Here is a 57,671-nt window from a genome sequence, read left to right as displayed (position 1 = left end):
ACTTTTTGCTGACGGCAGCCGATTTATGCCAATGGAATTTAAACTCGGTTTTAAAGGCAACGAAACACAATCGGTAACTGTATCGTTTGCCGATTATAAATTCCCTATTTTAAGTGTGTATTCGAGTAACGACCAGTAGCATATTGGATAAGTTAAATATGCAGCAATTGCTTTAACTTATCTGCGCCGGCTCTGCTGGTGCTTAGTTCAGATTTAATATCGTCATTTACAATCACCATAAGTTTGCCATTAAACCAGCGCTGTATTTCTTTAATGTGGTCAATATTAACCAAATAACTGCGGTGGATTCGTACAAAGTTATGTGCTGCTAAAGCATGCTCAAGCTGATCAAGTGTATCGCTTAAATGATGAAATGTATCGCCATTCCACGCCAAACTATTGCCCTGCTCCGATTTAATAAATTTAATATTACTAGGGGAGAGTAAAAATATGCGCTCACCACTTTTACTAATGAGCTTATTTATAGTGTTTTTGGTTAATGTAAACGTTTGCTCGTTGGGTTCGTGATTGACTAGGGTATGTGCACGTTGTTGCTCTAATTGCTGCTGCGCTTTGGCGAGAGCTTTTTTTAGCCTAGCAATAGGAAAAGGTTTGAGTAAGTAGTCAGTTGAGGCGTGCTCAAAAGCTTCAATAGCAAATTGGTCATACGCGGTTGTGTAAATAATAATGGGCTGGTAGTTAAGTAAATCAATAAGCTCAAGGCCGTTAATTTCAGGCATTTGAATATCAAGTAATACCACATCAGGGGTCAGCTCATTGATTAATGTAATAGCCTCTTTGCCATTTGTAGCCATAGCCACCAATTCAACATGCCCCATTAAACTTAATTGATGGCTTAATTTTTCGCGAGCGGGAAGCTCGTCATCGGCAAATAATACGCGCATTTTAGTAATAGTATGTTGCTGGTTTTTGCTGTTCATAGTGCTAGCTCCAACGTAACCACTGCACCATTATTATTGCTCAGTAGTACCTTACTTTTACCAAGTTGTTTGACGCGCTTGAGTATGTTTTTCATCCCTACACCATTGCCATGCCCGTGCTTTATTACATCGCTCGAAAAACCCTTACCATTATCGCTAATTTGTATTTTAACGCCGTTTGGAAGCTCACTCAGGGTTATATTAAGTATTAGAGAAGTTTGGTTGGCGTTGTGTTTAATGGCGTTTTCAATAATTGGCTGAATAAGTAGCGGTGGTAGCGATATGTCTTTAAGCCTATTGGGAATATGGTAATTAACCTGAAGTTTATCGCCAAAGCGTGCTTTTTCAATATTTAAGTATTTTTCTATTATTGTAAGCTCTTGCTGTAAAGGTATTTGCTGTTGCTCGGCGGTATCAAGGGAGTACCTTAAAATATCAGCAAGTTCATGCAGTACTTCATCGGCTAAATCAGGGTTTGTATGAATATAGGCCGAAATTGTATTTAAGCTATTAAACATAAAATGAGGGTTTAGTTGATATCGTAATGTAGCAAGTTGGGCTTGTTTAAGTGCGTGTTTTTCGGCTGTTGCGCGTTTTTTGTTTTCAATAAAAATACTGGTAAAGTAAATACACGATCCCCAAAGTAAGCCGTTAAATACAACAAATACTCCCATCGATTTATGCCCATCAAAAAGCTGTGTGAGTAATATATCGGTAAGCACATTACCAAGTGCCATAAATACAACTGCAATTAACCATTCAAATGCTATTTTGTTAATGTGTTTATTGCGAAGGTAAAAAATAACTGCTGCCGCACTCCAAACAGGAACCCAGTAAAAAGTTACGAACCACACAGTTGCAGCGAGTGCACTACCAGTAGTAAAGGGGGCGGAGTTCGCGATTATTAGCCCAAGGGCATAAGCAATATCTACAATAAGTAGAGTAAAAAAGCTGTATTTATAAAATGGATGTTTGAGCATAGTATGTGCTTCTTTTTGTAAGTGATTAAACCATAACAAAAAACAGTCAAAACCCAAATGATTTTGTGTTTTGACTGCTACTCATTTAAAAGTAAGTTAGCTCTTTGATTTGTAGTGTGTTTTTTAATGACTCAATGCTTGCGCCTGGCATTTTACGCCACATTAAGTTAACCCCAGTTAATTCTGTTGCCGACCACGTAACTGGGCTACCAAAACCAAATTGTTTAAGTGTAGTGAAGGGAATATCAAGCGTGGTCCATTCATCGCGCGGCTTTAAAAGTACACTAAAGTGATCCCAATCTTTTACATCACTATGATAAACAGACAAAGCAAAAGGCGTGGTAGACCCTTTATACGTTAAGCGCACACCTTTAAATGCTGAAGCATCAGCCGGTGATGTAAATTTTATTTCAGCGCCTGCCCACGCGCCAAAGCTTGTTGGCTTTGTAATGGTTGTATCTATAGTTAAGCTATTTTTATGCGTGGTAAGCGTTGCCACAGACTGACCACCCATTACCGAGTCGCTTAAGGCTTGCCATGGTGTATCACCGGTAAAATCATCAATAACATGCTGCGCTTGGCTGCTTTTAATTACTTCATTACAAGTGGGGCCTTGTGGCTTTATGGCTTTGTTTTGAGCAATAAGCGCTGGGCGGTCTACTTGTATACCTGCTTTATAAACCTCTGAGATTGTGTGAATATGGTTTATATCATCAAGTGGGTTTTGCTTAAGCAGTATAAAGCTTGCCTCAAAGCCTTTAGCAAGCTTACCAATACTATCTGCTTTATTGATCGCTTGTGCGCCGTTAACCGTTGCCGCATTAATTATTTCACCATTAGTTAGGCCCGCTTTTTTAAGTGCATCTAACTCGTTATGTAACCCTGTTCCATGGATTGTGTATGGGTTTCCGGCATCAGAGCCGGTGCCTATAGTGATATTAGCTTTATGTAACTTTTGAATATTTGCATAAGCGGTTTTACGTTCACTCCATGCGTGTTCTTTCCATTTTGAAGGCGCAGGCACATTTTCAAACAAGCACTCTTGAAGCTTTTCGGGAATGGTTTTTAGTAACTCGTTTTGTGAGCTAATAGTATGGTTATGCTTTTCATCGCTATGGTTGTGGTACACCGCAAGGGTAGGAATGTAGGTTACATTATGCTGTTTCATTAGCGTAATAAACTCATCATCTATCGCCTCGCTATTAATACCGTGGGCTAAAGCCGTTGCACCGGCCTTAATAGCGCGTTTGCCATCATCTAGTGTAGAAACATGCACAAAATACGGTAAATTAGCCGCTTTAGAGCGCTTACCAAGATCGCTTAATTGGCTATCAGTCAACGATTTACCCACACCGCCAAAGGTTTCAATAACCGCTTTAGTTACATGGGGTTGGGTGCTTATATGTTTTTTCCATAGCGCTGCTATGTCTTCATTTTTGGCAATTTCGTAAGCGTTGCCACCAAACTGCGTGCCATGCCCGCCAGGGTTGGTAAACAATGTACCTGCATAAAAAAGGTTAGGGGTTAGTTGGGCTTCTTCTAATTGAGCGGCTTCGTTTAGGGTTTGCTCAAACGAAAACAAATCAACAATGTTAGTTACGCCTAAATACAAATTAGAATTAAAGTGCGATTTAACCGGCAAATACTGAAACTCAGTAAAGTTACTGCCTGATGAACCCAAATGTACATGTAAATCAATTAAACCAGGTATTGCATATTGGTTGTTGGCATCAATAGTTTTATCGGCGTTTTGTAGTGGGTCGGTCGCTTTAGCAACGTTTACAATTTTACCATCGTCAATATAAAGCGAACTCGGCGCAGAAAAGCTTTGCGAATTACTTTGGTATACACGAATGTTGTCGACTCGCAGGTCAATGGCATGCGCACTAAAGTGGCTTGTTAAACTCAGTGCTATAACTGTTTTTGTAATAATGTTCATCACTATATTCCTTATCAAAATAGGTATTTGGCGTTTTGTTGATAAGGAATTTAGCGAGTTTTTTAACCTGCTTCATTAATGTTTATCTGAATCGACATTTTTTGCCGTTGAACCGACACTAAAGTAAATAAACGTAGTGGTGCGCTCAGACTGACTGAACTAAATATTATGAATTAGCGATAGATCCCTTCGGCGGGTATGCCTATTTTAAGACAGGGTTTTAAAATTTAATCTTGTTTGAATGACTTTTAAAGGCGGCTAGGAGCGATTAACAGCCGCTCAAGCATCTTGTAATTGGAATCCATTTTTCTCTATAGCTGACGTTCGAACCTGCTTTACTAATGCTAACTATTAGCCGAAAGCTGACATTAGTTTTTGTAAAAGAATAAACAGATTATTGGTAATTCAAACCAATATATACTGCATGTTTGAGGGCTAGTGTAAGCTCGTTGCTGCCTTTGAACTTCCATCACTTGATGCTCATTTGAGCCTAAAGCAGTCAGTAATGAATTCGGTTTCAAGATCACTTTGTGAGTATAGAAGACGCTAGCATTTAATTTTTACACAGATTTATAATGAATTAATCATGTCAAATTACTGAAAATTATTAATAATAATGTAAATTAACAACTTAAATCGAGCAACCGTTAGTCAACAAAATTGACCCATTACTAACATTCTTTTTTTGAGGTGGTTTAACTATGGATGCCCTAGTTATGCTATAGGTGATTTTAGCAATTAAGCACTAAACTCTTCCCTAAGCGAGTGACAAAATTGGATCAAACGGGCACCTTTAAAGCTTTTGGGCTGGAAGACCTGCCTGATGGGGAAATTTTGCCATAGATTGACAGCTTAGTTATATTTAGGATGTCTAATTTGGTTCGACTCTCAAAATGAAAAACTAACTTGCTAGCACCAAATAAAATGTTTAAATTTAGCTGTTTAGCTTAATTGCAACCGCTGGTTGACAAATTAACAACTTGACTTGCTGGTCTGCAACTACCTGACTTTCTATGCTTACCGCTCAACAACAAATGAAGGAATGAACTTTATGATTTTAGCAGAAAAGATTGTCAGATTAAGAAAACAAGTTGGTTGGTCGCAGGAAGAATTGGCTGAAAAGATGAATGTTTCTAGGCAGTCAGTGTCTAAGTGGGAAAGCACTAATAGCATACCTGATTTAAATAGGATAATTATATTGGCGGAGCTTTTTGACGTGTCTACTGACTTTCTACTAAGAGATGAGAATGAAGCTTTTGATTCTCATGATGAAAATAAAAAGCCTGATATCATTCAAATTAGTTTAGAACAAGCAGCAAAATATATTGAAAATAAGATGGAAGTGTCAGCCTTAATCACTAAAGGAGTTATACTTTGTTTATGCTCAGTAGTACCTTTGTTTTTCTTCTTGGCAATGGCTGAAACCAATCGATTGAACCTGACAGGCAATATCGCAGCAGCGATAGGAGTTGTGTGTATTGTAGTTATGGTCTCTATGGGAATAAATTTTTTTCTCAGAGGCAACCAATATGAAAGCGATATAGCGGTAATAGATAATGAAGCATTTGAATTAGCCTATGGTGTACATGGTGTTTTCAATGAAAAATTAACAAAGTTCAGACCTACCTATAATCGAAGATTATCGTTGGGTATATTTATGTTCATTATCAGTTTTGCACCTCTTATGTTTGCTAGTATGCTTTTCAGAGGCCCAAGTATAACTCTAATGATGCTAATTGTACTTATGCTCATCATAGCCGCTGGGATATACATTGTGTCTCCTGTTGCGGCTAAATACGAGGCTTATAACAATATTCTAAAAGATGGGCCTCTAGATACCGTAAAGAGTAGACGTGTAAAACGTGCTGAAAAACTCGCTGCATTCTACTGGCCTTTGCTAATCGCTATCTTTCTTGGTTGGAGCTTATGGACTATGGATTGGGGCGTAACTTGGATAATTTGGCCTGTAGGGGCTGTACTTTTCGCTGCACTGGTTGGATTAATGGAGTTGCTGGATAAAGAAGAGTGATGAACATGATATGCATCTTTATCAGCGATACAAAAACCTAATCTTAACCAGTAACTTTCTAATATGGCAGAGATTAGGGGGATACAAATAAGTCATCTAAATATAAATACTTGAACAACCGCTATGCTGGCATTTACGATCATCAATCTAGACCTAAATTCAAATACTATAAATGGCACTTTAGCGAAGTTCGGCTGTGAGCGTGAGGCAGACTGTGAGAAATTATGATGTATGAAGTCAATACTCGTCTCCTTGGTTATTACATTTTATGAACGTTCGTTACGAGCGTTCATGTTTTTTACTTTATATAAATGAATTATACCCTATGGTAAGCTTTTAAAAGCATTGTCAATGCTCTTAAGCTACATAGATTTAATAGGTACTCTTAATTGCTTTTGAGGTTTGATGGTTTGCATTAATAGGCATAGTGATACCAAAGCCACACCTATCCAACCAATTATCTTAAACCTTTCACCAATAACGAAAACGGCTAAAACAGTTGCAACTAATGGTTCTATTAAGGTAATTAATGTCGCTTTACTTGCATTTATATAATTCAAGCCAAAACCAAATAATAAGTATCCTAAAAACATTGGAATTACTGCCATATACAAAGATACCAATGCATTGGTTGCGCTTGAAAATAAGTTATCACCTGTAAACCATAATGAAGGGAGTAACAATAAAGCAGCACAACCAAACAGTCCTGACATTGACGATTTCGAATGAACTCCACTTTCAATTAAACTCCTTGCTGCCCATGAATAACCTGCATAGGTTAATCCAGCAATACACCCCAAAAGAATACCCAGGCTCTGTTGATTAATACTGTATGAAGGATCATTACTCTGATCTCTACCTAACGTTAATAAAGTAATACCTATAGCTCCAATAACAAAACTCAGTACCCATTCCAGTGATATATTTTTTTTACTAATTAGGCTTTCAAGGATTGCAGCAAAAAAAGGTGCCGTAGCAATTGAAACTACAGTGCCAATTGCAACACCTGATAAACGCATTGAAGTATAAAATGCTAATGGATAGATAGCGACAGAAGCGGCACCTAAAAGTAATACCTTAGGCTGTGAAATCATGAGCTTATAATCTATAAATAACGTTTTTCGTGCTGTAATAACAAGTAGCACTCCCCCTATTCCCATAGAGAATGCACCAATTGCAAACGAACTCACATCAGGGGAATAGCTTGCTGCGGTGCCTGTTGTTCCCCACAAAAAACTAGCAATAATGATAGCAATTACACCTTTAAAACTTCCGTGATGACTTTGCATAGTGATACCTGTTTTTTATTATTTCAATACAGAAATTGTATGCTAATGATGAAAGGAGTTTTTAACAATTAAGACGCTATCGTTGACAATAAAGACTAAGTTTACTTTTTGAATTTATTAGGTGGTAGGCCAAAGAATTGTGAAAACTTTCGGCTAAAGGCTGACGGCTCTTTGTAGCCTACTTTTTCACCAATGATTGATAGTGGATAATCTGTGTGTGTTAGTAAAGCTTGCGCTTTTTCCATACGAAGTTTGGTTACGTATTTCATCACAGTCATATTTGCTTGTTGCTTAAATAGTTTCTTAAACTGCGTTTCGCTTAGAAAAGCAGATTCAGCCAGGCGTTTAATGTGAAGTTGCTCTGCAATATTTTGCTCTATGAAGGATATTGCTGTACCAATACGGTTATCTACTTTTGACAATAAAGGTTGCTCTGCAAGCAGTAAACTGAACATTTCAAACATCGCCTGTTCTAATTGAGCATTAACTTTATTTTCTAATTGGTTTTCGATAAAGGTTAAGTAACTTTTAAGGGCTGAGTTAATTGCAAAAACAATACAGTGAGAAGATGAAATATTTAGGGGTAGGTTTTTCATGTCCACAACTACAAATCTAGCTTCAGTATCTGCAGTGAACAAGTGCTCTTCATTGGCTTTAACTACAACACATTCACTTGGCGCAACTTTACCATTGAAATCACCAACGCATATATTTATGACACCACGTAAAGGTAAAACCAATTGATTAAAGTGATGTGAGTGACGGGTTGGTTTTGTGCTATAAGAACGAATGGATAATAGATTTTTCATAATAACAGAAATGTATGGCCTTATTTCATCCTGATTTTGGTTATACATAGTAGAGCAATGGATGACAAAGTGAAGTGTTAGTTTTATTGGCTCTTTAACTTAAACCTCAATGACTGCAATGGTGTGTGAGTTTACATGGCTTAGCAGTCCCACTAAAGGCTTTGAAAGGTAATATCTGCTGTTGGCATTCTCCGCCACTCCACAACATAAAATGTTGATAATAATTGGCAAGGTATTTTACTGTGTCGGATGGCGCTTCGCTTATCCGACCTACACTTACACAAAGCCTCTTATTTGGCGTCTCTTACCGGTAAAATAAAGCGTTTACTCAATATTTATACCTTGCTTTAAAAGGTACTCCACTGTTTTATTAGTATGTGGCTTAAATGCTTTCCAACGGCCGATTGCTTTATTGTTAAGTGGTTGGCGTACTTGTACTTTACTGGCGGCAGAGACCGGTGCGGTGTTTAAGTGAAAGTCTATACACTGTGCTTGCCATTCTAAATTACAAAAGCTAACTAGCTCTTTTATTTGCTGCTCGGGCTGGGCGACTAGTTTTTCGTATTTTACTAATTTTATATTGCTATGCAGGGCGCTAAAGTGCTGCATGAGTTTATAAAAGCGGCTATTTAAAAAAGATAAATCCCCCATACTGGGGGCATTTATCACATTAGTATATGACCTTAATATAATTACTAGCGATGTTATTTTGAATTGGAAATTACTGGCCACTCGTCAACTAAAATGCCATTACCACAATCGTTGTCTGCATGTATTAAATTAGGTTTTAGATTAATCAGTTGTGGGAACGAAATGGTGTAATTGACCTTATAACCGCAAGAGCCAAAAGCAGAGTATAAGCGCAGAGACTTTAATTCATTCCCTATTTCACTAACTTCAATACTGCCGGTAATTAAATTAGTTTGCTTTAGCTCCCACTTATTATCAATAAAAGTAGGTTCTGACCAAGTTATGGGGTAAGCCATGTTAGTTAACGTCTTGACATAATAGGTCAAGTAACTGTCTTGATATGCTCCAGTGTTGCAAGCTAATGCAAGCAATTTATCACCCGAACTTAGCTTAAAAACTGAGACAAATCGATTGTTATGATGTTCGTCTTTGATAGAACAGTTGTCGTTTTTATTTAGTGAGCCAAGAAGCTTTTTTTGAGTTAATAGCTCAAAATCTAGAGGCAACTTTTGACCAGAGGGTATCTGCATTTTTAAGGGTTTATTATTCTTAATATCTGCATTGAGTGAAGCGGCATTAACATGCGAGCATAATAAAAAGATCATAACAAATAAGGTCATATTTAATTTCACCAAGAGTTAATCCATAAAAGTATATGTGTATTAAGCTAACGCTACATTTGTTGAGAATAATAACTTTTCAAATTCAAATGTACCTCGTGACGCTTTCAATAGTCGCTCAAAAATTATAGCGTCATTAGCAATCTCTAAAGCGTGATCTTGACCATTAATTATTCTCCTAGCTCCAATATAATTAGAAGTTGCACCTGATATAAATTGGCCTAGCTTCGCTTTAGCAAATAAACCTTCTCGCATGCCATAAGACATTATTGCATATGCAATTTTATGATTAAGTGCTAGGTCTGGATTTATATAGAGCTTATCTCCAAGCCCTAAAGCATCGCCAACCTTTTTATAATTATAATCCCATGTTAATTGTACATAACCCCTTCCGTAATATATGTTTTTTTCTACAGTTGAAGTAGTTGGAACATCGTGTACGCTACCATACAGCTTACCTTTTCCTTTTCCCCACTCTTTAATTGGTTTCCAGGTACGTCCGCACTCACGTTTTACTGTCGCTAACATGTAAGCAATCCATCGGATATCGGTAATGTGAGGATCCATTACACACTCAATCAAGAGTTTTTTTAGATCATTAAATGCTTGCTCATTAGGGAACTGCTTTTTATATATTTTAATGAAGTGTTCATAATCAATAACTTGAACTTGATTTAAAAGGGCAGCTTCTTTGTGCTTTTTTAGAAAGTTCTGACTTAATGAGGCTACAAGTGCTTTGTGAGTTAAATCATCAGGTATAACTTTTTTACTTGGGTGTTTATTACCCAATGCAGCGGATTGAAATAGCTTTAGTTGCTCTTAAGTTTTACTACCATAATATCCATCGGGCTTTAGTACTTTTTTACCGAAATACTTTTTTGTGGTACCTAATAAAAGCCTTTGTAGTACTAAAACATCTAGTGGGGCATTCCTAGCACCGTGACCAACACTATTAGTTAACCTTGTTATATTTACTAAGTTTAGTTCTTTAAATATTAACATTTTAATCCTTTAGTAACTATACCACTCACTATGTGGCCCCTTCAAGGGAACATTAGCTGAATTTTATTCCATTTATATTATTCCTTTTCTATCAATATTTGTCAGTAAGCATTGGCAACTGTGTTAGTTTGATCGTCACAGTGCTTATATTTATTTTAAAAAGTAATTACCTGACTATAAATTAATTAAGCGAATTTATATAAAATAGAAGTGATATTTCATCCTATAATATCTTGTTGTTTTAAGTAGGTCTCAGCCTCATCAGTATGGGGCTTAAATGCCTTCCAACGGCCAATTGCTTTGTTGTTAAGTGGTTGGCGTACTTGCACTTTACTTGCAGTAGAGACCGGTGAGGTGTTTAAGTGAAAGTCTATACACTGTGCTTGCCACTCTAAATTACAAAAGCTAACTAGCTCTTTTATTTGCTGCTCGGGCTGGGCGACTAGTTCTTCGTATTTTACTAATTTTATATTGCTATGCAGGGCGCTAAAGTGCTGCATGAGTTTGTAAAAGCGGCTGTAAAATTTGGCAGTGTCGAGTAAATCGAGCGAGTACGCGTAGTAGGGGTTATTTATAGTAAATAACTGGCGATAGTTACCAATGCAGGTGTCCATTGGGTCGCGTAGCATGCAAATAATTTTAGCGTTTGGCAGGGCTTTGGTAATTAAGTCGATATAAAAAAAGTTAAACGGGAGTTTATCTATAAAGTGCTTATGGCTGCCTGTTATTACGCGTGTTGCGTTTAAATAGGTTGACCCAAGCTGATTAAAATCAAGCTCGTAGGCTTTACTGAGTGTTTGAGTGTTGAGCACATGGGGTGTTTGTGTTTGGCTGAGCCTTTTAACACTTAAGCCAAAGTCTTGCAGTTCACCGGCTGACTGCACGTCGCTGTGGCTCGATAAAATACGCTCTACCAATGTGGTGCCAGAGCGGGGCATGCCTAATACAAAAATAGGCTCTGCCGTTGGGTTACCTTGTGTCAGCGCTTGTGTGTGCTGTTCACTTAAGAGTTTAATATGTTCAAATAACTCAGTTGAGCTTTTATGATCAAACGGCTGTACAGCACGTTTTACTACTTTACCTTGCTCTAACGCGGTAAAAGCCTCTGAAAACTCACCAATATCTTGATACTCTTTAGCTAAAGCATGGCCAATATGCAGTTTTGCATCGGGGTTTGTTACTTGCTCAAACACGTTTTTTAAGCGTTCAATATGATTGTTTTGTGTACTTACTTTAGTTAAATCACTTAATGCAAAATGACTTTGATGGTGCAGCTGGTTAAGCGCTATGGCATTTTCAAAAGCGTGTTGGGCTTTATCAAATAGCCCTAAAAACTTAGCACTTACACCGTAGTTATAATAAAACTGAGGTTGAGCTTTGTTAGCTGCTGTAGACAGTGTAATAGCGCGCTCAAAGTAGTTAAGTGCTTGCTCGTGAATACCTGCTTGAGTAAGTGCAACGCCGAGTGTGTCGGCATCAAGTGCTTTAGTTATTTGCTTTAATGGCACCGATAGTGCGGTGTTTTTTGCTTTTTGTAATTCGCCAGTAAGTGCGTAACATTTAGCAAGTTGCGCGGTATATTCAATACTTTTGCCAAGGGTGAGGGCTTTTTCGATGAGCTTTATTGCTTTGTGTATTTGCCCAACAGTTAAATTAACCATTGCCAGCAAAAAATACCCATCAGCAAAGTCTGGTTTGAGTGTAACTAACTCCACTAGGGCTTTGTGTGCTTGCTCTATTTTACCTTGGTTTAGGGAGTGTATTGCGCTTTGATGAAGTTGCTTTAAATTTGGCTGCATGGTTTTTGGTAATTATTTTGTGAAAGAAAATAAAAAGGCTCAAATAAATTTGAGCCTTAAAACATTGTTTAAAAATTACTATAAATTATATTTCAAATTTGTAGTTAAATTTAACACCTACCGTAAGCGGGCGATTAATGTAATGGCCGTAGTTACGTTGTATGTCGGCACCATTTGCTGATGTTATATCGGCATCTGAACGACGAACGGATGTAACCGCGTATTTGTTGAATAGGTTATCAACATATAGGGTAGTTGACCATGCATCAGCTGTTAATTTAGCTGATATATTACTTAAGCTGTAACCTGGTAGTGTTTCGCCGTTATCACGAAGCCCTACTCTTGAAAGCACGTCGCTTTGCGCAGTTAAACCGTAGTTAATATCAAGCGTTTTGTCGTTAAACACGTCTGTTTGATAGTTTACACCCATCGAAAATTGATTTTCAGGTGAGCCTGGTAAACGGTCGCCGTCTTCTGCGCCATCGGTACCATCGGCATTAAACAAAAATGGTGCGTCTGATGTTAGCTCTGCTTTTGTGTAGGCATAAGTTGCGTAAACTGAAAACGAGTCAGATAAAATGGCACGGGTCGAAATTTCTACCCCTTTTGCATTAGCGCTGCCTGCGTTTGAAAGGTACGTTAATTGACCTATATCTGTAGCGCCAGTGATTTGCGCATCATCCCAATCTACGTTAAATAACGCGGCGTTAAAGTGTAGCTGGCTTCTAAACCATGTACTTTTAAAGCCTAGCTCGTAGTTTGTTGTGGTGTCGGCTTCATATAATAATTCGTCAGGTTTACCACAACCTGTTTGTTGATCCTCAACAATTGGATCAGGACAAGACACTAAACCGTTTGAACCACCAATTCTAAAGCCTTCACTTACTGTTACATAACCCATTACTGAATCAGTAAATTGATATTTAGCATTAAATTTAAATAAGTTACCGTTATCGCCAGCGTCATCTTTTTCGTATGCAACGGTGATTTTGTCAGGATCTACTCCACCATACAATGTATTGGCTAGCGGGAAGTCAAAAGCTGCTTGCGACTCTACATCGTATTCGTAAAAACGGGCACCAATGGTAATATCTAATTTGTCGGTTACTTGATAACCAACTTCACCAAATAGTGCAGACTCAGTGACTTTACTTTTTGTAAGCTCTAAGTATTCTAATGAGTCAGGTCTTAGCTGCTCGCCACCAAAGTTATCAATAGCGAATTGGTCAAACCCAGGGGTAAACTCTCGGCTTGACGCTTCGGTTTCTGTTTTGTTGTAAAAGCCACCCACAATCCAGTTAAAGTCGCTGTCGCCTTGCGACACTAAGCGAATTTCTTGAGTGAAGGTATCTTCTTCGTCTATTTCACGGGTAAACGTTGAAAACGAAGGGAATTCTTCATAGCCGTAATCAAGACGAATAAGTAAGTCTGTTTGATCGCGTTGACCGTCGGCATCAAAGCTCGAAATACCGGTTGCCGATACTAGCTCTGCAAAACCTAAATCGGCTTTTAGTTCAAGGCTTAGTAATTGATCTTTTTTCTCGCGCGGCTCTTCAAAGCGATAAGCCGATTCGTATTTACCTATTACGTCGCTTAAACCGTTGTTTGCATTAAGGCTATTGTAATGAACAATCGAGCGGCCTTCACTGTCTTGGTTTTGATAAAAGTAGTTAAGCGTACCTTCAAACGATTCATTTGGTTTAAAGCGAACAGAAATACGACCTGTAGTGGTGGTTTCGCCGTTGGCGTCTTTTACATTTTTAAGGTTGTTATTAACTGCTGAGCTATCGCTCCAATCTGGATCTGGCAGTGATACGCCAGATTCACGCACTACATAACCGTAATCGATAAAACCGGGGTCTTCATATACGTTTAAGCTGGCGCGTACTGCTAATTTATCTTCAATAATAGGAAGGTTAAATATAAAACCGCCTTCGCCACCTAAAGAGTCACTTTCTTTTGTTTGAAACAGGTCGCCGTAAACTTCAAGAGATGTAAAATCAAGCTCAGGCTGTTTAAGCATGTAGCGAATTGCACCGCCTAATGTGCCTGCACCATAAAGGGTGCCTTGTGGCCCAATTAATACTTCAACACGCTCAATATCTACTAGGCGCATATCTACCGAAACAGGAATTTCGTTAATGTAAGTAGATACTGTGCCGCCATCTGATGATGGACCAGACGAGTTTGTATTTAAACCACGAACAATAATAGGCGAGCCTGAGCGGCCACCTTGATCGGTAATTGTTAAACCAGGTACCCAGCGCGCTACATCCGCAAGCTCACTGATATTTTGATCTTTCATTATATCAGCATCAAGGGCTGTAATATTTAGCGGTGCATTTTGCACCGAGCCGCTGCGCCTTGTTGCTGTAACTTCAATTACTTCGAGTGATTTGTTTTTAGCTGCAACTTCTTCTTGAGCAAGTGCGGCATTAGGCAATAAAAATACGCTAGAAACAGCGCTCGAAATAGCCAAGGTTAACAAGCTTGGTTTAAACATAAAAAGTGATCCCCAGTTCAAATGTTTTACATTAGTAAATTAAGTTAAGCAGTTTATCAGGGAGTGAAGTAGCTGGGAATATTTAAATTGAATTTTAATTCACTTTTATAGAATAAATATAGCTTATTTTCGGGGTTTTTATTTAGTTAATAGGCAATACAGGCAATGGCTTAGTGTAATTAGGTACAGTTAGATTAAAAATTAAACCCTTGTTTAAAGATAAATAGTCATTCGTATTTTAAAGGTGGTGTTATGACGTGCTCGTTAAACAAATTATTACATTAAAATTAATATTTCATAATGTCATTACTTATACTTTTATTAGCACTATTAAAGTGTATTTTGATCCCCATTAAGGATGTTAAGTCGCCATTATTAGTGACAGTTTAAGTTATTGAGTGAGCGTGTTTGATTGCCGCTTCGTATTCTCTTTTTTATTTTGTCCGCACTTTTTTGTGCGTGTTTTTAAGGATTAACAATGAGCCAACTATTTTCGCCTTTATCACTTGGGCAAGTAACGTTAGATAACCGTATTATTATTGCACCCATGTGCCAGTATTCAGCAAACAATGGCGCTGCTAGCGATTGGCATACTATTCATTTAGGCCAATTGAGTTTAAGCGGTGCTGGGTTACTTATTTTAGAAGCAACAGCAGTAAACCCTGAAGGGCGTATTAGCTACGGCGATTTGGGGCTTTGGAATAACGAAACCCAACAAGCACTAGGCAAAAGCCTAAAAGCAGTAAGGCAATACAGCCCTATGCCTATTGGTATTCAGTTAGCGCATGCTGGACGCAAAGCATCAACTGAAAAACCATGGGACGGTGGCGATGCCATTGCACCTGATGATGTAAATGGCTGGCAAACGCTCGCACCTTCGGCAATTGCGTACGACGCTAACAGCCCAGTGCCAAAAGCAATGAGCCAATCTGACATAGATTCACTAATTAAAGATTTTGTAAGTGCAGCTAAACGCGCTGATGAACTCGGCCTTGATTTAATCGAGCTTCATGGTGCGCACGGTTACCTGTTACATCAATTTTTGTCGCCACTTTCAAACAAGCGAGATGACAACTACGGTGGCAGCCTAGAAAACAGAATGCGCTTATTACTTGATGTGTTTAAAGCGGTAAGAGCGGTATTCCCCAGTAATAAAGCAGTGGGTGTGCGTATTTCGGCAACCGATTGGGTTGAAGGTGGCTGGGATTTAGATCAATCGATAGTGCTTAGTAAAGCGCTTGATGAACTAGGTTGTGATTTTATTCATGTAAGTACGGCGGGCCTAAGCCCAGAGCAACAAATACCAGTTAAACCTAATTTCCAGGTACCGTTTGCAACAGCCATAAAAGAAGCGGTTAAAATGCCTGTTATAGCGGTGGGTTTAATTACACAGGCGCAACAAGCCGAAGATATTATTAGTGAGCAGCAAGCCGATGGCGTAGCACTAGCGCGTGGCATTTTATATAACCCGCACTGGCCGTGGCATGCAGCTGCAGAGCTTGGCGCTACAGTAACTGCACCTAAACAGTATTTACGCTCAAGCCCACATGGGCAGCCATCACCAATAAAATAAAGTTTAGTTTTTTTGTAGAAACCCAACCCGCGTTTGCGGGTTGGGTTTTATTATTTTTATAAAGTAGAGACACACATGACCCAAACAGGCGTTTCAGCGCAACCTCTTAGCAATACACTCGTTACTATTATTGCTTTGTGTTGCGGTCTTATTGTTGCCAATATTTATTACGCTCAACCTATTATTGAGTTACTTGCCCCAGAAGTTGGATTAAGTGCGCACAGTGCTAGCCTTATCGTATCGCTTACACAAATAGGCTACGCTTTGGGGTTGTTTTTTTTAGTACCACTAGCTGATTTAGTTGAAAATAAAAAGCTTATGTTGGTCACTCTTGGTGTGTCGTTTTTGAGTTTAGTGGGTACGGCACTTGCTGATTCACCTAATGTAATGCTTATTTTGTGTTTGATGATAGGTATAAGTTCGGTTTCTGTTCAGGTGCTTATTCCACTTGCTGCGTATTTATCGTCTGACGAAAAACGCGGACAAGTTCTTGGTAATATTATGGCGGGTTTGTTGTTAGGTATTTTGCTAGCAAGACCTATATCGAGCTTAATAGCCGATCACTTTGGTTGGCGCGCTGTATTTTACTTTGCAGCAGGGTGTATGGTGTTTATTGCTGGTGTAATTTATTTTGCTATTCCAAGTAGGCAACCAACCCATAAAACAACGTATTTTAAGTTATTAAAATCGCTGAAACAATTAATGATAAGCCAGCCAGTGCTGCGCCAACGTTCACTTTTTCAAGCGTTAATGTTTGCATCGTTCAGCTTATTTTGGACGAGCGTACCGGTTGTGCTTGCCCGTGAGTATGGTTTATCCCAATCAGAAATAGCATTGTTTGCACTAGTGGGCGCCGCAGGTGCTGTAGCAGCTCCCATTGTTGGGCGTTTGGCTGATAAGGGTTATACGCATCAGTTATCGTTACTGGCCAAACTCATTGCAGCACTGTGCTTTTTACCAAGCTTATTTGAGTTACCTTACGGCATTATAGTATTGGCATTAACCGGTGTGTTTATTGATTTTTCTGTGCAGGCCAATATGGTATTGGGTCAACGTGCAGTGTACGCACTAGAGCCACAAAGCCGTGCGCGTTTAAACGCTATTTATATGACTAGCATATTTGTAGGTGGCGCAGTAGGCTCGCTTATTGCCAGCCCATTATATGAAGTGGGTGGTTGGACTGGTATTGCACTGGTGGCTACGGGTATGCCGCTTATTTCGTTGATTGGTTATTTGGTTACAACTAAAAAGCAAAGTAAGGTTGTGAGTTAAAAAATTACCGGATACAACACAATAAAGTCACCATGTTGTATGGTGACTTTATTTAGCTTATTTGGTAGTTAATTAAGTAGCCTGTTTTTTTGCGTTTGAAAACGAGCTACCAACAGATGCAATAATCACAAGTAAAATAGCGAGCCACTGCCATAAAGTAAGTAATTCACCCAGTATAATAAACCCTGCGAGCGAAGCTATTGCAGGCTCTAAACTCATCATTACGCTAAACCCTTGTGAAGGCATGTTACGCAGTGCAACCATTTCAAGTGTGTAAGGCAGTGCGCTTGATAAAATAGCAATACCAATACCCAGTGGGATAATTTCCCATGTAAACGCGGGGCTTTGCATAATGCCGCCGTAAGGCACTAGCACTATAGCGGCAACAGTCATGCCCAATGCGACAGTGGCTCCACCAGAACTTTGTGTGCCGGTTTTTTTACCAAATAATATATAACCTGCCCAACACGCGCCAGCACCAAGCGCAAGCGCTACACCTAATGGATCAAGGCTATCTTGCCCGCTCATATCAGGAAGCAGAAGCAAAATACCAGCAATAGCACAGGCAACCCAAAATAAATCACGTTTGCGGCGTGATGAAAATAAGGCAACAGCAAGCGGGCCTGTAAATTCAAGTGCTACACCAATGCCTAGTGGAATGCGTTCAATAGCGTAATAAAACAAAATGTTCATGCCGCCTAAACTTAAACCATACACAATTATAGGAATACGATTACCCGTAGTGGGTAAGTGTTTCCAAGGTTTAAACACTAAGCAAAGTATAAAGGCAGAAAAACCAAGCCTAAGGGCCGTCGTACCCTCAGGGCCAACAATTGGAAAAAGCTGTTTTGCAAACGACGCGCCCGTTTGAATGGTCATCATGGCAAGCAATACACACACGATAGCCAGTAAATAACTTTTTGAAGATGCTTTCATTTTTATCCTTGAGTTGAGTAACTCTATCAATTAGTTATGTAATGCAGGGAGTATAAAAGCTAAACCCACCCGATATTAATGGCGGCATAGTATCTTTTTTTAAATTTATAGGTAAGTCTTTGCGACCAAAAATAACGCAATAAAAAGTATATTAAATAGGGAAGGTAAATAAAGTAAGAGGTAAAGTTAGCAAACAGGCGTTTGCTAACTTTAATCAGTTGGTTAAAAGGCCTTAATGGGCACTTTTATTAACTAAGCCATCAAGCGAGTAGAGGCCTCGTTTTTCATCATTTTTGCGTTTAATTTCTTCAAGTGCACGCGATTCTACAGCGTCAAATAAAGCATTAATTAAGCGGTTAAAATGTTTGTGCATTGCACTGCGCGCTGCATTTGCATCATGCGACTTTAGGGCTGTATAAATAGCGGTGTGTTCATCCATAACGCACTCGTTATTGTTTTTACACACACTGCCATAGTCAGCAACAATTTGTGGATTTGTTAAACGTAAATCCCACAAGTTAGACACTGCAAATTCAAGTGCTTTATTACGCGTTGCTCTAGCTATAATTTCGTGGAACTCACGATCGGCTTGCTCAACATATAGGCCTTTTTCCATAGCAATTAATGTTTTATTTAGTTGCTCTAGTTCTTCTTCTGTAATGCTTTGAGCAGCTAGAGCGGCAATTTCGCCTTCAATTAATGCGCGAGCTTGAGTAAGTTCAAATGCACTAATCTCTTTTGATTTTATAGATGCATTTTTTTGTTCTACTACGTAAACACCAGAGCCAGTTTTAACTTCAACTCGGCCACGTACTTCTAATGCGATAATAGCTTCTCTAATGGTAGGGCGGCTTACATCAAACATTTCTGCAAGTTCACGTTCAGGTGGTAAACGACTCCCAGCAGAAAATTCGCCTTGATTTATTAAAGACTCAATTTTATCAACTATGCGCCAAAATAAGCGACGATTACCCATACTTTACCTTCATTACCTTAAGGAATAATGGCCTCTGGGGCCTATAAGTCAAAACCAACTGTTAATATCAGAGGTTACCTTAAAATTCACTATTATGTCAAAATTCTAACGCGATGTTAGGGTTAAAAACCACTATACACCAACGGTTGCATTCTTGTATTACCAATTTAGTTTAAAATAATGTAATTGGCCAGCTTGATTGGTAATGTTTTTATGTGTTAGGTTAGATTTAAGGTTATTGAGTAATAAATATTGGTAATAAACCGAGTTGGGTTGTCAGTGTTAAGTTTGTTGTAGAAGTATTTGATTGCCCATGGATGGGGATCGCTATTTTAAAGTGTTTTGTAAAATGTGTCGTTGTACGAGAGCTATTTAAGCTTTCTTCTGGGCGTTAGCTGTCGTTGGTTAACGCCCATATTTTATTTAATTAGTCGTTAGGGTACACAACCCCAAGCTGTTTGCGCGCTTCATCAAGAACGCTCATTACGTTACTGGCTAAAATGTGCGTATTAACAGGTGACTCAAGGATATTTTGCTTCACTAATGACATGAAATGCTCAACTTCGTATTTCATAAAGTGCTCATCAAACGGCTGGGATATAATCTCTACATCACCATTATTAGCAATAAATTCCACTTTTTTAAGTTGCGATACGGCTTCTATACGTATGCGCCCAAGCTCGCCTTGTATTTCGGTTATGTTGTCGCCTTGCGATATTTTGGAGTAACTAATAACGGCTTGTTTATCTGCATAGTTTAGTAATACATCGCCCGCACCATCTACACCAGTATCGAGCAATACGCCACTGGCACTCACGCTTTTTGGTGCCCCCCAAAGTGCAATTAATAAATACAGCGGGTAAATCCCTAAATCAACTAAAGCACCATTTGCAAACTCGGGTAAAAATGTGTTTGGGCGTTCTCCATTTTTATACTTATCGTAACGCGATGAGTATTGACTGTACTGGCCAATATATTTACGTGGTGTGCCAATTTTTACCATTGCCTGTTGTAGCTGTTCATAGTTAGGCAAGTGAGAGGTCATCATGGCTTCCATGTAAAGGCGCTGATGCTTTTTTGCTGTAGCTATAATGCTTGCAAGCTCTTTAGAATTGGCAGCTGATGGTTTTTCGCCAAGGACATGTTTACCCGCTTCTAGACACATAACGGCATATTGTTTGTGTAAGCTATTAGGGGCGGCTATGTAGACAGCATCGACATTTTGATCTTGGCAAACTTGCTCGATTGAGGTGAAAATTTTTGCTTGTGCATTTTGTGGGTGTTTGGCTAAAAATGCTTCGCCGCTAGATACTGCGCGCGAGCACACCCCATATAAATTAAAATCGTTTAACGTATTTGCAGCGGCTAACAATGTGTCGCTAATAAAATTGGTGCCAACAATAACAAAGTTCATGCTCACTCCTTAGCTTAAATAAAAATAATAAGAGTATTTAGTTTAACATTTTTTTAGTTCTATATGCTCGAGGAGAACATCCAAACCAGCGTTTAACATTAACACTTAGTGTTGCTTGTTCCTGATATCCTAAAAGCTCAGATATGGTTGAGATTGTAAATTGGTTTTGCGCTAAATAGTGTGCAGCTAAAGCGCGGCGAGTGGCATCTTTTAGTTTTACAAAACTCGTATTATGTTTGATAAGTTCTCGATGCAGAGTACGCGGGTGCATACCCAGCGCAGCTGAAATAGTTTGGTTACTACATTGATAAATAGGAAGCATAGGCCTAATTAGCGCACTAACTTGGTTGGGCAACGGTTGTGTGTGTTCTTTGTTTTTTGCCAAGAAGTTTAGCGCTGCTTGTACTTTATTTAGTTTAGGGTGATCAAGCTCAAGAGTTAAATTACTTTTTGAGATTACAATGCCAGCGCTGTTGCGATGCTCTATAACGTTACAACCAAAGTAAGTGTTATAGGCACGAGTATTAGTACTTAACTTTTTTGGCAAAAATATATTAATTGGTTTGCAGCGGTTATTACTCAGCTTTTTAATAACAGCTAATGCTAAACCAATGGTTAGCTCAATGACTTGGTTTATGTGCGGTAATGGTTTTAAATTAATTTCGAATGATAAAAACAAGCTTTTATCATTCTCTAAAGGGTGCGAATTTAAGCTAAGTGCAGGGCTGTGTAAGTGAAGGTATTTAATAACCCAATTAAGTGCATCACCTAAATTAGTACTACTTTTGGCAGCTATTGCAATATGTCCTAAAATATCAAAGTTTTGTCTACTTGCGAGCTTAAGGCCAAAACTAGAGCAATTGAACTTACAAGCACAGTATTCTAAAAGCTCAGCGTAATCTCGATAAGGTAAATATTGGTTGTCGAGATTTTTAAAGTCAACGTTACTAATATTACAGCTTTGCATTATTTCATGCGGATCGCCGCCAAATTCGCTAATTAGCGTGTCTATACCTTGTAATGACGTGGCTCTGATTAGGCTGCTCATGGTTAACCCCAAATAAGTGATGTCTAAAAATATCAAGTTTTATTGGGTTTTTCTATGCACTATTACTGTTAAGGCCGTTTAAAACTTTTATTAAGGTAAACCATGAACAATACAACATTTGATTACATTGTGATTGGCGCAGGCAGTGGCGGCTGCGTTATGGCATCGCGATTGTCTGAGGATAAAAATGTCAGTGTGTGTTTAATTGAAGCTGGCGGCAGCGATAAAAGTGCATTTGTGCAAATGCCAGCTGGCATAGCAGCGAGTGTGCCTTATGGCATAAATAGCTGGCATTACAATACGGTGCCACAAAAAGAGCTTAATAACCGCTGTGGTTTTGTGCCGCGCGGCAAAGTATTGGGTGGGTCAAGCTCTACCAATGCAATGGTTTATATTCGCGGTAACAAATACGATTACGACCAATGGGCTGCTAATGGCAATACGGGATGGGATTTTGAGAGTTTACTCCCGTACTTTATTAAAGCTGAGAACAATAAAGCGTTTATAAATAATGAGCTGCACGGAATAAAAGGCCCGCTACATATACAAGAGCTAAGTAACCCAAGCAATGTAAACCAATATTTTTTAAATGCCTGTGCTGAGCAGGGCGTTAATTTAAGCGACGATATAAATGGCAAAGAGCAAAGCGGCGCGCGTTTATCGCAGGTAACTCAGCACAATGGCGAGCGTTGTAGTGCAGCAAAAGCATATTTAACACCGTATTTAAACCGCCCGAATTTAACGGTATTAACCCATAGCCACGTTAATAAAATAAATGTAACCAATAAGATAGCGCAAGGTGTGCAAATAGAGCGCAATAAAGAGGCTATTAATTTACGTGCTAAAAAAGAGGTAATACTCAGTGCTGGCGCTATTAATTCGCCGCAAATATTAATGCTTTCGGGTATTGGCCCAAAAGAGCAGTTAAGTGCACATAACATTAAGGTTCAGCACGTACTTGAAGGTGTTGGCGCTAATTTACAAGATCACTTAACGGTAGTGCCACTTTATAAATCAAAAACAAGTAAAGGCACATTTGGTATAAGCCCGCATGGCATTGCCAGCATTTTAAAAGGATGCGTTAACTGGTTTAGTAAACGAGAAGGGCGATTAACCAGTAATTTTGCAGAGTCGCACGCGTTTATTAAATTATTTGAAGGCTCGCCAGCGCCCGATGTGCAGCTAGAATTTGTAATTGGGCTGGTGGACGATCATAGTCGTAAATTACACACTGGGCATGGTTACAGTATACACAGCAGTATTATGCGCCCTAAAAGCCGAGGCACGATTACATTAGCAGATAACAACCCGCGTAGTGCACCGCTTATTGACCCTAATTATTTAAGCCATCCAGATGATTTAACTGTAATGCTTGCTGGTCTTAAAAAAACACTCGCTATTATGCAAAGCAACGCTTTTGATAACATACGCGGTAAAATGCTCTACTCGCTTGATATAAATAATGATGATCAGCTAATCGAGTTTATACGCCAAACTGCAGATACCGAATATCACCCGGTCGGGACATGTAAAATGGGGCAAGACTCAATGGCAGTGGTAGATACTAATTTACGAGTACACGGGGTAAGTAACTTACGCGTAGTTGATGCGTCGATTATGCCTACTATTATTACCGGCAACACAAATGCGCCGGTAATTGCGATTGCTGAAAAAGCGGCTGATTTAATTAAACACGCAAGGAAGTAATTAAATAAACAGTAGTAGGGCTATTAATTAGCTATAAAACTCATTTAGCCATTGTTGCCAATCGCTTTCAAGATGCAGCATTTGCTGATGCTTTTTAGCGTTTAGATGCTTGGCTTCGTCCTCGCTTGCCACATAAGGCCCAACGCGGCATAGGGGGCAATGGTTAGATGTTAAGTATGCAGGCTTTGTAAGGCGTGAGCTTAATTCGCTAGTATGTTTATCGAGACTTTTTGGGCTGAAAACGTAAGTTATGCCGCTTGTGTCTTTAACGTGTTTGTCGCGGTCAACATTACGAATTTTATAACCTTCAAAATGGCTAATATCAAATGGGATTTGGCCTAAGTAATCTGCGGTTAAACCGTTATTTAAACTCCCCTCTATATTCCATTCTCGATAAGGTTTTACATCCTTTGAGGTGATGTAACAAAGCATTGGCCCATTTTTATCAAGCGCGTATTCGTTAGCGTATTTAATAAATTGGTGCAGTAAAGCGCGGTTTAATACGTTCATACTGGTTTGGCGCGTGTTGTTTTCAAACGCTTCTCGGCCAACAAATGCAGGTATAAGCGGAAACTGAAAAATAACCACATCAAAGCTGTGCTGGTTTTCACTTAGAGCTTGCCAACATGCATGGTTTGTTACATCAAAACTATTAAGTACCTCAACGTTATGCGCTTTTAAGTTGCTAAGTGCATTGTGCTGGTATTTTTGCTCAATAGTAGTTTGGTCATCGTAAGTGGATGCAACCAAAGCTTTTGGCGATAGATGAGTGTAAATAGCGTTCGAAAACGATAAATCGCCATCGCCTACGGTGAGTATTCGCCATTGAGGATTTAAATACATATTTTATTTAGCGTTTATGTTTGTAGCAGTATTATTTATATCGCTATTTGTTTGTGAGTCTTTTGCTAGTAAACGATGAAACGCAAGTCTGGTTTTTAACCCTTCAATAGCGATTTGTTTAATAATAAGATTAAAGGTAATTAAAATGGCAAAGGCAATATGAATAGGGCCGTGAGTAAATCCTGCATCTGTATCGTACAGTGTTAAACCGAATAGCAAAAATAAAACGACTAAAAATATTTCGAGTAATTGACTTGAATAAAAGCTTAAACGACCTTCGCTTTTATGATCTTTTTTAATGCGAATAGCACAAAAAAATGGGATCACTTTGATTTTAAATGCAGCGTTTTTTTCTACGTAGTTTTCGCCAAGTTCGTCGAGTTGTTGGCGTAGTTGGTCAATCATGGTGTGTCCTCAAATAGCAGTGCGCGAATATTACCTTATTACCACGCAATATTTAAGTTTACAGCTGTTATTTAGGGTAAATACTCATACCAATAGTAAGGATATGACACACAAACACAACAGAGGTAAGTACAAAGCGCATTTTTTGATAATCTTTATGATAGGTTTGCCATTGCGGCGTGGCTTTTTCAAATATAAGTACTAACCAAAAACTAGCACCTAAACAAGCGAGTGCCCACTCAACAGGTAAAAATGATAAAAATGGTATAGGTATTACAGGAACAACAGCTTTTATCGCATTGCTATAAGTTTGCTCTCCGGCGCGCCATAAGTTACCCGCCATAAATGCTAAAATGGCGATACTGTAAAAAGTAAAAAACTCCAAGTTAAGGCTATTACTGCCAAACATGAGCGGCCAACCTACACACCCTAAAAACGGGATTAAGCCTAGGTAACCTAGCTGTATATGGTTAACAAATTTTTCCATTACGGTGTGCCTTATATTTAATGACTTATCTGAAGCGCGGCTATTGTAGCAGTATTGCGATTAGCGGTCTTAATAATTCGCCAGCGTTTACAATTCAAATAATGCTTACGATAACAATGATTACATAGTTCAACCCAAAAAACCGATTGTTTTAATCTAAACAATCAATTTTATTTAATTTCCCATTGGCCTTATTGTATTAATCAAGCCAACGCAGAAGGTCGTTTAAAACGAAAGCGTTGATTACTTTTAAAATACATAAACACAGATGAGGAAATACCATGAGCACTTCATTAATCAATACAAAATTACAACCATTCAATGCAACCGCTTACCACAACGGTGACTTTGTAGAATTGTCTGAAAAAGATGTTCTAGGTAAATGGTCTATCTTCTTCTTTTACCCAGCAGACTTTACATTTGTATGTCCTACCGAATTAGGTGACCTTGCAGATTACTATGCACAACTTCAAGAAATGGGCGTAGAAGTTTACTCAGTATCTACTGACACTCATTTTACTCACAAAGCATGGCATGACACGTCAGACACTATCGGTAAAATTACTTACCCAATGATTGGCGACCCAACAGGGCGTATTACACGTAGCTTTGGTGTAATGATTGAAGAAGAAGGTTTAGCACTTCGCGGTACATTTGTAATGAACCCAGAAGGCGAAATTAAAGTAATCGAAACTCACGATTTAGGAATTGGCCGAAGCGCTAAAGAACTAGTTCGTAAAGTACAAGCTGCACAATACATTGCAACTCACGATGGTGAAGTTTGCCCTGCATCTTGGCAGCCAGGTGAAGACACACTTGCACCTTCACTAGATTTAGTTGGTAAAATCTAAATATAGGTTTACCCACTTTTATAAGGGCAGGTAACTGCCCTTAAATCAACGAACATTCGTTTGTTGGTGCCTCCTATATCAATATACTTGTTTAAGCACATGCATTATTTGGCATGGGAGGCTTGCTGTTTAAATTTTCCTAAAAGGGTTAAGCCATGTTAGATAACAACATAAAAAATCAATTAAAAAGCCATTTCGAATCGCTTACTCAACCTGTTGAGCTGCTTATTGCCTTGGATGACAGCAAAAAATCAGCAGAAGTAGAAAGCTTAGCAAACGATTTAGCCTCACTAAGCGATAAATTTACTGTAATAAGCAATCCTGATACAAGCGCACGTCGCCCGTCAATGGTTGTACATTCGCCTATTAAAAAAACTCATGTTACGTTTGCAGGCGTACCTATGGGTCATGAATTCACAAGTTTAGTGTTAGCACTTTTGCATACTGGCGGACACGCAAGTAAAGCTAAAAGCGAAGACATTGAGCAAATACAATCGCTTACTCAAGAGCTAAACTTTGAAGTATACATAAGTTTAAGTTGCCAAACGTGCCCGCAAGTAGTGCAAGCACTTAATACTATGGCAGCGACAAACAGTAATATTAAAGCCACCATGATTGACGGTGCATTATTTCAAGATGAAGTAGAAGAACGAAATATTTTAGCTGTTCCGGCTGTATATTTAAATGGCGAACCATTTAGCCAAGGTGCACTAAGCCTTACTGACATACTTAATAAAGTAGATAGCAAAGGGGCTGCTAAACAAGCAGCAGCGCTAAGCGAAAAAGACGAGTTTGATGTACTGGTAGTTGGTGGCGGCCCAGCGGGCGCGTCGGCTGCAATTTACTCAGCACGAAAAGGGTTAAATACAGGCATTGTTGCTGATAGATTTGGTGGACAAGTTGCCGATACACTAGCAATAGAGAACTTTATTTCGATTAAAGCGACTGAAGGGCCTAAATTGGTTGCCCAGCTTGAAGAGCACGTTAAAGAATACGATGTAGATGTAATGCATAATCAGCGTGCAGCGGCACTTGGTTATAACAATGGTTACGAAATTACACTAGAAAATGGCGCAGTACTTAAAGCTAAGTCGCTCGTACTTGCAACTGGTGCACGCTGGCGCGAAATGAATGTACCAGGTGAGCAAGAGTATCGTGGCCACGGTGTGGCATATTGCCCACATTGCGACGGCCCTTTATTTAAATGCAAACCTGTTGCTGTAATTGGTGGTGGTAATTCAGGTATAGAAGCGGCAATCGATTTAGCTAATATTGTGCAAAGCGTTACGGTACTTGAATTTGCAGACACGCTACGAGCCGATGAAGTGCTTATTCGTAAAGCTAAAAGCATGGCTAATATTACTATTATAAAAAGTGCACAAACAACCGAAGTACTTGGTGATGGTAAAAAAGTAACTGGCTTAATGTACACAGATAGAGTGTCGGGGGAGAGCAAAGAGCTTGAACTTGCCGGTATATTTGTACAAATAGGCTTAATACCAAATACTGAGTGGTTAAAAGACAGCGACCTTGAATTAAGCAAATTTGGTGAAATACTAATTGATGCTAAAGGCGCAACTTCATTACCAGGCATTTATGGCGCGGGGGATGCAACCAATACTCCGTTTAAACAAATTATTATTGCAATGGGCAGCGGTGCAACAGCAAGCTTAGGCGCATTTGATTATTTAATTCGTCACTCTGAAGAAGCTGATCAAAGCGCTGCTTAATGTAATTAGTAAAAACTCTCTTGATATAACAGCAAGGCTACACCCATAGCTGTTTGTTAACCCAAGCCGCCCTTCTCCAAAGGCGGCTTTTTTAATGCTTAAGAATTAGCACACGATTTAATCGCACCCACCACCAGAATCGCCGCCGCAATTTGTATAAGAATGTGATGAGTTACTGCTAGAGGAAGCTGTTGAGTCACTGCCAGTATAAGCAGATGATCCACGTGATGACTTAGCACTGATAAATGTAACTAACAGCAATACGCCCGATACGATAACTATTGTTATTGATGAGCTCCATTGCCCAGTGGAAACGCCTTTAAATACTGCAACAATAAGGACAGTTAGTAATATAGTTCTAATTATGTTTTTCATTGTTAATGCCTTATCTAACTATATTTAGCACGCGGTTAAGTGTGCAAAGCTAATATTTTTAAAGCTTTAGTAATTGCGCCGCTGACGCAATAGCGACTTCTAAAGAATGCATTTTAAACGGTTTTGAAATAAACATATCCATACCAGCTTGTTTGCACGCTAATTTATCTTGCGATGAAGTATTGGCTGTAAGGGCAACAATATAGGTTGAATCGTGCGGACAGATACTTTTTGATCGCAGTTGTTTTGTAGCCTCAAAACCATCGAGTATAGGCATAATACAATCCATAAAAATAAGGTCGTAATGCTTTTGCTCGCATTTAAATATGGCATCTTGCCCATCTACTGCAAAGTCTGGCTTTATATTGAGTTTATTAAGCGACGCATCAAGAACTAGCCTGTTTATGTCGTTGTCATCCACCACTAAAACAGAAAGCTTAGAAGCGTTAATATTTATTTTTGATAGCGGATTTAGCTCTACTTTTTGCTCTTTACCTAGCTCTATAGGGATACTTAGCGAAAAAGTAGTTCCCTGATTAACTTTACTACTGACCTTGATTGTTCCACCCATGTACTCAACAAGTTCTTTAACTATTGCGAGGCCAAGTCCTGTGCCTCCTTTACTGTTTTTAGCATCTACTTCTTGAGTAAAAGGGGAGAATAAAGATTCAAGAAATTGGCTAGTCATGCCTCTTCCCGTATCGGCGACTTTAATGTTTAGCGTTAATTTATTATTGTTATTAATCACAGACGTGTGCAGTTTTACACAACCACGCTCAGTAAATTTTAACGCATTACTTAATAAGTTGGAGGTAATTTGACTTAGGCGTGTGTTATCGCAATATGCCCAGCAGCTATCAGAAATTTCATTTTTTACTTCTAGTTCTACATTGCTGTTTTTAAATAACGGGGTGTACAAAGAAATGAGATCAGTAAATGTTGTATTTAATAAAACATCCGTGGGTTCTAGTTTTAACTCACCGTGGTTAATTTTAGAAAAATCGAGTACTTCGTTTATTATGCTCAAGAGTATATCTGCGCTACGCAGCGCGACTTTTATTTTTTCGGTTCTCTTTTGTTCGTTATGTTCATCTATTAACGTAGTAAGCATGCCCGTAATGCCATTTAGCGGTGTTCTAAGTTCGTGGCTTATTTTTGCAAAAAGCATGCTTCTATCTTCGAGTAATCGCTCGGCTTGTTCTTGTTTATTTTTAAGCTCTTCTCTTAAAGCCACTGCTTCGGTAATATTTTGAAAGGTACCAAACAAACGTACACAGGTATCACCGTCAAATTCGGCTTCACCAAATGTAGATACCCAAATGGTCTGATTTTTGGCTGTAATAATTTCAAGCTCTAGATGCCACTTTTCGCCGTGTTGTATAGCAAGCTCAACTGCTTTACTTATTTCGTCTCTGCTTGTACCTTCTTTATAAAAGTTAACTGCAGATTCAATTTCAGGCTGATAGTTTTCATCAACTTGATGGATTTGTTTAGTTTGCTGACTCCAATAAATTTTATTATTAGTAAGGTCAACTTCCCACGTGCCTATATTTGCTATGCTTTCTAGTTTTAATAAGCTATTGCTGTTTTTTATTAATTTTTCTTTAGTGATGCTGCGAGCTAGTTCTGCCCCTAACCACTGCGCAAATAGCTCAATATAGTCGTAGGCGGCATCTGTAAATACTGGAGATTGATTGGCAGAAGAAAAATTTACAGTTCCAAATATATCGGTACCTATTTTAATAGGTGCCCCAATATATGACTCAAGTTTAAAGTTTGCATAGCAAGGATGGTCAGCAATTGCGCTTTGTGAGACGTTATGAAATGCAAGTGCAGAACCCGCAGTAAGAGTGTGTACACAATAGGTGCCATCTAAATCAAATTGAGTACCTATTTCTAATGCATTATCTGGCGTAATGGCATGTAGCACGGTATAGCAGTTTTTCTCGACCTTACTAATAATAGCTAAATCAAGGTTAAACACTTTAAGTCCAAATGCTAGTAGCTGATGGGTTTTTTCATCAAAGTCTAAGCTTTGGTTAGATACTATGTCGTGAAATTGCCTAAGAAAATTCAATAGTAAATATCCTGTTGGTTTTAGAACTGAGTCTATAGCTTGATAAAGCACTAGTTTAACAAAAAAATTAAATATATTTAGTTAATTATTACTTTATATAAACTTTCTCTAATTAAGCACAACTGATTTAAACACAAACTGCGAGTAAGTTGCTCGCAGCTTATTGTGTATATTAGTAGGTTGAGTTTGGTGTGTACTCAGGGTTGATATCGCCGTCTACTTCCTCTGGGTCAACATCGTTAATAAGCAGTGTTTCACGTACAGCTTCAATGTGATCAAGTACGCTTTGGTAGCGCTCGCCATATTCATACTTTGTCACTTCAATCGCTTTAGGCATGTAAGTAAAAGCTATTTTTAGGGCGTGGAGTGCTTCTTCGTTTATTTTTTCGCTCATAATGTTCTCTTATGTGTAGGCTATAGCTAACCTGAGTTCTGAATAATAAATCTATCTCAAGCAGCTTTTTTAGTGCTAACTGCGTTGAATTTCCTTGCAATAGACCAGCTATTGACGCGTAAATTTGCCTTGTTTCCACCAAAAATTTCTAGCTAGAGAGAGACAGACTTAAATATCGTTATTATTTACAGTGTTTTTAAATCTCTTAACCAGAATTTAGGTTAGTTAGTAAAATAACACCAAATACGATTCGGTAAAGACCAAAACTAACAAAAGTGAAATTTTCTAGAAAGCGTATGAATAGTTTAATAGTAAAATAAGCAACTATAAAAGACGTTAAAAAACCTACAGCAAGGGCAGTTAGGTCATCTAAGCTAAACAGTTGGTAATGTTTAAGTAAGTCGTACCCTGAGGCTGCTGCAAGTACAGGTAAACCAAGTAAAAATGAAAATTCAGCGCTGGTTTTTCGGTTTAAACCACACAACATGGCACCAACAATAGAGCTCCCAGCACGACTAGTCCCCGGAATTAACGCAAATACTTGTGCTACGCCAATCCAAAGTGCTTGTTTATAAGTAACTTGGGTTACATCGGTAGTTGTGCAGTGAGCCTCTTTATAACTGCGCTCTAATAGTAAAAAGATCACACCGCCTACAATAAACATAACACCTACTACTGGTACGCTAAACAGTGTTTTTATTACATCACTAAATATAAAACCAATAATACCCAAAGGAATAAATGCAATGGCAACTTTCACCCATAAATTGAAATATTTAGGGCTAAACTTGTCTTTATAGTTGGCTAGTACCGCCAAAATGGCGGCAAGTTGGATAATGACTTCGAAGGCGAGGTTAGTGTCTGTTGATTCAATGCCTAACCACTTTGACGCTACAATTAAGTGCCCAGTTGATGATATGGGTAAAAATTCTGTTATACCTTCAATAATACCTAAAATAATCGCGTTAATTATATCCACGGTTTACTGCTTCCTGAAAAATTAAAAAGCCCGAACTCGGCTTAACTGAAATGACGCATTACTGCGTACCTAAATTGCGAGGCGTAGCATAAAAGCTCTTAAAGCAAACCAACAGTATTTTTAGACTTAATGTGTTTAATAAATTGCATTAAGTATTAAATGCACAATATAATAACAATTGTTATCATTTGCATATGATGTTTTGTATATGTTTGGGCAAATTTAATGAGCGAATAATGAATAATAAAAAAACGTTTACAGCTACACGGCGAAGGCACCTAATTGCATGTGTGCTAGCGCTAATTACTGCGGTAATAATGATTCCGGGTATGACAACTTATTTACCGTTTCAAATGAATGAACAAATATTACTGCCTATTTTACTCTTTCCTGTTATTTGGACTGCGTTGTTTATTTATGCGTATTTGGCGCAAAAGGTATGGCAACCGTTTGTTGTAATGTTTGCACTGTGTGTATTACATGGTTTATTGAGTTTTTGGGCGTTAACGCAGGGGCAGGGATGAAGTCGATTACTTTAAAAAAGCTATTTTTATTACATAGCTGGGTAGGAATTATTACTGCTGTACTGCTATTTATTGTTGCATTTAGTGGGGCGTTAGCAGTGCTGTCGCGACCTGAGTTAAAAATATGGGCAAATCCAGAGCTACAATCTAGCCAACACGTTGCCAGCGCGCAAATTAATCGACTAGTAAACGAATATCATAAACAGGTGCCTAGTGAATTTGGCGAAAACATTCATGTGTTTTTACCAAGTGGACATAACTTTCATTTATTAACGTTGGTATTTGAATCCCACCATGGCGATGAAAACTATGACCAAGAGGTGGCCAGAGTATTTCAATTTCATCCCAATACATTGGCGCTGGAAAATACTTACTATGGGCCTAGTAAAGAATTTTACGCTAATAAAAAAACGGATGCGCCAACTTATATAGGTGAGTTTCATGCAGATTTGCATTTAGGGCGACCAATTGGGTTAATACTCACTGGTTTTTTAGGTTTAACACTTTTAGTAAGTGCAGTGACAGGCTTGTTTATTCATCGTAAATTGATAAAAGAGCTCTTTACGTTTAGGCGAGATAAAGGATTAGATATTACAGTAAGCGATGCTCATAAGGTCATAGGTATTTGGGGCAGCGTATTTAATATTGTAATTGGTTTTACAGGATCATTTTTAGGGCTTGCGACCGTTATTTTATTACCAGCAGCTGCGTTTGTGAGCTTTGGTGGCGATCAAGATAAGTTAATAGAAACGTTTACCGCTATTCCTGAGCCGGTAGTTAGCCACATTAAGCAACCTACAAAAATAGACACTATTTTAGACAATGCTCATAGTCGTTACCCTGAAGCAATAATTAGGGATGTCACAATAATGGCGCATAACGATGCGAATGCGCAGGTGTATTTGCGTTTGTTAGGTGGCGAGGCTGTTGCTTCTCAATTACTGCATTATAAAGGCAATGGTGAGTTTGTGCAGTCGATGAGTAGTTTTGGTGATATTTCAGGTGTTTCGATAAAAGTAATTGAGTTGATGTTTCCGCTGCACTTTGGGAACTTTGCAGGGGTGTTTGTAAAATTACTTTGGGTATTGCTTGGCTTAAGTACTGCGCTTTTACCTATTTCGGGCATGATGATGTGGCTAGCAAAGCGTACACGTGGCAGTAGCCCGTCGCTGAGTGTGCAGGCATATGCACGCTGGAATCGTTTTATTATTGGTAGTTGTGGAGGCTTGGTATTAGCAAGCTTTGTGTTATTTCCTTTGCAAGTTGTACTTAATTATACCGTTATTGGTGTGGCGCAAAATAGCTTTTTTGGACCCGTGTTTTTTTATACGTGGTTGGCATGGTTACTCTTAAGTGTATTGCCTATAGGTTATAAAAACTATTTTAAGCTGACTCTTTTGCTATGCGGCGCTTCGCTTGCTTTGGTGCTGCCGCTCAATATTATATTTGGCGTGAGCAATGTTATTAACCTTAATAGCTCGCTTGTCGCGATAGTAGATATAAGTTTTATGGTGGTGGGTATCGCGTGTATTTTTGGTGCCTTAAAAATAAAAAACACACAAAAATTACAAGCAGAGGTACAACCCGCATGAACGAACTACTAATTATAATTGCCATGGTAAGTCTATTATTAATGATGCTCAATATACGCAAAAACACACTCACAATACCCACTAAAGCTTTTTTATGTACACTGCTATTTAGTTTAGCGCTGATATGCTTTATGAGTGTTTATAGTATTTTAGGCGGTGCAATATGCACCGTTGTAGGAGCTATGTTAGCAGGGTTACTAACTGCAGTTATTGCGGGTAAAGCGCCGCAATTATTAGGGTAAATAATGCATTTATTTAGCTAAAAAGGCCTTAGCAGTATCAACTCCCATATTGTAACCACTATTAAGTATTTCAAACTTTTTAGTGGTTCGGCCAACTTTAAAATTAGTCGGTGGAGCAATAATATTGATTTTGCAGTCACTAGGTGGATTCATAATAAAATCGATAGACTTATTATAAAAATCAGCCCTATCTAAGGTCGCTTGAACTAATGCAGGATAGTTTTTATACATTTTTTTAGTAAGCCAAGGTGCCTTACTTGGTTTTTTACGATAGCCTAAACATTGAGACAAAATAACGGTGATTTCGCGTGCACCCATTTCGTAAGCTTTTATAACCGGAATTGAATCAGCAACACCGCCATCGGTCATCGCTATGTCATTAATAATAGGGTAGTCACGATAGGCAATGGGTATAGCGCATGATGCTTTTAATTGATGCACCATATCGGCGCTGGTGGCTTTTAAATAGTGTGCTTTGCCTGATTCGATTGCCGTAGATACAATATAAAACTCTTGTGGAGTTTGTTCGAATACCTCTGTATGAAGGCGTATTTCGCGAATTGTTTCTTGCCATAACCAATCTAAATCAAATAAATGACCACCTTTAATAAAGCGCGCTAAATTAATAAATTCAGGACGGCATGAATAGTCGGTAATCACTTTATAATTTCGCATTGGTTGTTTGCATAAAAATGCGGCTATATTAGTTGCTCCGGCTGAAACACCAAAATAGCGTTCAAATGGCTGGTATTGCTGTTTTAAAAACTCATCAAGCACACCAGCGGCAAATATACCGCGCATTGCACCGCCTTCAACGACGAGTGTGTTTTTATTATTGTTGTTCATGGCCAATCCTTTTTATGAAATTTGATGTTATCAACTCAGTCTAAAAAATGCGATAGAGATTACTGAAGATGATAAAAAATTAAAGCCGGGTACACATCGCGAAACTCACTGCTTTCTGGTAAGGTTTAGTATTACAAGGCTTTGTTAATAATAAAGAATAACTACTTATGTTTGATCCTAGCGTAACCATTTTTGAAAGCACACAGAGTCAGCTTGCAGAAAGTCCTCTTTGGCATCCTATGCTGAACACTTTTTTTTGGGTCGATATAAATAAAAAATTACTTTTAAGCAAAAATATACACAGCGAAAGCCAACTAAAAACCGTGAATATGCCCGATACGCTCAGTGCAATAGCGTGGATTGATGAGCAGCACTTATTGCTAGGGACAAGTACTGGTATATACAAATACCATATTAATTCAAGCACTCGCCATCTTATTCTTAATATTGAAAATACACAGCTAAATCGACGTTCAAACGACGGCCGTGCTGATCCATGGGGTGGCTTTTGGTTAAGTACAATGGATGTAAATGCTAAAAAAGGGGATGGTAAAATATACCGTTATTATAAAAACCAGCTTAAAGCCGTTGTAAGTGGTTTGAGTATCCCAAATGGATTGTGTTTTGATAAGTCCCGTTTACGCGGTTATTACTGCGACTCTTTAACGAGTTGTATTTATGTATTAGATTTGGATGAGAAAACTGGTGAGCCTTGCGCTGAGCCACGTGTTTTTTATCAATTTAATAATACTGATGTTGACCCCGATGGCTGCGTAACCGATAAATTAGGCAATTTGTGGCTAGCTGTTTGGGGAATGGGATGTGTTATGTGTTTATCCCCAAGCGGTGAGCTAATTAAAACAATAGAGCTTTGTGCATTAAAACCGACGTGCACCGCCTTCGGTGGTGAAAATGCTGAGTTACTACTTGTGACATCGGCATTTGATGAAGCGATTAATAATACTGTTGGTGAACAAGGCGCTGTATTTCAGATCTCCGGTATAAAAAACGGGCAGTTTGAGCCGCCCGTTTTACTGTAACTTGTAATTTTCAGTGATGATTAGCTTTTAGGCGTAACCCACATAACACCCACTTCTTTTTTAGTTACTAAAACCTCAGTACCGGCGATAATTGGTTGCTCACTTTCAACGCCTTACTTAACTTACTACGCGTAAATCACTGAGTAGTATTGTTTATAATTTCAGGTGTATGGACTATCACTACAGCAAACTTTAAAGCACTAAAACTCACTGCAGTGCGGCTCCTTAGTCGGTTTTTAAAAACTAGCTATTTTATTTCTACCTGTTTCTTTTGCGTTATAAAGGGCTATGTCGGCGTTAGTTATAACCTCTTTGGGTTTTGTTTTGTGATTGGGTATGAAACTATAAAACCCAATGCTTAAAGTGAGGTATTTACTGACAGTTGAAAAGTTATGTTCAATTGCGAGTTCTGCGATTTTTTCCTGAATAAGAACAGCAAACCTTTGACAGTGTTCTGTGTCGACTGCAGGTAAAACTATCGCAAATTCTTCACCCCCGAAACGAGCTGCTAGATCACCTTCGCGTTTACAAATATAGTGTAGCGCTTTGGCCACTCGCTTTAGCACTTCATCGCCAAGCTGATGCCCATAGTTATCGTTATAACGCTTAAAAAAATCAATATCACACATAATTAAACTGATAGATTCTTTATTACGTGCACAACGCTTAATTTCGCATTTTAAAGTCTGATCAAAACAACGTCTATTAGCAATGTTTGTAAGGCCATCCGTATTGACTTGTTTATTGAGTTTTTGGTTGGCGTTAATGAGTTGCTGCTGAGTTTGTTGAAGCTCTTGCTTATAATTTAAATTTTTGAAAGCATTAGCAAGCATTTCACCTACTAACCTTAGGCGAATAAGGTCTAAATCTGTCCAGTCTTGCTTTTGAATTACACAATCACAGCCAATAAAGCCAACCAGTTCTTTGTCATAGCGTAAACCAATGCAAAGTACCGATTTTATTTCTTGTCGCTGGAAAATCGTTTTTTCGCTCATTGCTTGAATGGGGAGCAAAGATACATCATTCACTCTGAATAAATGGGTACGGGCCATCGAACTAAAAAAATAAGGGAGGTCGCTTTTTAAAAGGTTTTGTAAGTCGTCTTTAAAAGCTTTAATACCATCATTGACCCATTCGTGAGTGTTATTAATAGTTTTACCATCTTCGGCAAACTTAAAAAGATAACTCCTATCGGCATTGCAAACCGTACCGACTGCTTTTAATGCATAGTTAATATGCTTATCAACATCGTCATTTTGAATATCAATTAAGTCAGTTGAGATGTTCGATATAATATTATCAAAATCATATTGTTCATCCACGTTGTTATTTAATATATCGATAATAATAATGGAGTTTGAATTAGGTAAATTTGCAAATTTTACGTTGAGTAGCAATTTGGATGATTGTTTCGATAAAATAAACTGGCATTGGTTATTTGCCGTAAAATAATCAAAGAATAGCTCCTCGATCAACAGATTTTTTTTACTGTGATGATTGGTTAAAGTGATGTGTGAAAAATCAGTTTTATAAAAATGTGATTGGTCTTTTAAGTCAAACAAGTCCTGTGCCTGGCTGTTAACTTTAAATATATCTTCATTGGCATCATAAAGTAATACGCAAAACGGCAATAACTCCAAGTTTTGCCATGCTTCTTCTGATAGGTTATTACTCACTCAACTCTCCATGTGTCCAAGCCATAATTAAATTCTTTTTCTTTACTAACTATTAGCACATTTTTTTTTGATTTACTAAGTTTTTAGTGCGTTTGCGGGCAGTACGTATTATAATTGATACTGTATATCATTACCCATTTCTACTCTAAGCCATCTTTGGCTTATTTGCACTTTAAGTATAGGTTATTCAAGCATTTCATGACAGAAATCACTACACACCAAGCTTCTCGTCGTCGGTTACTCATTGCGCTAGCAATTACGTGTTCGTTTATGGTAATTCAGGTTATAGGTGCTTATTATTCTAATTCGCTTGCTGTTCTTGCTGATGCGGGGCATTTGTTTGTTCACAATAGCTCGTTATTCATCGCACTGATAGCATCAAGTCTCGCTATTCATTTTGCCAAAACCTATAACGATGGCCATCAACGAGCAGAGCTTTTTGGTGGCCTAGTGAACGGGTTTTTATACCTAGCAATCAGTTTAATTATTTTGTATGAAGGTGGTGAGCGCTATATACACCAACATGAAGGAAATGAGCTGGCTATCAATAGTTATTTAATGTCGGTTATTGCTGCTATTGGTTTTTTATTTCATGGGGCTGCTGCATGGGTTTTATATAAAGGCCGCAAAGCGAGTATTAATGTGTACGCGGTATTTTTACATTCATTCTTTGATCTGATTTCTACCGTATCGACATTTGTTGCCGGTATTCTTATATATTTTACAGGCTGGGTTGTAATCGATATTTTATCGAGTATGTTAATTGCTTCTTTCGTATTATTCACCGGTATTAAGGTCATAATTAGTTGTATAAAAGGTTTACGCCTAAATAAAGCGAAACTTCCTAAAGTTACTGATATTGAAAGTAAAATTACAGATATGGAACATGTTCATAATGTCCATAATGTCACTGTAACGCGCAAATATAATGGTATTGTAGTAGGCGCACACGTTGTCCTTAAACAACATTGTACGATTGAAAAACATGATGAAGCGTGTCGTATGAAAGTAGAGCAATTATTAGCCGAAAAATTTAATGTACGTAATAGTGTATTACAAATTGAAAGCCATGAATGCCATCATATCCATTAATAGCATCTAATTAATATAAAAGCGTGTAATAATGATTAGCACGCTTTTAATGTTTCAAATCAAATCAAATCAAATCAAATCAATGATATTGCTAAAACAATCGCTTTTACGTAAGTCTTTAGCATTCATTGGTTTTGCAAAGTAATAACCCTGTAATACATGGCAGCCAACCTCGGCTAAAAAGAGCATCTGTTCGCGCGTTTCTACTCCTTCTGCAATGCAGTATAGATCTAAGTTTTCTGCCAATGAAAAAATAGTTTTAATAATTGATTCATCTCCCTTATCTACACCAATACTATTTACAAAGCTTTGATCTATCTTAATAACATTAATAGGGAATTGGCTTAAGTAGGTGAGTGATGAGTATCCTGTACCAAAATCGTCAAGCAGTAATTTAAACCCAGCAACTTTTAGGTTTTGCAGCTGTTTGGCTGCTTTAAGCTTATCTTCTAATAAAATACTCTCTGTTATTTCGAGCCTTAATTGTCTTGGATGAACTTGAGAGTCCGCTAATATAGCCATTAACCGCTGTGTTATGTTTGTTTTTAAAATGTGTTTAGGCGATAAGTTTAAAGATATATAAAACAACGGGTTTTCGCTGAGTATAGGTGCAAGTTCAATTAGTGAACGGTGCAAGGCTTGCTCAGTAAGAAGTTCTATTAAACCGGTTTCCTCAGCTACAGGAATAAAAAGAGCTGGAGATATTAACTGGCCTTCATTTTTCCAGCGCATGAGTAACTCCACGCCATTTATTGTTTTTTCTTCTATGTCGATAATAGGCTGGTAGTGATTAAAAAATCGGTTGTCTTTTACTGCATCTTTTAAATCATTTTCAAGCAGTAACTTTTGTTTTATTAGCTCATTCATTTCATCGCTAAAAAACTTAAAGTCGTTTCTCCCGCCTTGCTTAGCGTGCATCATTGCAACATCGGCATTACGGATGAGTATATCTGTGGTTATAGCATCGAATGGGTACAGAGCTACGCCAATACTTGCTGAGATATTAATAGAGAAGTCTTCAATAATTACTTTATTAGCTAATTCATTACTAATTTTTCTTACGTTATCGCGAAGAGATTGGAGTGATTTTATATTTTGAATCAGCACTAAAAATTCATCACCACTTTGGCGGCCAAGTATAGCGTTTTCGCTAAGCATACCGCTTACTCTTTGGGTAATATTACATAACAACTTGTCACCCACTGCATGGCCAAAAGAGTCATTAACAGGTTTGAACTTATCTAAATCAATAAATAATAATGCGCATTGGGTATTGTTTTTATCGGCATATTTAATCGCCTTTTCAATGTTTTGATACATTAAACTACGATTAGGTAGGTGCGTTAGAGGGTCAAAATTAGCCAAATAGCGCAGTTCGTTTTCAGCACGTTTTTGTTCAGTTAAATCTGTAATAACAATCACATAGTAACTTGCAGTGTCTTTTGTTACAGCTGTGGCACTTATATGTATTGGGTGTTCATTATTTCTTGCTGTTTTTATATAAACATCACTTTGCCAGTTTTCAGTTGGTTTTAATTTTTTTAAAATACTAGCAAACTCTCTGCACTTATCTTTACCAATTGCTTTAATAAACAATTTAGGGCTAATTTTGGTGGCCGTTTGCTCGTTTGAAAATGTTTCAATAAAACTATTGTTCGCAGAAAATGGCATTAAACGCTTATCGAGTATAAGTAACCAATCGTTTATTTGGCTAAACGCTTCACCTAAAATTTTTGCTTGTTGCTCATTAGCTCGTTGCTCGGTGATATTGGTATATATGCCAGAAACATATAGAGGCTCATTTGTTTGAGGATCGTATATAACTTGCCCTGTATCTTGATACCAGAGCCAATGGCCATTTTTATGCTGTAAACGGTAAGTTGCTTGCCAGTTTTGTTGTTTTTTGTACTTGAAGTAGTTTTCCCATTGGTTTTCAAAACGACGTCGATCGTCAGGGTGTATCAACGCTAAAAATTGATCTATATGCACGCGTTCTGGTAAGTCTGTATAGCCCAATTCACTTCCTCTGAGCGTATTTACGGAAGCGTCTTTAAAGTTATAATCCCATACGCCGCTTTTATTATTTTTAAGCGCGAGTTCTGTTTGCTTTTGCGAATGAATAGTCGCTCTATGGGCTTGTTCAATTGCTACTCGGCGGCTGCGATACTGCCAAAAAATAAAAAATAACACCCCAAGAATTAAAATAATGTAGGCGGCTATAGCAATGGGCGATCTCCAAGGAGCATACGCCACGTTGATATTAAGTGTTGTAGGCTCGCTTGTAATAATACCATCACGATTATGTGCTGATATTTTTAGTGAGTAATTACCAGGTTGAAGCTTTGTGAAAAACACTTGATTAGATTGTAAATCTTCATATGTTAGAGACGTAGGCCCTAAAAGGATTACTTTATAATATGCTTTATCAATATTAGGGTAAGAGAAGTTAGAAAAGCTAACCGTCAATCCCATGTCTTCATAATTTAATTCAAGTGGTTTGCTAAGGTATTTATGAGGATTGTAATTGAGTTCCCTAGTAAGGAGGCTAATATCAGTAATGGCTAGATTACTTTTTTGTAGTTGTTCTTTTTCATTAAAGTCTAACGGATTAAAAAGTAAGGCTCCAGCATTACTGCCGAACATAAGCCTGCCATCGCTTAGTGTTGCTGCCGCTATTGGTGTAAATTGGTCTATATTCAAACCGTCTTTTACTGAAAAACTCACTACATTGAGTGTATCTAGGTCTATTTGATACAGACCATTGTCGGTACTTGCCCATAAAAAGCCGTTTTTATCAGGAAGTAGTGAATAGATAGAATCAGTATTAAACGAATTTTTTAATCCTATATAGTGCTTTATTTCATAAGTAACGGGGTCAACGCCGAGCAAACCTTCGTGAGTGGTTGCTAACCATAAAATGTTTCGTTTTGAGTCTAAGTAAAAGTTTTCTACAGTGTAAAAAATATCTTCTTTAGGATTAAAAGACTGAAATATAGTTGTTAAAGTTTTCGTTTTTTCGTTGTACCTAAGGAAGCTTTTTGATGTGCCAAGTACAAACTCTTCAGGATGTGTGTCGAGGTGTTTATAAAAAGCGTAAGAAAATAAAGGATCGACTTGCTCTTTGAGCCCCTTAATAATTCTTGTTTTTCCTGTTGTTTCATTAAAAACATAAAAATTATCATCCGACATAAATGCATATGTGTCTGCAGATAACTGGGCAAAGCCAAATAAGTTGGATTGGTTAATTACATCTTTTTCTGTGTCTTTATTTTCAATAATTTTACCGGTTTGTTTATCAAACAGTTTAAAACCATCGAAAGTAACAAGCCAAAGGAATTGATTATCACCAATTGAAGACGCAAAAATATCATAAACGGCAGATGCCCCGTATATTGCTTTTGAGTCGGTTGAGCTTAGATATACATCACTTTTATTTGTTGCTTTGTCGTACCGTGCAATTCCATCTTCTGTTCCTAACCAAATAATATTATTTTTGTCTTGGTAGGTGGCATGAACAGTATTGTTACCGGGTAAAGTAATGTGTTTAAACCGTCGGGTTTTAATTGGCCATGTAAACACGCCCTGGGTTCTAGATGCGAGCCAAAGTACGCCGGACTTATCAACCATTAGATCGTTTATTGAGTTTTCATTAATATTAAACTTACTTTTTTCATAATTTAATACGAATTCTAGTTCTTTGGTTTCGCGGTGATAACTGAACAATCCACTTTCGGTTGCTACAAACTCCCCGTAAACAGTATTGGCATAATCCCATATATTATAATCAGGGATTAAAGTTGTAATATTTGCTGCAGATATATTTTTGGTATTATCGAATGCTAATTGATACATGCCTTCAACAGTACCAACAAGTAATCCTAATTCATTATCAACACTTAAGAATTTGACGTTTACATTATCTATCGTATTTTTTTCAGGGGGATGAAGAGGTATTTTTACAAGTTCTGAATTATCTATATTTGCAGTGTATAAACCATCATTTGTACCAATATATAAAGTGTTTTTATATATTGTTAATGACCGAATGTAGTCACCTTTATTTGGCAGGATTAGCTTAAATGTGAAGCGTTTACTCGTCTCATCAAATGTATATATTTGGGCATCTATGGCGAAGTAAAAAGTACCTTGTTGCTGAGTCATTGCAGAGATCGGAGAGAACATTTTTTGTTCTTTATCTATTTGACCAGAATAGATTTTTTCGGTTTTTAAAGTGAGGGGATCTATTATATAGGCACCAGAAAGATCTGTTGAGACAATGATTTTTCCGTCTTCGGCTTTAAATAATGCATAAATATAGTGTTTATCTAGGCCAAAGCCGCCACTAAAAGTTTTTACATTATAACCATCAAAACGGTTTAAACCCTGTTGGGTCGCTATCCAAATATAACCAATATCATCCTCTTGAGTCTGCAAAACGTAACTTTGTGATAGGCCTTCGTCAGTAGAAATTCGTTGTAATTGCTGAGCATAGTTTTGTGATGCAAAAGTGCTTTGGATGCATAGTAAAAAAGTAATGGTGATATGAAAAAAAAATTTGCTCAAACGCACTTATAAACACTCTCAGTGGAAGATAGGATGATGCTTAGCTAGATAGTAAATATAGCATAAGTTTTTATTTTTTAATTACAAATAATATACATAACGCTAAAAGTTCTATTTTTAAATAGTGAGCTACTCTATACAGATAATAGTAAATGCTTATAAGGAGAGTATAGTGCTTTTCTCTAATATTGATGCAAAAAACAGCGTGTTATTAGTTATAGACTTACAAGAGTTGCTTGCTCCTGCAATTAAAGATTTTCCGAATATTTTAAAAAGCACATTGCAGTTAGCTCAAGCGGGTATTATTCATGGCGTTCCATGTTTAGTAACGGAGCAATATGTGAAAGGTTTGGGCGAGACTAATCAGCAAATTAAAAATACGTTACCTAATGCCATGTATTTTCATAAAACGTACTTTAGTGCGTGTGCAGAGCCTGGTTTTGTTGATACGTTAAAAAGCCATGGTAAAAAGCAAGTTGTTGTTGTGGGCACTGAAGCACATGTGTGTGTTTTACAAACATGCTTAGATTTAATAGAAAATGACTTTGAAGTTATTATTGTTTACGACGGAGTTGGTTCGAGAAACCCGCAACATAAAAATTTGGCGATTGAGCAGCTACGTCAAGCTGGAGCTGTAATTTCATGCGCTGAAATAGTTATTTTTCAATGGACAAAAAAAGCTGCAACGCCTACGTTTAAGAAAATACTGCCTATAATTAAGTAGACCACATGTATATAATATAAATCAAATGTATTACTTTTTGATGTGTCGGTAGTTTATTATTGTGTTCAGTGAACTGAAACTCGTTTTTACACGTATATTGCAGACTGCTTTATAAAACAACAATGCAAACAACAATTTTAAGGTTTTTATGTCTAGTATTGGCCGGTTATTTACAATTATTTTCAGTCTTTTGTTTGTCGAGTCTATTGCTATAGGCTTGTATTTCGACACATTAGCGCAGGCTTTTATGATAGGTTTGCCATTGTGTTTATTACCTATATGGCTTTTAAAAACACAAGGTGATAGCCCTATTATCCCCCATGTGGTAGCTGCCGCCATAATGATGTTTTCTTTTTTGCACATACAACAAACTTTTGGGCTGATTGAAGTCCATTTTGAAATATTTATTTTAATGCCCATGTTAATTGTTTTTGTACAGTGGCGAGTGTTTATTACCGCTATTATTTTTGTAGCGGTACATCATTTATCTTTTTATTATTTACAAACTCAAAATACGGGTTTTTACGTATTTGACCCTGATAGACTCGCTTTTACTACGGTGCTAATTCATGCTGGATACGCAATAGTTGAAGTATTAGTTGCAGGCTATATTGCAAAAACGCTGCAACGGGAACGTCGTGCGGGCTTATCTTTAAGTTATGCGACAGAACAAATAATGAAAGATCCTGAAAACATTAAACTCTCTCTTCGTGCGGATGACACTAAAAGCGAAGCTGTAGCAGGATTTAACACATTACTAGATTACTTATCTGATGTTATTAAACAGGTACAAACACAATCAGAATCATTGCAAAAAAACTCACAAGAGCTTATTGATGTACACGACCAGTTAGCGAGTGGTGCGGTTCAACGCACACAACAAACCGATGATATTGCTAATTCTGGCGCTCAAGTTGCCAATGGCTTTAAACTTGTAGAAGAAGAAAGTGAGGTGCTTAAGCGCCAAGTTGACCATATTACACAATCTGCAGGTGATGCATTAAAAGAAGTGCTTCAAACAGACGCTAAAAGTAGAGAGTTGTTAACACTGCTTAATCATACCGAAGAAAAAATAAATCACTTAGTGGCAGCTGGCGATGTTATTTCAGGGCTTCTTAATGAAATATCAGGCATTGCTGAGCAAACAAACCTACTTGCTTTAAATGCAGCTATTGAAGCTGCCCGCGCAGGCGAACACGGTCGTGGTTTTGCTGTTGTTGCTGATGAGGTAAGATCTTTGGCTAACCACAGTAAAGCAACAACAGATAAAATTAGTCTTACATTAAAAGATCTTGTTAATAATAGTAAAACGTCAACGCAATCAATGAGTCAGTGTGTGAGTTTTGTAGTTGATTTAACAAGTATCAGTGCTGCAATGAAAGAAAATATTTCAGCAATGAGCGAGCAAATAGCCGCAGTATCTTCAAGCTCTGACTCAGTTGCACAAGTTGTAGCGGAGCAGGCAGGTAATACCGAGTTAATAGCAAGCAGTACTGATACTATGCGCCAAAATCAGTACCAAGATACGCAAATAGTGCAGCAGTTAACCGCTAAGGTGCAGTTAATCGATGTAAGTATTGATGTATTAGAGCAAAGCATTGCCAAGTTTAAATAAATCTAACTCTTTTGTATTTTCGCTTATAGCTATATGGCTTGTTTGTGTTGTTGCAGGGTTAGTTTATTTTCAGTTAGAGCAACTTAAACCGTTTGATAGCTCAAAAGTTTTATTGCAAAAGCACTGGTTTAATAACTTTAAAAAGCAATTGGACTGGGTTGACACTAATGAAGCGTCGTTAGTGCTTATAACTGAAAAAAATTGCGGGTGCACCATACAGGCTAAACCACATATTTCATCGTTAAGCTCTTTTGCTGCCAATAAAGCTATGAAGGTTGTACAAGTTGAATTAACACCAAAGCTTAAACACGTTATTCCGGCAACGCCTGCCGCCGTTATTATTAATAAAAACGGTGAGTTTGTTTATGCCGGTCCGCTCTCTGAAGGATTAGCGTGTGCCCAAGGAAGTGGCTTTGTTGAAACTGCGGTCACTAATTTAGCTGCAGGTTTTAATTCCAACCTTTTAATTACGCAAACCAAGGGGTGTTACTGTGTAAACAATGCATAAATAACGTGCAGAAAAAATTAAAGCTCGCACTTGAATTAACAGGTTCGAGCTTTAATATTGATTAAATTGTAACTAAGCCATAAATACCTAATGACACAAACACACAAGCAGCAATAGCACGTACGGTGTTTAGAGATATTCTTTTTAGTAATGCATTACCAGCATATATAACAGGCACGTTAGCAATTAGCATACCTAACGTGGTTCCTACCGTTACCCAAAACACAGACTGATATTGTGCGCCTAGCAACACTGTCGCTATTTGTGTTTTATCACCAATTTCTGCAATAAAAAATAATACAAAAGCGACTAAAAAAGCCCCGTAGCTATCGTATTTATTACTTACATCTTCGTCTTTGTCTGGAACTAATAGCCAAAGGCCAACAACAATAAAGCTTATGTTTACAAGCCAAGGTAAATATTCAGAAGAAAAACTATTACTTAACCACTGCCCAAACCATGCTGATAAACCATGATTGAGTAAGGTTGCGGCTAAAATACCAAGAATAAGCGCGCCTTTATTACGAAAGCGGGCGGCTAACAGGAGCGATAAAAGCTGCGTTTTATCGCCAATTTCGGCAAGTGTGACAGTGACGGTTGAGGTTAAAAAAACTTCCATTATTGATTCTTACAGGCGGGAATACTAAACCAAGGCAAACAACTATCTCCCGCCATGAGGATAGTGTCTACCTAGGTCTCGCCGATAACGCTTGCTACAACATTACAAACTTACCATGCACTTGAGGTGCAATTATGTTGATAAGTTTACTCATTACTGAGCGGGCTACTCCCCTAAGAGGCGGCCATTATTCCATAACTTTACTTTTAGGTAAATATAGTTAAGAGAACAAATACCATATTCTAATAAACAATTTATATTTATTAGTGAGGAAGCTATTGATAACAATTGTCGTTTAGATTAGTATGCACCTATTGAATGTAATTAACACGGTTTGTATTGATGTATATTTGTCTTTGTCACGGTGTGACTGATAAAAAAATTGAGCAAACAATTGACGATGGTGCAACGACCATGCGTGAATTAACCAAAGAGCTTAAAGTAGGCAGCCAATGCGGTAAGTGTTGTGGTTGTACTAAAAAGATCCTTAATCGCAGACTTATTCAAATTGCGGATGTAACGGATCAAGTTGCTTAATTACATATAAAATTTAGATATAAAAAAAGCAGCTTTTTAGCTGCTTTTTTTATGCTTGTTACTATTTACAGTTGAGACTGTAAGTAGTTTTTGATACCCGTATTTTTAATAAGTAATTGTTGGGTTTCTAACCAATCAATTTGCTCTTCTTGTTCATTTAAAATGTGATCAAGGGCTTCACGGGTAATGTAATCTTTTTTACTTTCAGCCAGTTTAACGGCGCTTCGTAACTCGTCAATAGTATCGAGTTCAAAACTCATGTTAGCAGCAATCATTTCTTCGCTGTTTTCACCAATACGTAATCGGCCTAGGTCTTGAAGATTTGGTAAGCCTTCTAAAAACAAAATACGTTCAATTAAACGATCAGCGTTTTTCATTTTTTGAATTGATACTTTGTAGTCTGCTTTATCAAGCTGTGTAAAGCCAAAATCTTTAAACATACGTGCATGTAAAAAGTATTGGTTAATACCAACAAGCTCATTAGCGAGTACTTTATTAAGCGCTGCAATAACGTCTTTATCGCCTTTCATAATATGCTCCTACTAAGCCATTTGTGCTTGATGATAATTTTCAGAACCAATTTTATCAATTAGACCAAGTTGTTGCTCTAACCAGTAAACATGATCTTCTTCGGTATCAAATAACAGCTTTTCTAAAATGCTACGAGATTGATAATCTTGTTGTTCTTCACATATTGCGATGACGTCTTTAACACACGCAACTACTTCAAGCTCTAGTGTTAAATCGTTTTGCATCATGCTTTTTACATCGTTACCGATAAGTAAATCACGGCGCTTAGTCATATTTGGTACACCTTCTAAAAACAAGATGCGCTTAATAAGCCAGTCTGCGTGATCTTTTTCTTCTTCCATTTCGTGGTTAAGGCGCTCGTATAGTTTGTTTAAACCCCAGTCGTCATACATGCGCGAGTGTATAAAATACTGATCGATTGCTGCTAATTCGTTAGCTAACAATGTATTAAACGCATCGATTACTTTTTGATTACCTTTCATGATAAATCGCCTCAACTATTTCAATTGTATGCAGTGTAGTACATATAGCCTATATTGCAAGTTTTCTCTATAAAAATCATTGCGTTACTATTGGTTTTGATTCTTATTTAAGTTTGCGTTACTGCTTGGTTTATGGACAGTTTTTTATTTGTATTAGTATCTGAGAATGATTACTAGAGGTATTTATAAACAATAAGTAGAGATACTGCTTTTCATATTATCTTTTTAAATAAATAGGCATGCTGATGCCTATTTATTGAGTCTATCACTAATTAAAACTGGTATTTAGCACCCAGCGTTGCGGTTGTGCCTAATCCTTTAATATTATATCCACCGTAGGTGTAAGCCTGTGCGCGGGCAGGGTAGTAATCGCTATTAAATAGGTTTTCTATTCCAAAATACCCACTCCACCTGGCGTTAACATTGTATTGGCCACTTAAGTTGAATGTGTTGTAGCTACTAACAGGGCCCTGATCGCCAGAGTATTGGCCCTGTGCATTTTTATCAAAACGCTTTCTGTCGCCTACATATAAAAAGCTCATTGCAAGCGATAGCTCGTCATTTGTTTGCCACGTTACATTCGCCGTTGCTTTGGGTGGGCTAATTTGGCTTGCGCCTAGGTAGTCATCAGCTTCGGTGTTTTTACCTTCTACGTAACTGTATGTGGCGCTTAATTTAAGGTCTTGGTTAATAGTATAATTAACTAACCCTTCGTAACCCCATATTTCTTGTGGTGCACGTACGGGTTCGTAAACACCCGTTACTTCATTATACTCATTACTTGTACCAAGCTCTGAGGTACTTCTGTAAAGAGCAAATTCAAAACGTACGTTTTCAAACTGTGAGGTAAAACCAATTTCGTAATTGTCGATTATTGAGGCTTGTGTTTGAACAAGTGCAATATCGTCAACAGTTGCAGCGCGAAGTAGGCGACCAATATCAGAAATATCAGAGCCCTGTGAATAACTAAAAAATGGGCTGAATGCATCTGTTAAATTGTATTTTATGCCTGCATTATACGTTGTAGCGTCATAGTTTATGGTATCACCACGCACATTTAATGGTACTGAACATTGAGATACGGTTTTGCAAAGTTTTAGCGTTTGGTAGTCACTTACACTCAAATCAATGCTTTCGTTTCTTACACCCGCTTTTACAATAATATCGTCGTTTATTACCCATTTGGTTTGTAAAAAGCCAGCCACACTTTTCATGTCCATTTCTGGCACCCACACACGGCCATCTACTAAAGGTTGCGATGTTTTATCATTTAAGGCATCAATACCGTAGATTAGAGTGGCTGTTAGGTTTTCAAAATCAAACTGGCTATTAAATGTAGCTCTTGCACCTTGCTTGTCTGATTTAATAACCGATTGACCACCGCTATAACCTTCATCAAGATTGGCTAAAGCGGTTGAGAAAAAGAATACGTTTTCTATATTTTGTTTATACAGATCGAGGGTCATTTGTGTGTTTTCAAACAACGCGTAATCAACATATTTTAGGGTTATATTTTCGTTGCCTTCTGGGCCTTGCGGTTTACCTTGTTTTTGAAGCGCTAATGGGACGTGTATAGCGTATGTTTTTTCCCCTATATTGCCATCGCCAGTAACATCGCCTAAATCAGTTTTTTGCTGTGAGCTGTAAAAGTTATAGCTGAACTGCAGTTGCTTTTCGTCGTCAAAATCATAAGTTAGTTTGGTAAAATAGTTTTGAGTTTCAGAGTCTGATAAACCATATTGCAAGCCTAAAATATCGCCCTGTGCATCGCGTTGTACGCCGTTTTCTTCATAGCTTGCCGTTAACAGGTAGCTTAGTTGGTCGAGCTTACCGTTTACTGCGGCTGATACTCTACCGCCACCACTTTCTGCTAATTTAACAGCGCTAAAGCGGCTTGAAATACTTATTTCGCCTTCCGGTTTACCATCACTACGCGCTTGTTTTGTTATGTAGTTAATAATGCCACCTGAGGCACCATTACCATAAATAGACGTTGCGCCTTTTATGACTTCAATGCGCGCTATTGCGCTGGCGTCTAACGTTTTTACGCCTAAAGAACCATTACGAAGAGGGGTTGATTGCGGTACGCCATCAATCATTATTAATGGCGCACGGCCGCGTAGTGTTTGTCCTGAATTACTTGAACTACCAGTATCTGGGGCAAGGCCAGGAACCATTTGCGCGAGTAAACTTCCCAATTCTGAGCTTACTTTTAAATGCTGTTGTATTTGTTGCTGATTAATAACGGTGATCGAGGCTGGTACTTCGTCAATGCTTTCTGATATACGGCTGCCTGAAACAATGACATGCTCAAATTGATCAGAATTGTATTCATTTTTATTATTTTCATTTGCTAACGTGTTAGTACTTATTGCAACAGCGATAAGGCAAAGCGAAGTTTTTAACATGGGGTGTCTTAGTTGATAACAATTTACGTAATGGTAATCATTATCAACTAATGACACAAGTGTTAATGAGATTTATTTCCATTTATGGCGTTTTAACCAGAAATACACACCGCTTACAATAAAAAATGCGAGTGAAAGGGCTATTAATAACCATAAAAACTGCACGATAGGACCTGCAAAATCACCAATGTGAAACTTATATTTGAAGTTCCATGCTTGTGTTGTGAAGTTTGTTTTACTGGCGTCAAATGAGTTTAATACTTTACCCGTAAATGGGTTAGTCCAAACCCAGCTGTAAGCGTGACTTTCGCCAGGGTTTTGCATTCTCAGTGCAATTGCTTCGTCATCCTTTTTAGGTAAGTAAATTCTATATAATTTACCGTCTGGAAATACGTTCTCTGCATTTTTAATTGCTTCATTGTAGTTTAAAGTAGCTTGAGAAGGGGTTATTACTTTTGGTGCTTTAGGTCTTTGTTCTACCTTGTTTAAGGTCACAAATTCTAATACCGATTGAGTTTGTGTTTTCCAGTTAAATGCCATACCAGTAAAGGCAATCAGCATAAGCGGTATAAAAAAGTAAACACCAAGCACTGTATGTAATTGATACATGAGCACTCTAAATTTGGCTTTTGGTTTTATAGCTAAACGTTTAACTCTGTTTTTGGGCTTTACCCATAAATAAAAGCCCAGTAATACATTTATTAAAAGTAGCAATGCACACACCGACATCCAATTTCGAAAGGTTTTTTCACCTTTACTGTTTTCAAACAACAGCCAACGATGTAATCCCATAGCAAACCCATAAATCGTATCGGTTGATTCATAGATGTTTAGTACACTCCCTGAGTAGGGGTTAACACTGGCGTAGTGTTTATTGGCTAACCGAAATTGCCATGCTGCGTTTGGCGCTTGTTCGGGCATAAAAAAGGTGATTTTTTGCTTAGTTTGAGCTTGTACATTTTGTATAAGTTCATCGTAATGCATTAAGTTTTTTTGGGGTGTTACTTGCCATTTCTCAGGCTCTATTAGGTGCTGTATGTCTTTTGCATAAATCATAACAGCACCGGTTAGGCTCACTATTAATAAAAATAGTCCGCTAATTAGGGCAAGGCCTAAATGAATTCTACGTAACCAAAGTTTCAAAAACGGTATCTCATTATGAGTTAATGACAATATTGTAAATGATAATACGAGCTGTTTTCAATTAAATAGTTATGTATTTGGTTTAGCTTGTTATTAAGAGCATTAAATTGGGCTTTAATTTGCGATTGGTCGGATTTCTATTATGCAATTTTCAATATTAAAATTGTCGTGTAAAAAGCTTTTTACTGCTGGCAAATTAATTAAGTGCTGAGTGCCAATAATAAGCTCACAATAATTTTCTTTATCATCTAGTTGCCAAAGCTTAATGCTAACTACCGATTCGATATTAAATTCATTACTAATAGCATGTGATATTGCGTGTATATCAATATTGCTAGGCGCTGCTTGCATTAAAATTTTGCAGCTTTGCTTTAATAGTAAAATGCCATGATAAATTACATAAAGAGAAATAAGCACAGTGGCAATTAAGTCAACGATATACCACTGGTATAAAATAATTAAGGTGCCCGCAATAATAACAACAATAGATGCCATTGCATCTGATACGTTATGAATAAAGGCCGCTTTTATATTTATACTGTGATTTGCGCCAGCTCGGTAGGTTAAATATGCGGTTGCTAAATCAATAATCAATGCTATTGCTGCCACCCACACAACTATCCAACCATTAATTGGTTGAGGGTTTAAATAGCTCGAAATGGCTTCAAAAATTAAATACACACCAATTAATATCAATGTACTGCTATTAAAAAGTGTGGCAAGTATTTCAGCGCGTTTATAGCCAAAATGATGAGTGGTGTCAGCAGGTTTATTACCAATTTTACGTGCAACGAGCGCGATAAATATAGCGGCAGCATCACTTAAATTATGAAGTGCATCGGCTATAAGTGACAAACTGCCCGAAAATACCCCGCCAATAACTTGGGCTACGGTTAGCAATACATTAATAACCACAGCGACGGTTAGCTGTTTATCGCTCTGGTTTTCGTCTACATGACTATGTGAGTGATCGTGCGCCATAATGACCTCAAATGTATTAATTAAATATTGCTTATATCATGGCTGGTATAAAACCGCTACAGATGTGGTAGCGTCAATAAATCTAATTATAAGTTAGTAATAAAGGCGTATATTTTAAAAAGTGTGAATTTAATATTGTAACGCTAAACACCCATTTTTTAAGGAGTTTACCGCTCAAAACTTGCGTCTTTATATATTTAGTGCATTAATGTAAGTAATATTAAATGATTATAAGTTGCTGGATATTAAGCATGCATAAAGGTTTAAACTTTGGTGAATTAACAGGTAAAGGACAGTCTGTTCGAAGTAAGTTAATTATAACCTTTATAATTATAGCCTTAGGGCCACTATGTATACTTACTTGGTTTAGCCTTGGACATGTAAATAGCACGCTTAAGCAAAATGCAGACGCTGAACTTAACGAGCTTAATAATATAGGTAAGCAATTTGCTGATATTTGGTTTGCAGAGCATGTTAAGGATCTATATTTGCTTAGGGCGCAGTTTGATATTAGCCCGACTAAAAAACAACAATTAATAGCGCAATTTGTTGAGCAGTACGACTTTGTTAATAATGTAGAACTTATTGATGTAAACCTCGTTAAATCACTACCTTCATCACCCTTTTTTAATATTATTAAAGATCAACGTTTTAATAACATACTCTCTGGTATTAAAAATACAGGTAAAATCCAATTTCAGTCAATGACAGTCTCAGGGCGTGAGTATCATATTATTGGCTTACCGTTAGTAAATACCGAAAATAAGCTACAAGCCATATTGCTCGCAGATATAAATTTAAACGGCTTATTAAATAATCTAAGTAAAATACACGCTGCAAATAAAGACATAACATTTTATGTTATGCATAATAATAAAATTCAAAAAAATAATAATTCAGAAGATTCTCAACCATTATTTTTCTCTCAAAACGGCTCCCCAACGCAACGTGTTTTTTCTTACAGTAATAAAAATGAAGAGACTTTATACGGGTATATTGATTCTCTAGAGTTTTTAAATGAATCTGGATGGCAATTACTTGTAACAAAACCAAAAGAAGTTGCACTACAAGGTGCTAATTTTTATAAACAGCTTGCTTTATTAACAAATGCGGGGGCATTGCTGCTTATATTAACGTCATCGTGGTGGTTTGGGCGTCGACTTTCTAGACCTTTAATTAACTTAGCTAAAATTGTTGAAAGTATTACAAAAGGAGATAAGGTAAAAGTCCCTGTAATAAACGACAGTATTGAGTTTAACCAGCTTTCATTGGGTTTACGTAATTTAGTAGCCGTAAAAGAAGAGCAACACAGTATATTACAAAAGCAACGCTCTGCACTTCAAATTGCATTAAAACAATTAGCCGAGCAAAAAAGTGCATTAGATGAACACGCTATTGTTGCTGTAACTGATTTGCATGGCACCATCACTTTTGTAAATAAGAAATTTTGTGAGATTAGTGGCTACGATGAACACGAATTAATAGGTCAAAACCATCGCCTTTTAAATTCAGGAAAACACGAAAAAGCATTTTTTAAAAATATGTATAAAACGCTTAAACGTGGTGATATATGGAACGGGCAAATATGCAATAAAGCTAAGCATGGTGGCATATATTGGGTAGATACGACGATTGCACCATTTTTAGATGAAAATGGAAAACCGCAAAACTATATTGCTATTCGTAATGACATTACAGCCCTGAAAGTACAAGAGCTAGAGCTTGAGCAACACAAAACACAGTTACAGTTAGTGATAGACTCAACAGCCGTGGGTATTTGGGATTGGTATATTGATACGAATAAAGTGACGTTTAATAACCGCTGGGCCGAGATAATAGGTTACAAACTCAGTGAGATTGAGCCTTGTACTATAGATACTTGGTATACATATGCTCACCCAGACGACTTAGTGATATCAAATAAAAAACTTCAAGAGCACTTTGCCGGTGAGACTGACTATTTTGTTAGTGAAGCCCGCATGAAGCATAAAAATGGACATTGGATTTGGGTACTCGATACTGCAAAAGTAGTTGAGTGGAATACCGATGGCTCTCCAAAACGTATGATAGGTACGCATTTAGATATATCAGAACGAAAATCTACAGAGCTTGAGCTACAAGGAAGCCGCGATAGGTTTGCATCTTTGGTATCAAATATCCCTGGCATTATTTATCGATGTAAGTTTGATAATAAATTAAGCATGCTTTATATGAGCGAGCAAGCGAGTGGAATAACAGGTTATTCACCTGATGAGTTGATACATGATGAACCCTCCAGCTTTTTTGATTTGATATGCGAAGACGATTCTAAAAAAATAAAAGATGAAATTCTACGTTGTGTTAGCGCTAAGCAGTCATGGTCTGTTGAGTATAGGATTACAGCCCGCGATGGCTCCTTACATTGGGTAAATGAAAAAGGCCAAGCCATTTACGCAGATGATGGCAGCATATTGTATTTAGATGGATTTATTTTTGATATTACAGAGCGTTACAATACACAGTTAAAAATAAATCGTCAGCAAAGCCTACTTGAATCAATGAGTAAGCAAGGGCAGATTGGCGCATGGGAGATGGACTTAGATGCGCATACACTTTATTGGTCTGATGAAGTTAAAGTTATTCACGAAGTACCAGAGGACTTTGAACCGAGCATAGATACCGCTATTAACTTTTATAAACCAGGCATACACCGAGATACTATAAGTACCTTATTTGAGTGCGCAGTGACTTTAGGTGAAAGCTGGAGTGTAGAGCTTATTATTTTGACCTATTCTGGGCAAGAGCGTTGGGTTAAATCGATGGGCCAAGCTGAGCTTAAAGACGGTAAATGTGTACGTGTGTTTGGTTCATTTCAAAGTATTGATGCACATAAACGACTTGAACTTGAGAGCGAAAAAGCAAATCGTTATAACAAAAATTTAGCCGCGCTTACAGTCGCACCTGAGGTGCAAAATAGTGATGTAGAACAGGTTAAAAAGCTAGCCGTTAAATCTATGTGTGAAGTGCTAAATGTTACACGAGCTTCGATATGGATCTTTAACGAAAAACGAGATGTGATGACGTGTCATTGCTTATATATAAATGGTCAAGGGTTTGTAGATACCGACGCTATTTTAACTGCTAAAGACTACCCAGCTTATTTTAATGCTATTTATAAACATAATTTAGTGGCTATTGATGATGTTTATACTCACTCAGCAACTGTTGATTTTATTGAAGCATATGTAACACCACTAAATATTAAATCGATGCTTGATGCTGTAATTGCAACAGGCGATGGTAATTTAGGTATTTTGTGCGCTGAAACAGTAGGCGAGCATCACAACTGGACGCAAAGTGAAGAAACGTATCTTCGCTCATTAGCTACTTTAGTGGGAAGCACTTTAGTTTCTCAAAAACGAAAAGTAATTAGTGAGGAGCTAAAAGTAGCACTCGTGAAAGCTGAAGATGCAGCCATTGCTAAGAGCCAATTTTTAGCAACCATGAGCCATGAAATTAGAACGCCGATGAATGGCGTACTCGGTATGCTAGAGCTTGTTCAATTAGAGTCGCTATCTAAACCAATAGAAACAAAAGTAGATATAGCCAAAAAAAGTGCACATTCTTTATTGGGTGTAATTAATGATATTTTAGATTTCTCTAAAGCTGAAGCAGGTAAAATCGAGCTTGAAGAAATTAACTTTAATGGACGTGATTTAATTGGTGAAGTTGCTGCCGCACAAGCATTTACAGCTCAAGACAAAGGTATTGAAATTATTTTGGATCTGGTAGCGCTAGAGCCTTCGCAGTTATGCGGCGATCCAGGGCGCATTCGCCAAGTTATTACTAATTTATTGAGCAACGCCGTTAAGTTTACGAGTCAAGGCGAGGTTGTTGTAAGCGCGAAAATTAATAAAGTAGCTCAAGGTTTAGAGTTTGTTGTAAGTATAAAGGACTCAGGCATAGGAATAAGTTTAGAAAAACAAGAGCAATTATTTACCCCTTTCTCTCAAGTCGATGCATCAACAACGCGTGAATATGGAGGCAGTGGCTTAGGGCTGGCTATTTGTAAGCAGCTTTGTGAACTAATGGGGGGAGCTATCTCCCTCACTAGCGAAGCCGGTAAAGGGAGTACTTTTACTGCCACTATAATGCTGACTCCGGGAGATCAAAAAGAACGTTATATTCCTAATATTAATATGGAAGAGCTAACCGTTTTGGTTGTTGATGATAACGAGACAAATCGAATTGTAATTTCACAGCAGCTTGAGCACTGGGGCGCTAAGGTTGCGCTTGCATGTGACGCACGCGAAGCTCTTGATATGTGCGCGCAGCAGTATAAAAGTAACAATTGCATGTATGACATTGCAGTGCTTGATATGCAAATGCCAGGAATGGATGGTATAGAGCTGTGTAAAGCACTAAAAGCACATGAACATTATAAATCAATGCCACTTGTAATGATGACCAGTATTGCTGGTATGGAAGGTGCGCAGCGCTATTCTAATGCAGGCTTTCAGGCATATTTCCCCAAACCTGTAACCACTGCCGATTTAATTTCTGCACTGTCAGTCATAACAAGTAATGATTCAGATGAGACACTCCCACTTGTTACTTCAGGCTATATTTCCTCTCTTAAAAAAGAAAAGGTGCAGGAACCTACTCAAATATTACTTGTAGAAGATAATCCAATTAATCGGCAAGTGGCTACATTAATGCTCAAAAAGCTTAATTGTGACGTTACAATTGCCGAAAATGGTCAATTAGCGATAGATATATTAGAGTCTCACGATTCTGGTTTCTTTAAGCTCGTTCTTATGGATTGCCAGATGCCTGTTATGGATGGCTTTGCTACAACTGCAGCTATACGTAAAGGTATGGCAGGTATACAACACAAAAAC

The 57,671-nt window shown here is 37.8% G+C and carries 47 protein-coding genes (2 of these 47 cut by a window edge); 17 read left to right on the top strand and 30 right to left on the bottom strand.

Translation table 11 applies throughout. The annotated features are described in order from the left end of the window. Positions 1–139: the end of a hypothetical protein gene (locus tag H5157_RS02600; protein WP_024597346.1), read on the top strand. The gene continues 266 nt to the left of window position 1, outside the view; the window shows 139 of its 405 coding nt (coding positions 267–405); its start codon lies beyond the left edge, outside the window; its stop codon occupies positions 137–139. A gap of 13 nt (positions 140–152) precedes the next feature. Here H5157_RS02600 and H5157_RS02595 read toward each other — a convergent pair whose 3' ends face one another. Genes H5157_RS02595 through H5157_RS02585 form a run of 3 tightly spaced genes read right to left on the bottom strand, consistent with a single transcriptional unit; the run spans position 153 to position 3,860 of the window. Then, positions 153–941 carry a LytTR family DNA-binding domain-containing protein gene (locus tag H5157_RS02595; protein ID WP_182724059.1) on the bottom strand — a complete coding sequence of 263 codons (789 nt, stop codon included), beginning with the start codon at positions 939–941 and terminating at the stop codon, positions 153–155. Next, positions 938–1,978: a sensor histidine kinase gene (locus H5157_RS02590; protein WP_182724058.1), complete on the bottom strand. Its 1,041-nt coding sequence runs from the start codon at positions 1,976–1,978 to the stop codon at positions 938–940. The genes H5157_RS02595 and H5157_RS02590 overlap by 4 nt, the downstream gene beginning before the upstream one ends. 28 nt (positions 1,979–2,006) lie before the next feature. Continuing rightward, positions 2,007–3,860 carry a CIA30 family protein gene (locus H5157_RS02585; protein WP_182724057.1) on the bottom strand — a complete coding sequence of 618 codons (1,854 nt, stop codon included), beginning with the start codon at positions 3,858–3,860 and terminating at the stop codon, positions 2,007–2,009. Positions 3,861–4,911: 1,051 nt separating this feature from the next. On the opposite strand from H5157_RS02585, the gene H5157_RS02580 reads away from it, so the two are divergent. Then, the gene (locus H5157_RS02580; RefSeq protein ID WP_182724056.1) at positions 4,912–5,889 is read left to right on the top strand and encodes a helix-turn-helix domain-containing protein; all 978 of its coding nucleotides are present in this window, start codon (positions 4,912–4,914) and stop codon (positions 5,887–5,889) included. A gap of 362 nt (positions 5,890–6,251) precedes the next feature. Here H5157_RS02580 and H5157_RS02575 read toward each other — a convergent pair whose 3' ends face one another. From H5157_RS02575 to H5157_RS02545, 7 genes are all read right to left on the bottom strand, one after another. After that, on the bottom strand, positions 6,252–7,178 hold the full coding sequence (locus tag H5157_RS02575; RefSeq protein WP_182724055.1) for a DMT family transporter: 927 nt from the start codon (positions 7,176–7,178) through the stop codon (positions 6,252–6,254). Between the two features lie 101 nt (positions 7,179–7,279). After that, positions 7,280–7,987: an AraC family transcriptional regulator gene (locus H5157_RS02570; protein ID WP_182724138.1), complete on the bottom strand. Its 708-nt coding sequence runs from the start codon at positions 7,985–7,987 to the stop codon at positions 7,280–7,282. A 324-nt stretch (positions 7,988–8,311) separates the two neighbouring features. Continuing rightward, a complete protein-coding gene (locus H5157_RS02565) occupies positions 8,312–8,656 on the bottom strand; it encodes a sulfotransferase (protein ID WP_310736818.1) in 345 nt (114 codons plus the stop codon). A gap of 35 nt (positions 8,657–8,691) precedes the next feature. Then, positions 8,692–9,297, bottom strand: coding sequence for a hypothetical protein (locus tag H5157_RS02560; RefSeq protein ID WP_182711695.1), 606 nt, complete (start codon positions 9,295–9,297; stop codon positions 8,692–8,694). A gap of 42 nt (positions 9,298–9,339) precedes the next feature. Beyond that, the gene (locus tag H5157_RS02555) at positions 9,340–10,086 is read right to left on the bottom strand and encodes a glycoside hydrolase family 19 protein (RefSeq protein WP_182716833.1); all 747 of its coding nucleotides are present in this window, start codon (positions 10,084–10,086) and stop codon (positions 9,340–9,342) included. A 431-nt stretch (positions 10,087–10,517) separates the two neighbouring features. Continuing rightward, complete coding sequence (locus H5157_RS02550; RefSeq protein WP_182724054.1) at positions 10,518–12,098, bottom strand: sulfotransferase; 1,581 nt, start codon at positions 12,096–12,098, stop codon at positions 10,518–10,520. An 85-nt stretch (positions 12,099–12,183) separates the two neighbouring features. After that, complete coding sequence (locus H5157_RS02545) at positions 12,184–14,601, bottom strand: TonB-dependent receptor (RefSeq protein WP_182711693.1); 2,418 nt, start codon at positions 14,599–14,601, stop codon at positions 12,184–12,186. Positions 14,602–15,079: 478 nt separating this feature from the next. Between H5157_RS02545 and H5157_RS02540 the strand changes: the two genes are divergently transcribed. Further along, the gene (locus H5157_RS02540; protein ID WP_182716290.1) at positions 15,080–16,174 is read left to right on the top strand and encodes an NADH:flavin oxidoreductase/NADH oxidase; all 1,095 of its coding nucleotides are present in this window, start codon (positions 15,080–15,082) and stop codon (positions 16,172–16,174) included. Between the two features lie 75 nt (positions 16,175–16,249). Further along, entirely contained in the window at positions 16,250–17,446 is a 1,197-nt protein-coding gene (locus H5157_RS02535; RefSeq protein ID WP_182724053.1) for an MFS transporter, read from the top strand. Positions 17,447–17,518: 72 nt separating this feature from the next. Here H5157_RS02535 and H5157_RS02530 read toward each other — a convergent pair whose 3' ends face one another. From H5157_RS02530 to H5157_RS02515, 4 genes are all read right to left on the bottom strand, one after another. Continuing rightward, positions 17,519–18,382, bottom strand: coding sequence for a DMT family transporter (locus tag H5157_RS02530; protein WP_182724052.1), 864 nt, complete (start codon positions 18,380–18,382; stop codon positions 17,519–17,521). Between the two features lie 232 nt (positions 18,383–18,614). Further along, positions 18,615–19,358, bottom strand: coding sequence for a FadR/GntR family transcriptional regulator (locus H5157_RS02525; RefSeq protein WP_002960591.1), 744 nt, complete (start codon positions 19,356–19,358; stop codon positions 18,615–18,617). 427 nt (positions 19,359–19,785) lie between these two features. Then, entirely contained in the window at positions 19,786–20,772 is a 987-nt protein-coding gene (locus H5157_RS02520) for a Gfo/Idh/MocA family protein (RefSeq protein ID WP_182716292.1), read from the bottom strand. Between the two features lie 37 nt (positions 20,773–20,809). Further along, positions 20,810–21,820, bottom strand: a complete 1,011-nt coding sequence (locus tag H5157_RS02515) for an AraC family transcriptional regulator (protein ID WP_182720128.1) — start codon at positions 21,818–21,820, stop codon at positions 20,810–20,812. A gap of 102 nt (positions 21,821–21,922) precedes the next feature. Between H5157_RS02515 and H5157_RS02510 the strand changes: the two genes are divergently transcribed. Beyond that, complete coding sequence (locus H5157_RS02510; protein WP_182720129.1) at positions 21,923–23,527, top strand: GMC family oxidoreductase; 1,605 nt, start codon at positions 21,923–21,925, stop codon at positions 23,525–23,527. Positions 23,528–23,554: 27 nt separating this feature from the next. Here H5157_RS02510 and H5157_RS02505 read toward each other — a convergent pair whose 3' ends face one another. The 3 genes from H5157_RS02505 to H5157_RS02495 form a co-directional block, all read right to left on the bottom strand. After that, complete coding sequence (locus H5157_RS02505) at positions 23,555–24,370, bottom strand: class I SAM-dependent methyltransferase (protein ID WP_182720130.1); 816 nt, start codon at positions 24,368–24,370, stop codon at positions 23,555–23,557. Positions 24,371–24,373: 3 nt separating this feature from the next. Further along, the gene (locus H5157_RS02500) at positions 24,374–24,775 is read right to left on the bottom strand and encodes a hypothetical protein (protein WP_002960599.1); all 402 of its coding nucleotides are present in this window, start codon (positions 24,773–24,775) and stop codon (positions 24,374–24,376) included. A 67-nt stretch (positions 24,776–24,842) separates the two neighbouring features. Then, positions 24,843–25,262: a DUF3429 domain-containing protein gene (locus tag H5157_RS02495; RefSeq protein WP_182692533.1), complete on the bottom strand. Its 420-nt coding sequence runs from the start codon at positions 25,260–25,262 to the stop codon at positions 24,843–24,845. A gap of 281 nt (positions 25,263–25,543) precedes the next feature. Here H5157_RS02495 and ahpC point away from each other — a divergent pair, with 281 nt between their 5' ends. Then, positions 25,544–26,113: an alkyl hydroperoxide reductase subunit C gene (gene ahpC / locus H5157_RS02490; RefSeq protein ID WP_002960601.1), complete on the top strand. Its 570-nt coding sequence runs from the start codon at positions 25,544–25,546 to the stop codon at positions 26,111–26,113. 155 nt (positions 26,114–26,268) lie between these two features. Beyond that, positions 26,269–27,843 carry an alkyl hydroperoxide reductase subunit F gene (gene ahpF / locus H5157_RS02485; protein ID WP_182724051.1) on the top strand — a complete coding sequence of 525 codons (1,575 nt, stop codon included), beginning with the start codon at positions 26,269–26,271 and terminating at the stop codon, positions 27,841–27,843. A 117-nt stretch (positions 27,844–27,960) separates the two neighbouring features. Here ahpF and H5157_RS02480 read toward each other — a convergent pair whose 3' ends face one another. The 4 genes from H5157_RS02480 to H5157_RS02465 form a co-directional block, all read right to left on the bottom strand. Next, positions 27,961–28,218 carry a hypothetical protein gene (locus H5157_RS02480; RefSeq protein WP_182692531.1) on the bottom strand — a complete coding sequence of 86 codons (258 nt, stop codon included), beginning with the start codon at positions 28,216–28,218 and terminating at the stop codon, positions 27,961–27,963. A 58-nt stretch (positions 28,219–28,276) separates the two neighbouring features. Next, positions 28,277–30,295 carry an ATP-binding protein gene (locus H5157_RS02475; RefSeq protein WP_182711688.1) on the bottom strand — a complete coding sequence of 673 codons (2,019 nt, stop codon included), beginning with the start codon at positions 30,293–30,295 and terminating at the stop codon, positions 28,277–28,279. A 172-nt stretch (positions 30,296–30,467) separates the two neighbouring features. Beyond that, positions 30,468–30,689 (bottom strand): hypothetical protein, encoded by a 222-nt coding sequence (locus tag H5157_RS02470; RefSeq protein WP_002960604.1) that lies wholly within the window; start codon positions 30,687–30,689, stop codon positions 30,468–30,470. 205 nt (positions 30,690–30,894) lie between these two features. Continuing rightward, complete coding sequence (locus tag H5157_RS02465; protein ID WP_182692529.1) at positions 30,895–31,668, bottom strand: undecaprenyl-diphosphate phosphatase; 774 nt, start codon at positions 31,666–31,668, stop codon at positions 30,895–30,897. Positions 31,669–31,904: 236 nt separating this feature from the next. Between H5157_RS02465 and H5157_RS02460 the strand changes: the two genes are divergently transcribed. Genes H5157_RS02460 through H5157_RS02450 form a run of 3 tightly spaced genes read left to right on the top strand, consistent with a single transcriptional unit; the run spans position 31,905 to position 34,026 of the window. Further along, positions 31,905–32,192 (top strand): hypothetical protein, encoded by a 288-nt coding sequence (locus tag H5157_RS02460; RefSeq protein ID WP_182692528.1) that lies wholly within the window; start codon positions 31,905–31,907, stop codon positions 32,190–32,192. After that, positions 32,189–33,784 (top strand): PepSY domain-containing protein, encoded by a 1,596-nt coding sequence (locus tag H5157_RS02455; RefSeq protein ID WP_182724050.1) that lies wholly within the window; start codon positions 32,189–32,191, stop codon positions 33,782–33,784. The genes H5157_RS02460 and H5157_RS02455 overlap by 4 nt, the downstream gene beginning before the upstream one ends. Continuing rightward, positions 33,781–34,026 carry a hypothetical protein gene (locus H5157_RS02450; protein WP_182724049.1) on the top strand — a complete coding sequence of 82 codons (246 nt, stop codon included), beginning with the start codon at positions 33,781–33,783 and terminating at the stop codon, positions 34,024–34,026. Before H5157_RS02455 ends, H5157_RS02450 begins: the two co-directional genes overlap by 4 nt. 9 nt (positions 34,027–34,035) lie before the next feature. Here the strand turns inward: H5157_RS02450 and H5157_RS02445 are convergent, their stop codons facing one another. Next, on the bottom strand, positions 34,036–34,872 hold the full coding sequence (locus H5157_RS02445; RefSeq protein ID WP_182724048.1) for a patatin family protein: 837 nt from the start codon (positions 34,870–34,872) through the stop codon (positions 34,036–34,038). Between the two features lie 167 nt (positions 34,873–35,039). Between H5157_RS02445 and H5157_RS02440 the strand changes: the two genes are divergently transcribed. Then, entirely contained in the window at positions 35,040–35,912 is an 873-nt protein-coding gene (locus H5157_RS02440; protein WP_182724047.1) for an SMP-30/gluconolactonase/LRE family protein, read from the top strand. 236 nt (positions 35,913–36,148) lie between these two features. Here H5157_RS02440 and H5157_RS02435 read toward each other — a convergent pair whose 3' ends face one another. Continuing rightward, entirely contained in the window at positions 36,149–37,588 is a 1,440-nt protein-coding gene (locus H5157_RS02435; RefSeq protein WP_182724046.1) for a diguanylate cyclase domain-containing protein, read from the bottom strand. Positions 37,589–37,786: 198 nt separating this feature from the next. Between H5157_RS02435 and H5157_RS02430 the strand changes: the two genes are divergently transcribed. Next, on the top strand, positions 37,787–38,680 hold the full coding sequence (locus H5157_RS02430; RefSeq protein WP_002960617.1) for a cation diffusion facilitator family transporter: 894 nt from the start codon (positions 37,787–37,789) through the stop codon (positions 38,678–38,680). A 69-nt stretch (positions 38,681–38,749) separates the two neighbouring features. Here H5157_RS02430 and H5157_RS02425 read toward each other — a convergent pair whose 3' ends face one another. After that, complete coding sequence (locus H5157_RS02425; protein ID WP_182724045.1) at positions 38,750–43,249, bottom strand: EAL domain-containing protein; 4,500 nt, start codon at positions 43,247–43,249, stop codon at positions 38,750–38,752. A 166-nt stretch (positions 43,250–43,415) separates the two neighbouring features. On the opposite strand from H5157_RS02425, the gene H5157_RS02420 reads away from it, so the two are divergent. The 3 genes from H5157_RS02420 (at position 43,416) to H5157_RS02410 (ending at position 46,090) form a co-directional block, all read left to right on the top strand. Further along, positions 43,416–43,967 carry an isochorismatase family protein gene (locus tag H5157_RS02420; protein ID WP_182724044.1) on the top strand — a complete coding sequence of 184 codons (552 nt, stop codon included), beginning with the start codon at positions 43,416–43,418 and terminating at the stop codon, positions 43,965–43,967. A gap of 148 nt (positions 43,968–44,115) precedes the next feature. Beyond that, entirely contained in the window at positions 44,116–45,582 is a 1,467-nt protein-coding gene (locus H5157_RS02415) for a methyl-accepting chemotaxis protein (RefSeq protein ID WP_165723367.1), read from the top strand. Continuing rightward, positions 45,566–46,090 carry a DUF6436 domain-containing protein gene (locus tag H5157_RS02410; RefSeq protein WP_024608847.1) on the top strand — a complete coding sequence of 175 codons (525 nt, stop codon included), beginning with the start codon at positions 45,566–45,568 and terminating at the stop codon, positions 46,088–46,090. The genes H5157_RS02415 and H5157_RS02410 overlap by 17 nt, the downstream gene beginning before the upstream one ends. A gap of 61 nt (positions 46,091–46,151) precedes the next feature. Here H5157_RS02410 and H5157_RS02405 read toward each other — a convergent pair whose 3' ends face one another. Continuing rightward, positions 46,152–46,709: a TMEM165/GDT1 family protein gene (locus tag H5157_RS02405; RefSeq protein ID WP_182724043.1), complete on the bottom strand. Its 558-nt coding sequence runs from the start codon at positions 46,707–46,709 to the stop codon at positions 46,152–46,154. 342 nt (positions 46,710–47,051) lie between these two features. Here H5157_RS02405 and H5157_RS02400 point away from each other — a divergent pair, with 342 nt between their 5' ends. Then, positions 47,052–47,246 (top strand): (2Fe-2S)-binding protein, encoded by a 195-nt coding sequence (locus tag H5157_RS02400; protein WP_002960627.1) that lies wholly within the window; start codon positions 47,052–47,054, stop codon positions 47,244–47,246. Between the two features lie 65 nt (positions 47,247–47,311). Here H5157_RS02400 and bfr (H5157_RS02395) read toward each other — a convergent pair whose 3' ends face one another. The 5 genes from bfr (H5157_RS02395) to H5157_RS02375 all read right to left on the bottom strand — a co-directional run bounded on the left by bfr (H5157_RS02395) (position 47,312) and on the right by H5157_RS02375 (position 52,791). Next, complete coding sequence (gene bfr, locus H5157_RS02395) at positions 47,312–47,776, bottom strand: bacterioferritin (protein WP_002958984.1); 465 nt, start codon at positions 47,774–47,776, stop codon at positions 47,312–47,314. Positions 47,777–47,788: 12 nt separating this feature from the next. Continuing rightward, entirely contained in the window at positions 47,789–48,259 is a 471-nt protein-coding gene (gene bfr, locus H5157_RS02390) for a bacterioferritin (protein ID WP_002958985.1), read from the bottom strand. Positions 48,260–48,531: 272 nt separating this feature from the next. Beyond that, entirely contained in the window at positions 48,532–50,667 is a 2,136-nt protein-coding gene (locus tag H5157_RS02385) for a TonB-dependent receptor (protein ID WP_182712362.1), read from the bottom strand. Positions 50,668–50,739: 72 nt separating this feature from the next. Further along, positions 50,740–51,810, bottom strand: coding sequence for a PepSY domain-containing protein (locus H5157_RS02380; protein WP_182695205.1), 1,071 nt, complete (start codon positions 51,808–51,810; stop codon positions 50,740–50,742). A gap of 114 nt (positions 51,811–51,924) precedes the next feature. Then, positions 51,925–52,791: a cation diffusion facilitator family transporter gene (locus H5157_RS02375; protein WP_182695204.1), complete on the bottom strand. Its 867-nt coding sequence runs from the start codon at positions 52,789–52,791 to the stop codon at positions 51,925–51,927. 251 nt (positions 52,792–53,042) lie between these two features. On the opposite strand from H5157_RS02375, the gene H5157_RS02370 reads away from it, so the two are divergent. Continuing rightward, positions 53,043–57,671, top strand: the 5' portion of a protein-coding gene (locus H5157_RS02370) for a PAS domain-containing protein (protein WP_182724042.1). The gene runs 135 nt beyond the window's last position; only the first 4,629 of its 4,764 coding nucleotides appear in the window; it begins with the start codon at positions 53,043–53,045; its stop codon lies off the right edge, out of view.

Origin of the sequence: Pseudoalteromonas sp. SG43-3, assembly GCF_014164385.1 — a bacterium.
Taxonomy (GTDB): Bacteria; Pseudomonadota; Gammaproteobacteria; order Enterobacterales; family Alteromonadaceae; genus Pseudoalteromonas; species Pseudoalteromonas distincta.
Note: the sequence above shows the minus strand (reverse complement) of the source record. Positions and strands in the feature narration are given on the sequence as shown.

Coding starts and splice junctions, on each gene's coding strand:
- H5157_RS02595 (WP_182724059.1), bottom strand. CDS start 941: ATGAACAGCAAAAACCAGCAACATACTATTACTAAAATGCGCGTATTA.
- H5157_RS02585 (WP_182724057.1), bottom strand. CDS start 3,860: ATGAACATTATTACAAAAACAGTTATAGCACTGAGTTTAACAAGCCAC.
- H5157_RS02580 (WP_182724056.1), top strand. CDS start 4,912: ATGATTTTAGCAGAAAAGATTGTCAGATTAAGAAAACAAGTTGGTTGG.
- H5157_RS02575 (WP_182724055.1), bottom strand. CDS start 7,178: ATGCAAAGTCATCACGGAAGTTTTAAAGGTGTAATTGCTATCATTATT.
- H5157_RS02570 (WP_182724138.1), bottom strand. CDS start 7,987: ATGAAAAATCTATTATCCATTCGTTCTTATAGCACAAAACCAACCCGT.
- H5157_RS02560 (WP_182711695.1), bottom strand. CDS start 9,297: ATGACCTTATTTGTTATGATCTTTTTATTATGCTCGCATGTTAATGCC.
- H5157_RS02550 (WP_182724054.1), bottom strand. CDS start 12,098: ATGCAGCCAAATTTAAAGCAACTTCATCAAAGCGCAATACACTCCCTA.
- H5157_RS02545 (WP_182711693.1), bottom strand. CDS start 14,601: ATGTTTAAACCAAGCTTGTTAACCTTGGCTATTTCGAGCGCTGTTTCT.
- H5157_RS02540 (WP_182716290.1), top strand. CDS start 15,080: ATGAGCCAACTATTTTCGCCTTTATCACTTGGGCAAGTAACGTTAGAT.
- H5157_RS02535 (WP_182724053.1), top strand. CDS start 16,250: ATGACCCAAACAGGCGTTTCAGCGCAACCTCTTAGCAATACACTCGTT.
- H5157_RS02530 (WP_182724052.1), bottom strand. CDS start 18,382: ATGAAAGCATCTTCAAAAAGTTATTTACTGGCTATCGTGTGTGTATTG.
- H5157_RS02525 (WP_002960591.1), bottom strand. CDS start 19,358: ATGGGTAATCGTCGCTTATTTTGGCGCATAGTTGATAAAATTGAGTCT.
- H5157_RS02520 (WP_182716292.1), bottom strand. CDS start 20,772: ATGAACTTTGTTATTGTTGGCACCAATTTTATTAGCGACACATTGTTA.
- H5157_RS02515 (WP_182720128.1), bottom strand. CDS start 21,820: ATGAGCAGCCTAATCAGAGCCACGTCATTACAAGGTATAGACACGCTA.
- H5157_RS02510 (WP_182720129.1), top strand. CDS start 21,923: ATGAACAATACAACATTTGATTACATTGTGATTGGCGCAGGCAGTGGC.
- H5157_RS02505 (WP_182720130.1), bottom strand. CDS start 24,370: ATGTATTTAAATCCTCAATGGCGAATACTCACCGTAGGCGATGGCGAT.
- H5157_RS02500 (WP_002960599.1), bottom strand. CDS start 24,775: ATGATTGACCAACTACGCCAACAACTCGACGAACTTGGCGAAAACTAC.
- H5157_RS02495 (WP_182692533.1), bottom strand. CDS start 25,262: ATGGAAAAATTTGTTAACCATATACAGCTAGGTTACCTAGGCTTAATC.
- ahpC (WP_002960601.1), top strand. CDS start 25,544: ATGAGCACTTCATTAATCAATACAAAATTACAACCATTCAATGCAACC.
- ahpF (WP_182724051.1), top strand. CDS start 26,269: ATGTTAGATAACAACATAAAAAATCAATTAAAAAGCCATTTCGAATCG.
- H5157_RS02480 (WP_182692531.1), bottom strand. CDS start 28,218: ATGAAAAACATAATTAGAACTATATTACTAACTGTCCTTATTGTTGCA.
- H5157_RS02470 (WP_002960604.1), bottom strand. CDS start 30,689: ATGAGCGAAAAAATAAACGAAGAAGCACTCCACGCCCTAAAAATAGCT.
- H5157_RS02460 (WP_182692528.1), top strand. CDS start 31,905: ATGAATAATAAAAAAACGTTTACAGCTACACGGCGAAGGCACCTAATT.
- H5157_RS02455 (WP_182724050.1), top strand. CDS start 32,189: ATGAAGTCGATTACTTTAAAAAAGCTATTTTTATTACATAGCTGGGTA.
- H5157_RS02450 (WP_182724049.1), top strand. CDS start 33,781: ATGAACGAACTACTAATTATAATTGCCATGGTAAGTCTATTATTAATG.
- H5157_RS02445 (WP_182724048.1), bottom strand. CDS start 34,872: ATGAACAACAATAATAAAAACACACTCGTCGTTGAAGGCGGTGCAATG.
- H5157_RS02440 (WP_182724047.1), top strand. CDS start 35,040: ATGTTTGATCCTAGCGTAACCATTTTTGAAAGCACACAGAGTCAGCTT.
- H5157_RS02430 (WP_002960617.1), top strand. CDS start 37,787: ATGACAGAAATCACTACACACCAAGCTTCTCGTCGTCGGTTACTCATT.
- H5157_RS02415 (WP_165723367.1), top strand. CDS start 44,116: ATGTCTAGTATTGGCCGGTTATTTACAATTATTTTCAGTCTTTTGTTT.
- H5157_RS02405 (WP_182724043.1), bottom strand. CDS start 46,709: ATGGAAGTTTTTTTAACCTCAACCGTCACTGTCACACTTGCCGAAATT.
- H5157_RS02400 (WP_002960627.1), top strand. CDS start 47,052: ATGTATATTTGTCTTTGTCACGGTGTGACTGATAAAAAAATTGAGCAA.
- bfr (WP_002958984.1), bottom strand. CDS start 47,776: ATGAAAGGCGATAAAGACGTTATTGCAGCGCTTAATAAAGTACTCGCT.
- bfr (WP_002958985.1), bottom strand. CDS start 48,259: ATGAAAGGTAATCAAAAAGTAATCGATGCGTTTAATACATTGTTAGCT.
- H5157_RS02385 (WP_182712362.1), bottom strand. CDS start 50,667: ATGTTAAAAACTTCGCTTTGCCTTATCGCTGTTGCAATAAGTACTAAC.
- H5157_RS02375 (WP_182695204.1), bottom strand. CDS start 52,791: ATGGCGCACGATCACTCACATAGTCATGTAGACGAAAACCAGAGCGAT.